The following is a 57,671-nucleotide window of genomic DNA, read 5'->3' on the forward strand; positions in this document are numbered from 1 at the left end:
ATGATAATATAATAAAAACCCGGTAGCTCATACTACCGGGAATTTTTTACTTATTTAAAGGGCGTATTTCTTTAAATACTTCGCCGTCTTCTTTTATTTTTTCATTGTTTCCTATTGTTGCAGTATAGTCTTCTTTCATTGCTCTTTCAATAAGGTCTGCAACTTTTTCAAAGTCTTCCATTTTTGTTTCAAGGGCTTCTTTAAGATTTCTGTTAAGGTCTTCAGTTGTCTTTCCTGAAAGGTACATCGTAAGTGCAACTTGTCCCTTTTGCATATTTGTAAGTGGAGGATTGAATTTGTTTAAGGATCCAATTATAAAGCTTGAAAGCTCTTCCTTTGAAAGCTTTAAGTTTCTCAAGTAGTCTGCTACTGAGTTGTAAACATCAACGGTATTTTTTACGTTTGGATCTCTAAATGAGTACATGTGTACTGTTCCTGATTCGCTAATTCCCATTCCACAGCCATAGGCTCCACCTTGGGCTCTAATTGAGTTATAGATATAGGTTAGGCTTAGCATTGATGAAATTACAAACATTGATCCGTTAAACTCAAACTCGTCAGGGTCAAAGGTAAATGACTTTGCAACGTAGTTTACGTTTGATGAAGAAGTTATACCTTCGTTTTTCTTTTCTAAGTCAAATACAAGGTTTACACTTGGAAGTTCTTTATTTGAAAGATTCTTTATAAATTCCTCTCCTTCTTTTTCAACTCTTTCAAACTCCTCACGGTCTGTTGTAACATTTAAAATAAGTTTATTTTGGTTAAAGGTCTTTTCTTGAACTTCCACAAGTTTTTTCTTAAGTTCTTCAAATTTGTCGTCAAAGTTTTTATTTAAATCCCTTACGAAGTCATAGTAGGAAACTCCACCAATCATGTCGTTAAACATTCCAACTTGACTTTGGTATGATTGTGTTCGAAGGATTGCAATTGAATGTCCGTGTGATAGGATTTGATTTTCCAAGTTTATTAATATTTGGGAGATTAACTCTTTCATTCTCGCTCTGTCGTCAAACTTACTTCCCAGTAGTACATCTTCTATAAGTTCAAACATATCCTTTGATTTTTCTCCGATTGCCTTTGAAGAAACTCTAAACTTCTTATAGTATTTCTTAGGATCTTTATAGTCTACGATTGTGCTTAAACTTGTATCAATACCACCGGTCTTTAGGAAAAGTTCTGTTTCCATATCCTTGTAGGAGTGGTTTTTAGTTGAAACCTTTGTAAGCATATCGGAAAGTAGTGCAATGTACTGTATGTCTTCTTTATCTGCCCAGTCCAGGTCAAAGGCAAGGGTAATATAGTTTATCTTACCTGTGAAAAGGTCGTGATAAAGCACAACGTGGTTATCCTTCTTCAACTCTTCTGTAGGAATTTCTAAAACTTTTCTTTCAATGTCCTCAAGTTTAAGTTTTGGAATAGTATTTTTTTCTTCTTCGCTGTCTTCAGAGTTTTGGAATTTTTCAAGAACTCTATTTTGTTCTAAAAGTTCTTCCAATTCTTTTTCGCTTAGGCTTTCCTTGTACTCTTGAAGTTTTTTATCAACTTCTTTGTCCTTTTCCATATTCATTCCAGGAGTGGCTTCAAGAGAAATAATAACCTTATTTGGATTGTTTAAAATCTTTTCTTCAATATACTTTTCAAAGTAATCGGTGCCAATTTTTTCTCTAATCTTTGAAAGTACATCTTCAAACTTAAAGCTAAGGGTAGGGTCCTTGTCATATAGCCAAGTGTCAAGGCAGTTTATAAAGTAGATTATACCTTTTGTAGCAAAGTTTTCGGCTTCCCTTATGTTGTACTCCATCTTGTTAATGGCAGCTTCAATTTTCTTTGAGTCTATTCCACCTTTAACAATTTTTTTAAGTTCATCTTCAATTATATTTTTAAACTCATCCTTCTTGTCCTTTGTAGTGTTAATAGCCACAAGACCAAGGCCCATTTCCATTCCATCGGTGTAAAGGCCGTCAATGTCTTCGCCAATTCCACTTTCAAGTAGGGCAAGTTTTAGTGGGGAACCGTCGTTTTCAAATAGAGTGTCCCTAATAATGGAGTTGGTCAATGCATCCACTGGGTCATATTTAAATCCAGATCTAACACCGTAGATAAGCATGTCCTTATTCTTAGGATCTTCATCGGAAGAGATTGAGTATGAAACATTATAGTCTCTCTCCTTATCAAAATCCTTTTGGATTTCAATCTTTGAATCGATTTCGTCCTCTTCAAAATGTGATAGATACTCTTCATCAATAAACTTTAATTGTTCATCGGTGTTCATGTCGCCATAAATAAATATAAATGAATTTGATGGATGGTACAATTTGTCGTAGAAGCCAACAAACTCTTCATATGAAAGGCTCGGAATATCATATGGATAGCCACCAGACTCGTTGCCGTAGATTGAGTCAGGGAAAAGTCCCTTTGCAAACTCTTGGTACATTATTGTGTCCTTAGAGGAGTATGCACCCTTCATTTCGTTATACACAACGCCCTTGTAACTTAACTTGTCATCTTTGTCCTTTAATTCATAATGCCATCCCTCTTGTAAAAAGATTTCCTTTTTAGTTCTTACAGCAGGGAAGAACACGGCGTCAAGATATACATCCATAAGGTTGTGGAAGTCCTTGTCATTTCTGCTTGCAATAGGGTAGATGGTCTTGTCGGAAAATGTCATGGCATTTAAAAAAGTTTGTAGGGATGTCTTTAACATATCCATAAAAGGCTCTCTCGTCTTGAACTTTCTTGAACCATTTAACACACAGTGTTCAAGGATGTGGGCAACTCCTGTAGAGTTATGAGGTGGAGTTCTAAATCCAATACCAAACACCTTGTTGTCATCGTCATTTTCAACGGCCATTAGCCTTGCCTTTGTCTTCTCATGTTCAAAAATTTTAACATTTGAAGAAATATCATCTATAAATTCTTCAGAAATTAATTTAAATCCGTTTGTAGTCATAAATACCTCTCTTTCTATAAGTTATTATAACATTTGAAAAAGAATTTTACGACTTTAACATGGTTGGACTGTTTTTAAGTTTAAATATATAATAGAGTAGCAATGGATATAATAACGATAGGATAAAATAAAATTGAAATACGGAGGAAAAATGAAATTAATATCATGGAATGTTAACGGACTTAGGGCTTGTATGAAAAAAGGATTTATGGACTTCTACAACGAAGTGGACCCAGATGTTATTGGGCTACAGGAAATAAAGATGCAAGAGCATCAATGGGAGTTTGAAATTCCTGGAAAATTTGTATATATAAATGGAGCGGAAAGACCAGGGTACTCAGGCACAGCAGTAATAAGTAAAATAGAACCACTTAGTGTGAGCTACGGCATTGGAATACCTGAACACGACGACGAAGGTAGAGTAATAACCTGTGAGTTTGAAAACTTCTTCTTTGTAACATGCTACACGCCAAACTCAAAGAGAGGTCTTGAAAGACTTGAATATAGAACCACCGTGTGGGAAAAACTATTTAGAGAATATTTAAAAACTCTTGAAGAGTCAAAGCCAGTAGTACTATGTGGAGACTTAAACGTGGCACATAAGGAGATTGACCTTAAAAACCCAGACACCAATAGAAGAAACGCAGGCTTTACCGACGAAGAGAGAACTGAAATGACAAAGCTTTTGGAATCAGGATTTGTAGACACATTTAGATACTTCTATCCAGATGCAACGGACAGATACAGCTGGTGGTCATACTTTGCAAAGTCCAGAGATAGAAACATAGGCTGGAGGATTGACTACTTTTTAGTATCAGAAGCTTTAAAAGATAATTTAGTTTCTGCAGACATATTGGACCAAGTTATGGGATCAGATCACTGCCCTGTGGAATTAAATATAAAATTTTAGGAGGTAAAAAATGAAACTATCAGCAAGAAACCAATTGAAGGGAAAAATAATAGACATTCAAGAAGGCGCAGTAAATGGCATTGTAAAGATTGATATTGGAGGAGGAAATATAATCTCATCCACAATCTCAATGAATGCCATTAAAGAACTTAACTTAGAAGTGGGAAAAGAAGCCTACGCAGTTATAAAAGCCACATCAGTAATGGTGGGCATAGACGAATAGAATTAAACCTTGGAGAAATCCGAGGTTTTTTATTTTAATTAAAACAAACATAATGTTAACTAACGAGATTAAATTTGTGTTGTAGAAACATTTGAGTTAAGGTAGATGATAATATTCAACTTTGTAAGTTACATTTATTAAAAATAATGTATTTAGATTTGACATTATTATATAATGGGGAGTATAATTAAATAAAGAAAACGTTTGGAAAAATGTGTTATCTCACAGAAGAAGAAAGAAATAAGGGGGAAAGAAAAAGAAAGGATACAAATATGAAAAAAACAAAAAACTTTATATTGTTAGGGTTTAATATACTGCTGTTAGCGACAATTGCCATAGGCACAATATCAGTAGCTAACAATCATGCTGATACAGAATTTTGGCATGAATTTAAAGTTTATGAAAGTAAATTTACTGTAAATTTTGGCGAACATAGAAGAGTTGAAAAAGCAGATAATTCATCATCATATGTAAAATGTACTTTAAATAGATTTTATGTTGAATCAATTAGGTTACAAGACTATGGTAAAGGCATAAAGAAAAGTAGCTTTCCAAAAATGCATTTAAGTACTGGACAAGAAATGGTAGGGTCAAGTACTGTAAGAGTAGGGCAAAGAGCTGTGCCAAGAATTGAAAAAGGTGCAAGTTTATCTACTCCGTATGTAAAGGGATTATTTAGTCCAGATAATTATCAAGGTTATACAGATACCAGAAGATTAAATTAATAATTGAATAAAGTTTTTATTAATATTTAAAACAAAAACTGTCCCCCTTATTTTAAATATTTTAAATTGGTGGTTATATGAAAAGAAAAAATTTAAAATGGATAGTGCTGGCATTAATAGCAGTACCAGTAATCTATAAATTTATCACAATTGGCATAGGAGAAATTAATAAAAGTAATCTAAAAGATGAAGACAAAACTATCTATAAAGTAGGTGAAACAATAAAAAATGATGTTTTCCAATTGACTTTAGACAAGATAGTGGTTAGTAAAACACCAGAAGATATAGCGGGACTAAAAGAATATTTTGAAGATAATGAAAAGTATATAAATTTTAATAAACAAGCTGGCAAAGATATTCCTATTGAAATTTCTGATGATGGTGTTTTAGAAAATGATGTATCTTATTTAAAGGTATATTCTACAGGAGAGAATATATCAGATGAACCAGAAGTAGTTGTATCTTTGGGGAATTCTTTGATAGGTGGTGGAAAGCCTATAACGGCAACGGTTCTTTTTTCTGATAAGATAAGTGGAAAAGATATGGTTTTCAATGGGCATGGATTTAAAAAGGGAGAAAAGAAAAATGTAGTAATTTCATTTGTTGTTTGGGACAAAGATTTAGATCAATTCAAGGATTCGTTATATTGGAGTATAGATTTTCCAAGAGGTAAGGCTGAAAAAGAGCCATTAGCAAGAGCTGTAAAAATAGATTTAGAATAGGTGAATATAATGATAAATAGCTTTATGAAATTTGTCAAAAGGCAAAGAATTGTAATATTTTCTATGGTTATCTGCATCATTTTATTTCAAATTTATCATTATGGATATTTAGAAAACATGGATCCTATTGTAAAAAGATCTCTTTCTTTTTGGGATGAGCTATGGCTTTTTTTTAGCGGAGCAAAATATTTTGAAATTGGTGATACATACTTTGTTAAAGAATTGCCCTATATATGGATAGTTTTTCATAGTTTGTGGTTCTATATGATTTATAAAGAATTTAATTTAGATGAGTATGGAACTTCTATACAGATTTTAATACGTGAAAAAAGTAGGCAAAAATGGTGGAAGAAAAAGTGGAGAGAAGTTCAAATAAATAATATTATACTATTTTTTGTTTTCATAGTTATATTAAAATGTAGTAATTTTTATAATTTTAAAAATGAAAGAGAGTTACTTTTTAATGAATTGTATTTAAACTCACATCTTATAACAATACCTGAAAATTTAAATTTTAAAATATTATTTTTACGACTTATTCTGTTGCCTTTATTATGTATTATCACTATGACATCGATCCTTTCTACTGTTGAACTTGTAATTAATAAAAATATGACATCTTATATATCTTCTTTTATTATTATGTTTGCGTCACTTTTTTTTGATATACCAATTTTATTTATGAATTATTCGATGAGCATTAGAAACATGAATTATTCAAAGTTTTTGGTTAATGATGCATTAGGTATAGTGGTTTTGATAGTACTAAATATAACTATGTATATTTTTGGAATCGTATATGTTAGAAAGTTAGATGTATTATAAATGGAGGAAAAATGAAAATTAACATAGATAATATTTCTAAATCATTTGATAAAGGTTTAGTTCTTAATAACATAAATTTATATTTTGAAAGTGGAAAGGTATATGGATTAAAAGGGAGAAATGGAAGTGGCAAGACTATGCTCCTAAGGGCTATATCTGGACTCATTTTACCGGACAAAGGAACTATAAAAATAGATGATAAAATTTTGGGTGATGATTTGTCATTTCCACCAAGCGTTGGAGTATTGATTGAGAATCCAGGATATATACCAGAGCTTTCAGGTAAAGAAAATTTAAAAAACATAGCAGACATAAAAAGTGTTGTCTCAGATAAAGAAATAAACGAAATAATGAAGTATTTTGATTTAGAACCAGAAAGTAAAAAGCCAGTAAAAAAATATTCCCTTGGAATGAAACAAAAGCTTGGACTTTGTATGGCTTTTATGGAAGATCCTGAACTTATTTTATTGGATGAGCCTATGAATGCTTTAGATGAAAAAGCAGTTAATGACTTAAAAGATTTAATTTTAAAAAAAGAAAAAGAGGGAAAATTAATTATAATAGCCTCTCATGATTTGGAAGACTTAGAAGAGTTAACGGATGAAATCATAGAAATGCAAAATGGGGAGGTTGTAAATAAAAATTGAAAAGTAATTTAAAATTAAAAAGACGAATTTTTTTAAGTATTATAATTTTAGGATTTATTGGCTTAGCTTTTGGGATAGCAAAAAGACAATTAGAGTACCCTGCCCCATCAACTAAAATATATAAAAAAGGTGATGTAGTTAAAATATATGGGACGAAAAATTGCTATATAAAAGTTAAGGATAGCAAAATAGTTTCAAAAGAGGATTACTTAGAATTAAGTGGGGACGAAGATTATTTTCCAGAATATAATCAAAAGGCAGTAATCATTCACTCTGTATTTATGAATCAAGGTGATATTAAAGAAAGTGTAGAATACAATCTTTTCCCAATAAGTTATCTTGCAACAAAGAATATGGTTTCACCTATGAATATGTACAAAACTATAAATTATAACAAAGAAACAAATAAGTGGGAATCCGAAAGGATAAAAGGATTTGATATTTTGCCTGGTGAAGAAAATGAAGTTTATATGGTAGTAACGTTTTTAGACATTAATGATCCTAAAGAAGTATGGGAAAATTTTGAAAAAAATGACATATTTTTGACTGTTTCATATTATCCAGTTCATCAAAAAATAAAAGTAAACTAAAGGTGATGGCATGAAAGAATTTAAATCTGAATTTAAAAGGAGTGTAATGGGAAACTCCTTTAAAATTACAATAATTATTGGTATTACAATCGCAATCATTCAGTTTATAGTTAAAGGATTATTAACTGGAGAATATTTAGAGTTTTTGAAAGAAAACAATGTGACTACTGTTGGTGCTGGAATAAATAACATTCATAATAGATGGCTTGGGGGAGAGTTAAACAGCTTCTATAGTTCTATTTTTTGGGAGATTTTTCCTTTTCTGGCAGCAATTCCATTTGCAAGTTCCTACTATATTGACAGGAAATTTGGGAGAATAAAAAATGTGCTAACAAGGACAAATCCGAAAAAATATTACATAAGTATTTGGTGTGCTAATTTTCTTGTAAGTGGAATATCATGTATAATCCCTCTAATATTTAGCTTACTATTGCATTTAACAACATCCACATGGATGAAACCATTTATTGAAACCTCTACTTTTGAAGTTGGATATCAAAGTAGCAAGTTGATATTCTACTTGTTTTATAATAAACCGAGCATTTATTTGCTAATATACTTAGTGAATATTTTTGTTTTTGCAGGTTTGATTTCAAACGTTGGATTGGCATCGGTAATATTAGAGGACAAGTTCTATACTCCGTTGTTTGTTCCGTTTATAATATGGATTTTCACGGATCTTATGTCGCTATTATACCCAAAGATTTTTATAAGTTTTAAAGGATATCTAAATCCAGTGGGAGGAAATATAACTTTAACAAAATCTTTAATTTTAATTATTGTTTTATTTTTGTTATCTGCTGTTCCGCTATGGTATCAATATAATTACAAAAAGGACTTTTAATATGTACAGAAAATCTAAATTTTATATAGTCACGATTTTATTAACCATTGCTTCAATCAAAGGAGTTGTCATTTCAATAGAAAACTTTGAAAAAGAAATAGGATATTATTGTTTAGCAGACTTATTTACACAATATTGTAGTCCATTGCTTATAGGTTTTTTTATTTTACCTGTAATGATGTTATTTATATCGTCATTAAATAAGCGATATGAAAATCCATGTGCAATTTTATCTTTTGGAAGCAGGGAAAATATATATAAAAGTAGAATAAAAAATAGTGTAATTGTGATTTTTAAATTCATAACAGTTTTAACATTGACATTGTTTATTTATTGCAAGTTAAGATTTCCAGAATTACCATTAATTAACTGGAACAGTACTGAATCTTTTTTCTGTGATATAACAAATGGGACCATAGATATAGGATTTCAATGGATACTATTTTTATTTATAAGTGGATTATTTTTTAGTTCATTAGTTATTAGTTTCCTTATGTTAATAATAACTGAATTAACAAATTCAAAAGCTTATGCTTGGGTAGTTTTTTTGATACTTATGGTTAATGAGTTATTTTTTCCAAAATTTGCAATTTTAGTTGGACACTGCTTACTGAAATATGATTTTATGATTAATCAAATGTTGATAATTAAATATATTTTGATAGCAAGCTTAGAAATTTCGATTTTTAATTTCTTAGGCAAAAGTGCATTTTCAAAGAAAGACTTTTTATAAAAATTAAACCACTATAAAGCACTTTGCTTGGCAGTGGTTTTAAATTGAGAAAGTGTAAAATTTAATTATTAAAATAAAAAATAATAAAAAAGAATGAAAACGTTTGAAATATTCAGGGGGGTATGATATAGTTATATTAACTTAAAGCATAAGTTAAAAATATGCCAAGGAGGTTATTATGAAAAAGACAAATAAAATTTTTATTGCTATGTTATGTCTTGTTGCAATATTTTTAGTTTCATGTGGAAGCAAGGGAAGCTACAAGAAAAATTTTGCAAACAAAGACTACCTACATCTTTTTACAGCAGAGGAAGATGAGTACTATAGTGGATCTAAGGGAAATGTAATCATGTTTAAAGATGACAAGGTAATAATAAGCGAGATGGTAGAATCTGAAATGTATAAAACAAAGAAGAGCAAATTGGAGTCGGGACCAAAGTACTACTTAGATGAAAGAGAATACCAAAATCCAATCTATGACAAAGAAAATAATGAAATAAAAGCTGACGGATTAGAAGAAACCATTAAAGTTAAAGAAGATGGTGATATTGAATTTAATGGAAAGGTATATACCAGCAATACTGATAAAGTAAATTTAAATAACCAAGAAGGAGAGGGGACAGGAAATTAATATTAATAATATTAAGTTTCATTAAATGTACAAATTAATAGGGAGTGAAAAATTGCATGGAGGATATTATGAAAAAATTTTTAAAAAGAATCGTACCACTAATTTTATCATTTATTTTTATAATAGGTATTAATTCTACTAATGCATTTGCAGCTGAAGAAGCTTTAAGAATGGGACCGACTATATATAAAAAGAATGTTAGAACAACTAGTGAATGGGGTTCATTTAAAAGAGTTGGAAACAATATGACAGTTAGAAAAGGTGAAAATCATACATTTACGGTTACTCAAAAAGTAACATTTGGCACAAGTGTAACAGGGACAATTGATGGGCTGGGAATTAGTACTAGTAGCTCTGTTAGTAGTGAAATAGGATATAATTTATCTACTAGCAACCCTGGAACATGGTATCTAGCTTTTAGACCAAAATATAACGTGGAAAAAGGAACAAGAGTATATGTAAGTGGAGTTGATTCTACTAAAGTCATAGAAAACTCATATACTGTAAAAAAACCTATATATGGAGAGTATAAATTAATAAAAGTGAGATAAATGAACTTTTATAAGAACAGTATAAACCTATAATAACTAATTAATAAAAGCTCCCTATTAATTAACTATAGAGCAGGAGGTCACTATGAAAAAATCAAAAATCTTTTTCCATCTAATAGCAATACTTTTAGCTATGTTATTGTTATTCAATTACTACAAAGTATTAAACAAGGTGATGCCAGTGCGTAGTGAAATGCAAGAAATAGTAATAGTATTATTAGCTATGTATTCTATGGAAAAAATCTTGAATTTCATTAAATGCATAATAGAAATGAAAGAAGAAAAAGTAGAAAAATTTATAGATTCTTTAAAAGCAGAAGATGTAAAATAGAAAGAAATTAATTCCATTAACAAATAGTTTAATGAATGGTAAATATAATTTTTGTAAAAATTGTCGATAAATTTTATTTAGGAACTACAATGTGATATAGGATAAAAAGTAAAATTTTCTAAATTTGGAATTTTTGAAATTATCTACAAAGTAAATTTTATACTGAGTTTAAACCAAGCTATGCTAATATGAAAGTTGGATGTCCTACAGAGTTATACATTAAAAAAAGAATAAAAGTTATTGAAAGTTAAAAAAAGTTTATTAGAGACCGACACTTATAATAGGTGTCGGTTTTGTTATATAATCATATTAGAGGTGCATAATGAAAAGACAGGACTATGACATGGCTTTTATGTTGCGTTATGAAAACGTGGCGTGGTATGAAGATGAGCGTGTTCGCATTTTGGACAGAAGAGTGTATCCGACAGAAGTTTCTTTTGTGTATTGTAATACCTACACGGAAGTTGCAAAGGCCATTAAGGACATGGTGACACAATCTGCAGGGCCATACACAGCATGTGGTATGGGAATGGCACTTGCCGCCTATGAATGTAGAAATAAAAGTGAAGAAAAACAACTTGAATTTATGAAAGAGGCTGCCCATGCATTAACCTACGCAAGGCCTACAACTTCAAATAGAATGGGGAAGGTCTGTAGAAACTCATTAAAGGTTTTTGAAAAGGCACTAACTGAAGGGAGAGACGCGGACAAAGCTATTTTTGATTTGACAATCGAGTCTTTAAACAGGCGTTACTCTACTATGACCACTGTTGGGAAAAATTTAGTCAGTTTAATGGAAGATAATTACAATGTTATGACCCAATGTTTTGGAGAAACCATTGTAGGTACAATGCTTCGTGAGGCAAGGGAGAAGGGACTTAATCTACGTCTATGGGTTCCAGAGACAAGACCCTACTTCCAAGGTTCCAGATTAACTGCATCGGTGTGTTACGACATGGGCTTTGATACAACTGTAATTACGGACAATATGGTAAGCCAGGTGCTTAAGGAAAAAGATATTAACATTTTCACATCTGCCGCCGACTCCATAACCATGGACGGCTATGTAGTAAATAAAATTGGTACTTATCAAATTGCAATTTCTTCAAAGTATCATCATGTGCCATATTTTGTAACGGGGATTCCAGATATTGATAAAAAGAGTATAGATGAAGTTAAGATAGAATATAGGGACGAGAGGGAAGTCCTTGAAGCAAAAGGAGTTAGAAATGCCATGGATGGTGTGAGGGGATATTACCCATCCTTTGACATAACACCACCACATCTTGTTTCAGGAGTGGTTACAGACAAGGGCATCTACACCCCATATAATTTAAAGGAATATTGCAAAAGTGAGATAAAGGAGTTTTATTAATGAGATTTATAGAACGAAGACAGGAACTTGTTGATGGAGGTAATGCCCTTTTAAATCTTGGGCTAACCAAGGGAACTGGAGGAAACCTTTCAATATTTATTAGGGAAGAAAAGTTAATGCTAATAACTCCATCGGGAATTGAGTATCCGAAGTTGAAAATAGAGGACATGGTGTTAATGGATTTAAATGGCAATGTGATTGAAGGGGATTTAAAACCATCATCAGAACATAGAATGCACTCCATCATTTATGAAAACAGAGATGACATTGACGCTGTGGTTCACTCCCACACAACCTACTGCGGAGCTATCTCATGTTTAAGACAGAGCCTTCCAGCAGTTCACTACATGATTGCCGTGGCCGGGGGAAAGGACGTTCCATGTGCAGAGTATGCAACCTTTGGCACGGAAGAATTGGCTCAAAATGCAATAAAGGCAATGGGGGACAGACGTGCTGTTCTTCTTGCAAACCATGGACTACTGGCAGGGGCAAAGGACATAAAAAATGCAATTAATATTACTGACGAACTGGAATTTGTTTCAAAGTTATACTTTTTAACTAAGTCCGTTGGAAATCCCGTTATCCTTCCAGATGATGAGATGGAACTAATGCTTGAAAAGTTTAAGACCTATGGAAATATAAAGGAAAAGTAATGGATTATAAATTGCTTGACCAAGAAAGTGCAATTGAATACGCCAAAAGTAAAAAGTTATTTCAAAGTGATGAAAAAGTAACTTGTCAAGAGATTGGCGACGGAAATATAAATTATGTGTTTAGGCTTAAAGGGGAGAATAAGTCCTATATATTTAAACAGGCGGATGAACTACTTCGTTCATCACAGAGACCACTAAGCCAAAATCGTATGGATATTGAAGCCTTTATGCTTAACTACTACAACAAGTCCACGGCGAAGTTTGCGCCAAAATTATATTTCTATGACAGGGACTTGAAGTTAATCGCCATGGAAGATCTATTTGATTATAAAAATCTTCGACATGAGTATATGAATGGTAATTTTTATCAAGGTACAACAAAGAAACTTGGAGAATTTTGTGTAAAGAGCCTTCTTCCCACAACGATTTTTTACATGGATTTAAACAAGAGAAGAAAATTACAGTCTATGATATGTAATGAAGACATGTGTAATATTACAGAGGACTTGGTTTTAACGGAACCATTTATAGATTATAAAAATAGAAATGTTATTACTGATGGCCTGGATGACTATGTCGAAGGAAATATTTATAATGATAGAAATTTAAAGCTTAGGGCAGTGGTGCTAAAGGAAAAGTTTGTAAATGATAAACAGGCCCTCATCCACGGGGACTTACACACTGGATCCATATTTGTAAAAGAGGGCAGTGTAAAGATAATTGACCCAGAGTTTGCCGCCTTTGCTCCAGTAGGCTACGACCTTGGAAATGTGCTTGCAAATCTATTTTTTGCCCTTATATATAATGAATTGGTTTTGAAGAGTGTTGAGGGGGTAAATGAAATAAAAAAACAGATTGAAATTTTTATCAAGTCACTACAATACAATTTTTTTGACTACTTTAAAAAGAGGAAAGTTTTAGAACCGAGTTTTAAAAACCAAGACTTCATAAAAAAAACTATTCAAAGTTATATGACCGACATGTATTCATATTGTGGGACGGAGATTTTGAGAAGAACTATTGGCGACTCTAAAGTCTTGGAACTAACTACAATAGAAGATTTAAATAAAAGACAGATAGTGGATAAAATACTGATTAATTTTTCTAAGAATTTAATTAATAGTCCAGAAAGTTTTATGTCTACAAATGTTATAAAAGCTTATGAGGGTTGGCATAAAGCCATTAATCTAATATAATGATACTTATGTTTAAAGGATTAGAAAGAAAAGGGAATATACATGAGACAAGATGAATTAAATAATAGGATTGAAGAACACTTAGAAAGATATAAGAATGAAGTTTTAAAGATTGATGGAGAGGGGACTTTAGTAGAGTTAAAGGATAACTTTATTAATGACAGTTTCAATATTTTGGAAAAGTATTATCATGGGGATGAAATAAAAAGATATGGCAACGACTTAAAGTCTTCAAAGGTGATGGGAATGAATTTATTTCTTCCGATTTTAGAAAACAAGGCCCTTGCTAAAGATTTTATTTCCCATGTTTTAGGAAAAGAAGATATTGGAGAAGTTGTAGAGGTTCAGTTTGACAAGGTTGTAAATAACGACATTAACAACAGTATGGATTTGTATTTAGAACTATCTTCTGGAGAGAGAATCTATTTTGAGTTTACCTATTGGGAGGACCACTTCGGTTCCTTTACTGGAGAGAACAACCAAGCCATGTGGGATAATGAACTTTCAAAACAGGTTGAGAAATCTTTTAATCTAGAGGGCATAACGAGAGAAGATTTTTGTAAAAATTTCAGAATAAATAGAAATGTATCTCTTCTTGAAAACAAAAATGATTATACTGTGTTCATATATCCTTTTGAAAACGACCCACTTAATGAGAGAATGGAAGAGTTTGACTACGAAAATTTAATTGAAATTGACTTACATGAAATACTTTACTTCATTTTGAAGAGAGATTTAACGGAAGAAGAGGAAGAATACTTTAGAGAGTTTTCGAGAAAATATTTGATTTACTAATTGGGCTGCTACTTAGCGGCTCTTTTTTTGCCCTGTTTTGTTATTTTTACAGTAGGGTATAAAAAACATAGTGTAAATAAAGGAAAGGAAAGGAAGTAAACATATGAAAATTGGTTTAATAATAAATCCAGTTGCAGGTATTGGTGGCTCTGTAGGGCTAAAGGGAAGCGATGGAGAAGAGACTCAAAAGCTTGCCCTTGAAAAGGGCGGAAAGTTTTTGTCAAATGAAAAGGCAAAGACAGCTTTAAAAGAGGTTTTAGATTTAAAAGATAAAATAGAATTTTTCACCGGTGCAGGCAAGATGGGAGAAGAAGTTTTAAAGGAACTTGGCTTTAACTATAGGGTTATTGGAGAAAAGAAAGAACATACCACAGCCCAAGACACAGAGTTTATCGCCGGAGAACTAAAAAAAGAAAATGTGGATTTAATTCTATTTGCTGGTGGAGATGGAACAGCAAGAAATATATTTAATGCAATAGAAGTTTCCATTCCATGTATTGGAATCCCTGCAGGAGTTAAGATTCACTCTGCAGTTTATGCAAATAATCCAAAGGACGCAGGTCTTGTAATAAGAAAATATGTTGAAGACAAAGCTTCCATAGTTACAGCCCATGCTGAAGTTATGGACATTGACGAAGAGAAGTTTAGACAAAATGTCCTTCAAGCAAAATTATATGGATACTTAAATGTACCTAAGGTTGAAAGTCTAATGCAATCATCAAAGTCCAGTTCATCAACTTCTGTGGAAGAGATTGAAGGTATTGCAGAAGAATTGGAAGCTATAATGAACAAAAACCCAGATGACATGGTCTATGTTGTAGGCACTGGTGGAACTGTAAACTCCGTTATGAAAGACATCGGCTATGATGTTTCTCTTCTTGGAGTTGACATAATCTATAAAGGCGAAATCGTATTAAAAGAGGCCACAGAAAACGAAATCTACGACTTTATAAAGGATAAAAAAGCCACACTTATAGTTACTGTAATAGGTGGTCAAGGCCATGTGTTTGGTAGAGGTAACCAACAACTTAGTCCAAGGATAATTAGACATATCGGCAAAGACAATATAATTATCATTGCAACCCATGCAAAGCTATATTCAATCAAGGATGGAGTTATTAAAGCGGACACTTCAGACCCTGAACTTGACGAAGAGTTAAAGGGATATTGGAAGATATTGATTAATTACAACCACACAATAGTATTTAAATTAGATTAAAAGACGAGGAGATTTTTATGTTAGAAAGATTTTTAAAATATATTAGCATGGACACTCAAAGTGACGACAAAAATCCAAACTGTCCATCCTCAGAGGGACAACTTGAACTTGGTAAGCTACTTGTAAAAGAACTTAGGGAAATGGGAATAGATAACGCAGAGCTTGACGAGCATGGATACATCTATGCATCAATTGAGGGAACTGTGAAAGACGCTCCAAAGATTGGACTAATCGCCCATATGGACACTGCCCTTGAAATGCCGGGAAAATGTGAAAACCCACAAATCGTGGAAGAGTACAAAGGTGGCGACATTGTCCTTAATGAAAAGTACAAGCTAACTGAAGAGGAATTCCCATTTTTAAAAGACCTTGTTGGTCACAAAATCGTTACAACAGATGGAACCACATTACTTGGCGCAGATGACAAGGCGGGAGTTTCCATAGTTATGGAAGCGGCGAAGTTTTTTATGAACAATAGAGATTTAAAATTTGGCGACATTAAAATCGGTTTTACTCCTGATGAAGAAATCGGTAGGGGAGCAGATTTATTTAATGTGGAAAAATTTGGAGCAGACTTTGCATACACAATTGACGGTGGTCCTGTGGGAGAGCTTGAGTACGAAAACTTCAACGCTGCAACTGCCACATTGGAAATTGAAGGAAAGGCAGTTCATCCAGGTTCTGCAAAGAATGTTTTAATAAATGCGCTTTTACTTGCACAGGAGTTCAATCAAATGCTTCCTGCAAATGAAAGGCCAGAACACTCTGAAAAGTACGAAGGATTTTATATGCTTCACGAAATTAAAGGGACTTCAGCACAAGCAGAAATTGTTTACATCATCAGGGATTTCTTTAAAGATAGCTTCCAAGAAAAGAAGGATTTGATGCAAAATGCCGTGGACTTTTTAAATAAAAAATATGGGGAATGTATAAAGCTAAATATAGAAGACTCCTACTACAATATGAGAGAAAAGGTGGAACCACATATTGAAATAGTTGATCTTGCAAAAAATGCAATTTCACAAGCAGGACTAACTCCAATTATAAAGCCAATTAGAGGTGGCACCGACGGAGCGAGACTGTCTTTTATGGGCCTACCAACACCAAATCTCTTCACCGGTGGATACAATTACCATGGAAGATACGAAATAGTTTCTGTGGACCTTATGGAAAAATCTTTTGAAGTGATTAAAAATATTATTTTAAACAACGCAGAAGGTAACTAAATGGAAAATTTAGAAAATTTAAAACCACAGAGGGTCTTCTACTATTTTAAAAAGCTAATGGATATACCAAGGCCAAGTGGACATGAAAAAGAAGTTTCAGATTATCTTGTTGAAACTGGTAAAAAACTTGGCTTTGAAACCTATCAAGATGAATATTTAAATGTAATTTTAAAGAAAACTTCTTCAAAGGGCTATGAAGATGCGCCTAAGGTGGTACTACAAGGTCATATGGACATGGTTGGTTCAAAACTTTCAGACTCAAACCACGACTTTACAAAAGATCCTATCATTCCAGTGGTGGGAAATGGATTTTTAATGACAAAGGACACAACCCTTGGTGCAGACAATGGAATCGCCGTTGCCATGGCACTTGCCATAATGGAAGACGAAAACTACATTGGACCACAAATAGAACTTCTTGTTACAACGGAAGAAGAAACCAGCATGAATGGTGCATTAAAACTTTCTGACAAAGTTTTAGAAGGAGACTACCTTATAAACATTGATTCTGAAGAAGAGGGCATCCTTACGGTTGGATCAGCAGGAGGTCTTACGGTTTTCATTGAAGAAGACATTGAAAATGACGGCGATAAAGAGGGCTTTGAAATAAAAGTTCATGGCCTTAAAGGTGGCCACTCTGGAATGCAAATTCATGAAGACAGGGGTAATGCGGTAAAAATTTTGGGAAGCTTCTTAGCAGAACTAAAAGATATTTCCATTGGAGAATTTAACTGTGGCACTTTAGACAATGTTATTCCTTCAGAGGGAAGGGTAAAAGTTTATGGAAGTAATATAGAAGAACTTGAAAAAGCAAAGGAAAAGACAATTTCAAAATATTCTAAACTTCTTGGAGAACTTCAAATAAAGATAGTTGAAACCACAGGGCAAAGTTATTCAAAGGAGCAATCACAAAGGCTTATTAAAGCTATAAATGAACTTCCAGCGGGAGTTAACTCCTTTATGAATGACGAGCATACTGTAGAATCTTCAAATAACCTTGCCTTTATAAAGGAAGAAGATGGAAAGATAAAAATTGAAATCTCCCTACGTTCATCGGAAAATCATGTGTTAGAAGAACTAACAGAAAAAATCACAAAAGTTTTAGAGGAAAATAACTTTAATTATGAAATAGGAGCAAGATATCCAAGTTGGGAGTATAAAGAGGACTCAAAACTTCGTGTGCTTGCCCAAGAGCTTTATAGGAACATGGAAGGAAGAGATTTTGAAACAATTGTAATTCATGCAGGCCTTGAGTGTGGAGCAATTTATGAAAAATATCCAAACATGGATATAATTTCAATCGGACCAAACATAAGGGGAGCCCACTCGGTAAAGGAAAAACTTGAAATAAAATCGGTGGAGAGAGTTTATAATTATTTGGTGGAACTATTAAAGGAAATAAAATAATAGAGCATGGTGAAAGCCATGCTTTTTTATATGAAAATTTACGAAAAATACTTTTAAAATTATCATCTTTAATATAAACTTAAATCAGATAGGAGATAAAATGAAACTTATAGAAACAAAAGAAAAGCACATTATAAAAGTTTTAAGCATATATGAAGATGGAAGACGAAGCCTTAAGAAAAGAGGCGTAAACCAGTGGCAAGATGAAGGGCCAGGTCTTGAGACTTTACTAAGTGACATGGAAAATAATTTTTCATATGTACTTCAAGAAAAAGACGAAGTAGTTGGAACAACTGCAGTTATAGGTGGAATCGACAAAACCTATTTAGAAATTGATGGAGCTTGGCTAAATGGGGAAGACTATATAACGGTACATAGATTTGCTATATCACAAAAACAACGAGGCAAAGGCTATGGAAAGAAAATGTTTCAAGAAATTGAAGAACTTGCAATTGCAAGGGGAATAAAAAACATCAGAGTGGACACACATAAGGACAATGAAAATATGAATGGACTTTTAAAGAGTTTAGGTTATATTTACTGTGGAATAATTCGCTTAGAAAACGGCGATTTAAGAAATGCATATCAAAAGGAGTTGAGGTAATGAAATACGAAATAGTTGGAGATAACCTTCCTGTACTTAAAGTGAAACTTGCAAACGGTGAGAGCATCATAACAGAAGGTGGAGGCATGAGCTGGATGACACCAAACCTAAAGATGGAAACCACATCAAGAGGTGGAGTTGGAAAGGCTTTAGGAAGATTTTTTAGTGGTGAAAAAATGTTTCAAAACAGATATACCTGCGTTGATGGAGTAGAAGGAGAGATAGCAATTGCATCCTCATTTCCTGGAAGCATCTTAGCCTTTGACATAGAAGATGGAGATATCATTGCACAAAAGTCAGCTTTTTTAGCCTGTGAAGAAGGAGTTGACCTCTCAGTTCAATTCCAAAAGAAACTAAGTACAGGCTTCTTCGGTGGAGAAGGATTTATAATGCAAAGACTGTCAGGACATGGCAAGGCATTTATTGAAATAGATGGCCACTGCGAAATAATAAACCTAAACCCTGGAGAAAAAATAGTTATAAGCACTGGAAACTTAGCTGCAATGGACGGAACATGTGACATGGAAATAAAATCAGTTGAAGGCTTTAAGAATATGTTTTTAGGCGGCGAAGGTGTGTTCAACACAGTTGTTACAGGTCCTGGAAAAGTCTATCTACAAGGAATGCCAATATCTGGAATAGCAGATGTAATAATGGCAAATACAACAATAAAAAATGATTAATATTATTTTGTTAAAAGAGGGAAGCCCCTCTTTTTTATTTGAAATAAAAGTCAGTATCTTAGCGTAATTATCTAAAATACTGACTTTATTTTTTAGAATAGTATGTGCATAAAGATTGAACCTATTATGATTGCAAGTATTGTTCTTTCAATGAACACAACTACAAGCTCCCATAACTTTATAGGCAATTTCGCAGACATCATTACAACTATTGTTTCAGCAAAGAAAATTATTTGTGAAATTGAAACTGAAACAACTAAGAATCTTGCTTGTGGATGTAGCATTGGCACTTTTTCTGCTATTAAAAGTACAGGCAAGAACATCTCTGCAATTCCAACAGGGAAACTTGCAGCAATGTCTGCGGCGTTAGGAACTCTTAATAAAGTGAGAAGTGGCACAAAAAGTTTTCCTAAGAATGTAAATATAGGTGTGTTTTCTGCAAGTATCAAAGCTCCTGTACCTATGGCAGCAAGTGATGTAACAACTTTTGGAATAACTTCCACGCTGTCCTTAAGACTGGATTTAATTTCCCCTGATAGTGGAGGTGCTAAAAAAGCTTTTTTTACTGCTCTTTTTCCACCTGTTGCAAAGACGCTGTTAGATGAAGATTTTGTGTTATCAATGTCTTCTTTAGTTTGAACCTTACCATTTGGATAGACATCTCTCTTTTTACTAAAAGGAGGGATTCTTCCTACTATACCTGAAACTATAAGAGTCATTAATGCAGACACAAGGTAAACAAGTGCAAAGTGATCTTGAAGTCCTGCAGTTTTAATTACCATGTAGGCGAAACCTACAGATACTGCGGAGAAACCCGTTGCAACTAATACTGCTTCTTTTTCTGTGTAAACTCCTCTACGATATAGTTTATTTGTAATAAGTACACCAACTGAACTACTGGAAAGGAAAGAAACAAGTGCGTTTATTGCAGCCCTTCCAGGTAGTTTAAAAACTGGTCTCATAAGTGGCTCCATCAAAGTTCCTATTAAATCTATAAAGCCATAGTTTATTAAAAATGGCATACAGAAGGATGAAACCAATATTATCCAGAATACTGCAACGGCTATTGATGGAATTACTGTTCCTCCAGTTGACGAACCTACAACAATTTCTGGTCCATTGAAAGAAGTTGTTGCATCAAGGGTGTATAGTAAGGCAAAAGCTGCACCAATGGAATAGATTAGTGGATGAATTATAGAGTCGCCGTGATAATAGTTGTAGATTTTTCCACTCTTTGCAAAGTACTTGCCATATATACTAAGTAAAGCTGTCGCTATGGTTATTAACGTTACAAACCACAGACCATAATTTCCTGTTATGTTCATTAGTCCATTATAGATTATTCCGAAAGTTATATCAGTTTTGCCATTAATCGTAATTGGAATGAAAAAGATAAAGATTGCTATGACTGTAAAAATTAAACTCTTAGCAATCCCTTTTTTATTATCATTTGGTTTTAAGTCAAAAGAGTCTAACTGATGTAAGTCTTCGAGATCTAAATTTAGATCTCGAATTTCTGACTTACTAAGAGCTCCCCTGAAATTAGTTTGCTCTTTCATTATTTTTGTTTCTCTTTCTTATTTAAAGCAAGGATTGATAAAAATTCAAAGATTAAGTTAGCTGCAAGTAGAGCAGTTATTTCTGCATGGTCATATGGAGGTGCAACTTCAACTACGTCCATTCCAACAAAATTTAATCCTTGAAGTCTTCTGATAATATCTACACCTTCAAGTGAAGTGTAACCACCAACTTCAGGAGTTCCTGTACCAGGTGCATAAGCAGGATCTATAAAGTCGATATCAAAAGTTAAGAATACTTTGTTATCTCCGATGATTTCTTTTGCCTTTTTAATTGTTTCAGGAATTCCCATTTCACGAACTTTGTGAGTTGGAATAAGAGTTAAACCCAAGTCCTTAGCTAATTTAAATTCGCCAGCGTCATATAGAGAACCTCTCATACCAATTTGAACAGATTTATGTGGGTCGATTAGTCCTTCTTCAATTGCTCTTCTAAATGGAGTTCCATGATTATATTTTTCTCCAAATACAGTGTCGTTAATGTCAGCGTGAGAGTCAAAGTGAAGTAATGACACAGGACCATGTTCCTTAGCAACTGCTCTAAGTTCTCCAAGAGTAATTGAGTGGTCGCCACCAAGAGCTATAGGAATGGCGCCTGCTTTTAATATTTCCCCTGCAAACTTTTCAATTGCATCATATGTTGGATGTATGTATCCAGGAACAACGTTAACATCTCCAAGGTCTCCACCCTTTAGGTAGTCAAGAATATTAACTTCATGTACAGGATTATTAGTCTTCATCATTACAGAGATATTTCTTATGGATTGAGGACCAAATCTTGCCCCAACTCTGTATGAACAAGCTGTGTCAAAAGGAATTCCGTAAATTGCAAAGTCAAGTCCTTCTGCATTGTCGAATCTTTGCATACGCATAAAGTTTCCTGTGTTAACAAATCTTGGTGAAGCGAAAGCTGTTGCCGGTTGTTTAATATTTTTTTCTGTCATTTTTATTTCCCCTTTTAAATAAATTTAAAAATTGTTTTCCTTGCAAGAAATTATTTACAAACAAAGTATATGGGGTAAGGGTTATAAATGCAAGTTTTTGAAGACAAAACAGGTTGTAAAAACATAGGAAAACATTACCTCGGGGAGAGTAAGAATTGGAAAAAATTCCAAAATGAATAAATTGTTCTAAAGAATGGGAAATAGGAGTAAAAAAATTTTCGGAAAAATTTCCGAACGTTTGGAAAAATTTCCGAAAAGAAATGTTACTAAAATGTAATATTTAAATTATATCTCTCAATTTTCTTTCGAAGAGTTGATTCATTTATTCCTGCCAGGATTGAAAGTTCCTTAATTGAAGAAACCTGCTTGCTATATTCAAGAATAAGTTTCTTCTCATAGCTTTCAACCTTTTCTTTAAAAGTTTTGCCTTCGTCTATCTTGGTGTAGAAATTATTTATAAATTCTTCAACGTGTTTTACATCTATAACATCGTCATCACTTGTTACAACAAGTCGTTCAATTATATTTTCTAATTCACGTACATTTCCAGGCCAACTGTAATTGATTAAAAACTTTTTGCAATTTGGTGAGATAACTTTTTCTTCGTTATAAAATTCATTGTACTTGTTTAAAAATAGATTGATTAGTGGGATAACATCTTCGTCTCTCTCCCTAAGTGGGGGAATTTTAATTGGAATGATGTTAAGTAGATAATACAAATCCATTCTAAACTTTCCGTCGGAAATATTTTTGCTGATGTTTTCATTTGAAGCCGCAATTATTCTTATACTTGGACTATTTGATGTAGATGCCATTGACTCTTTGATTCTGTTCAATTCATAGACAAGGCGCTGTTGACAAGGCAGTGGCATATCGGCGATTTCATCGATGAACAAAGTTCCATTAGTTGCCTGTTTTAATAGTGAGCCATTGTAACTATCATCATCGAAGAGTTCGGATTCAATTATTGACTTTGGAATTCCAGAACAGTCCACCTTTATAAAGGGCTTGTCACTTCTAAGGGAGTTGTCATGAATATATTTTGCAAACATGGTCTTACCACAGCCTGGCTCGCCAAGTAAAAATATTGGTGTCTCTAACTTTGAAACTCTGTTTGCAACTTTCATTATCCTCTGCATGGCCTTAGAGTTTGAAATGATAATTCCCTCTTTTAGATATTTTGAATTATATTTTGAAAGATTTTCTGCCATTGAGTTATTTTCAATAAGCAAATTTTGAAGTTGAAGAGTCATGTCTCGAAGAACTTTGGAATCTTTTACGAATACAACCACAGCTTCCAAGTCCTTACCCTTCATAATAGGCACTCCAGTTGCAATAACAACTCTATCATTAATGTGTTGAACTACATCTTTTTGTTCAAAAGAATCTATTACATCAAGGGCAACGGATCTTGAAAAAAGTCCAGTCTTCACTAAGTCCTTCATGTTTTTTCCCAAAATATCTTCCTTTGAAATGCCGTCAATCTCTTCAGCTACCTTATTATAATAAAGAGTTGTCCCAGTAGGGTCGACAATATGTATACCTTGATTGGATTTGTCCAGAACTTTAGTTAAAAAATTCTTATTTATTATATTTTTAGTCACAATCATTCACCTCTACAAATATCATTATGTACTTTATCTGCAATGTTTATAAGTTTTTGTCTTTCATTAATTTTAGGCTCTCCAATAACCTGTTTCAATAGATACTGTAAAACTTTTTTTATAAATTCGCCCTTATAACCAATTTCAATCATGTCGCTGCCATTTACAGCAAGGTCAGAAAGTTTTGTTGGTCCTTCATAAACTTTTCTATAGGCTACCTTTACATTTTCTAAATTTTCCAAACGGTCAATATAGTAGGGGTTTTGTGAGGAAATGTCAGCTTTTTCCATTTCAAGTAAATCTAAAAAGTCGTCATAGGTAAAGCCTCTGTCAACTACAAATTTCATAATTGACTTGAGTTTGGTATTTAGCACAGTGTCATGAAATTTTATTATCTTAAGAATATGATTTTTATCTTCATTTGAAAACTTTAGACGATTTAATACATCGCGGGCAAGTTCAACGGAGCAATTGCTGTGAAAATAGAAATGATCCGTTCCATCTTCTCCCGTTGTCTTTGCAGGAACCTTACCAAGGTCGTGAAGAAGTGCCACGTATTTTAGCCGTACATCTTTTTTAATCTTCGTCACCGCCATCAAGCTATGGTCCCCTACATTATAAACATGAAAGCTGTTGTTTTGAGTTGTCTTAAACATTTCATCAATTTCTGGAAATAACACCTTAAACACACCACAGTTATACAACATACGAAGATTTTCAAAGTTTGATTCAAGAAGAATCTTGTTAAGTTCCTCTCTAATACGTTCCATGGCAATCTCTTTTAAAAGATGAACGCTTTTGCAAAGACTTGAAAGTGTTTTTTCTTCAATTACATAATTAAATCGACCAGCAAATCTAAAGGCTCGCATAATTCTTAGAGCGTCTTCTTCAAATCTCTTTGAAGGATTTCCAACTGCTCTAATGACACCTTTCTCAAGGTCAAGTCTTCCATTAAAAGGGTCAATGACTTCATCATTAAAAAAGTCATAGGCCATGGCGTTAATTGTAAAATCTCGTCTTTTCAAGTCCTCAAAAAGATTTTTTGTAAAACTTACAGAAGATGGATGCCTACTATCAACATAATCATGATCATACCTCATAGTTGTAATCTCATATATATTTTCATTTAAAAGAACGCCTATGGTACCAAACTTTTCACCAAGGCGAATGGTTTTTTGCTCCTTAAAAACCTCCAAAGTTTCATTTGGAGTTGCATCGGTGGTAATATCAAAATCTCCTGGAGTTTTTCCAAGGAGACTGTCCCTAACACAGCCTCCAACAGGATAGGAAGAAAAACCAAACTCTTTAAATCTCTTTAAAATATAAACTACCTCTTTAGGTAAAATCATAAGACACATCCTATTTAAAAATATCGTAATCTAACTCATCGTAGTTTTTTATAAATTGATTTGTCAAAGACTTTATAACCTCTTCATCGTGGGAAGAAGTTTCGTCAGCGATGCCAATGATATTTCCCTCTAAACCATGTACAGTTTTTATACAATAGAGAGCATCTTCAAAAACCACAGTGCTGGAAATATCTCCATCAAGTCTTAAAGCTGCCTTTTTCCAAAATAACGGTTCAGATTTAAGATGACCGATGTTGTCGCAAGTTTGAACAAATTCAAAATATTTAATTAAATTCTTAGATCTTAGAGCTTCCATGGCAATGTGTTCCGGAGTTGCAGTAGCAACAGCCATTTTGATGCCGTTTGCCCTTAGTTTTTCCAAACAGTCAATCACACCAGGTTTTAAATCAAAATCATTTAAATAACCTTCAAGCATCATTCCCAAAATATTATTGTAGGAATTTTTAGGATTTTCTTTAAGACCGAAGTCATGGTTAACATTATTTATTATATCGTCCATTGATAGGCCAATTAATTTTCTTTTGTAATCTTCATCAAAAAAAATACCCAAGCTTTTGAAATAGTCTTCCAAGACCGTATTCCACCTTGGCATTGAGTCGATGATGGTGCCATCCATGTCGAAAATTGCGTTTTTTTTCATTAACTACCTCCTAAGGTAAGTATAACATGAAGGATAGAGATTTAAAAAGAACAGATAGAGTGGGTGAAAATTTAAAAAAACTTCTTCAGTTAAGTTGAGATAAATTTGAAAATACATATTTTTTTGCGATTTAAGAAATTCTAATAAAATTATTAAAACTACTATAATAATTCAGAATTTTATGATAGTATCTAAATCAAGAAGCCTTTTATTTAATCTTTTTATAAAGAGAGGCTAAAAATACAAGGAGGATTTTATGTGTAAAATTAAAAAGTACTTAATTGTTTTCTTAGCTTTTGCTTTGATAGTTTTTTCACCAACAAGAGACTATGCAAAAGAAATTACAAGAACGGCAGGTTCAGACAGATATGAAACTGCATTAAAAATTAGCAGAAAATATGTAGATAGTGCAGATAAAGTTATTATACTTTCGGGAGAAAACTATCCAGATGCCATATCCGCGTCAGCGCTTTCTGCAGAAAATGAGTATCCTATTCTTTTAGCTAAAAAAGATAGTGTATCTAAAGAAGTAATTGAAGAAATTAAAAGAGTTAAAGCAAAGGAAATTCTTTTAATCGGAGGGGAAAGTACAATTTCAAAAAATGTGGAAAAAGAACTTTCAAAGGTAACTGTTATAAAGAGGATTGCAGGTTCAAATAGATATTTTACATCGGTAAGGGTGTATGAATATAAAAAACAATTGAATCCACAGTCTACACAAGTAGTATTTGCAAGTGGTAAAAACTTTGCAGACGCATTAATTGCGGCACCTTATATCTCAGATAAAGGCTCAATAATATTGTATGATCCTGGATGTGGAATAGATATAAATAAATACAGTCCAAAACTTATATTTGGAGGTAAGAGCAGTCTTCCTGGATTTGACAATGTAGAGAGAATTTCAGGTCGTGACAGATATCAAACTTCACTTGAACTTGCTAAGAAATTCAATTCTAAAAATATTGTAATTGCAAGTGGAGAAGATTATCCAGATGCATTAGCAGGTGCTCTCGTTGCAAAGAAGAAAAATGCACCTTTAATCCTTGTAAGAAAAAATGAAATAACAGATTCAGCACTACAATATTTTAAGGATAACAATATAGAATCAATTGAAATATTGGGTGGTAACACAACTATATCAGAAAAAGTTGAAAAAAATATTTTAAAGACTTTGAGAAATGACAGGGAAGAAGACAATAAAAAGGAAACTGAAAATATTAAACCAACTGAAAACACTAATCCAACTGAAAGACCTCAAAAGCCTGAATTGAAAAAAGAGGGATTAGAAAAAGAATTAGATAAAGCTAAAGATGTTTTAAACTCAGAGATTACAGAGGAATCAAAAAAAGATTTACAAAAAGCGGTTGATGAAGCAAAAATCATTTTAGATAATGCTAAAACTCAAGAAGAGATAGATAAGGCTGTAGAAAAATTAAAAGAAGCGATAAATATAGCTGAAAATTCAGTGCCTAAAAAATTTAAACTTACAGTTATTGGTGACAATGTTACTTCTAATCAAGACTCAGATATGGTTTATAGTGGAGAAGAAGTTGTACTTACTTTTTCCCCTGAAGAAAAGCACTTTGTAACAAAATTGTTGGTCAATGGAGTCGACGAAGTTTCAAAAGTAAAAGATAATAAGTATAGCTTTATTATGGAAAAAGATACTACTATTGAAGTTGTTATTGAAAGAAGATGCGAACTTAAACTTATTGGTGAAGATATTACATCAAGTGTAGAGCCAAGTAACCAAATCATTCCTGGAACATATATAACGATAACAGTAAATCCAGGAGAAGATAAGACTGTAAGTGAATTTCTTGTAAATGGCGAAGATTTAATTGGACAATTGAAAAATAACAAATACAGTTTCTATTTAGATAAGTGTACGACCATTGAAGTAAAGTACATTCAAAAGCCAACTGATCCAAATCCAGAAAGTGATTTTGTTTTTGATGTAAATACAGGAACAATTACAGATTATAGCTATAGTGGAAGAAAAGACGTTATAATACCTCGTACAATAAAAGGGGTGGAAGTAAAAGCTATAGGAGAGTATGCTTTCTATTATAAAGGTCTTAACAGCGTTAAAATTCCTGATACAGTTACAGAGATAGGAGATTTAGCATTTAACTCAAATAATCTTGGAGTTGTAACCATTCCTAATTCTGTTGTAAAAATTGGAGATGGAGCATTTAAAGAAGCAGGCCTTACAAAGGTAGTCCTTCCTAAAGATATTAAAGATATAGGCAAAGGAGCTTTTAAAAATAATTCACTAACTGAATTTAGCATACCTAAAAACATGGAAGTTATACCAGAATCACTTTTAGAAAATAACGAATTGGAAAAAATTGTAATTCCAGATGGAGTTAAAGAAGTAGGTAAAAAAGCATTTTATAATAACAATCTAACAGAAGCAGAGTTTGCTGACTCTGTTAAAAAGATAGACTCAATGGCATTTGTTAATAACAAGCTTGAAAGTGTAGAACTTCCAAATGACTGTGATGTGCATATACTTGCATTCGATGAAAATGTAAAAACAAATATACCTAAAAAACCAGAAAAAGAAGTATCTGATGAAAAAGATTTTGCATTTGACAAAGAAACTGGAACTATCACAGAATATTTATCAGATGACCCTATAGTTAAGATTCCGAGCACAATAGATGGAGTTGCTGTAAAGAGAATAGGAAATTTCGAAGACTATATAGGCATAAAAAAATTCAAAGTTGGAGCTTTTGAAGGAAAAGAAATATTACAACTTACAATTCCAGAAGGAGTTGAAGAAATATTAGAAGGAGCCTTTAAGAATAACTCCCTAAAAACTTTAAATCTTCCACAATCTTTAAAAGTTTTAGAAAAAGATGCTTTCTCAGATAATAAAATAAAATCTGTGAATATTCCAAAGGAAATCAAGGAAATTTCTGAAGGTGTTTTTAGAAACAACGAACTTGAAGAAGTTACTATGGCAAAAGATGTAAAAAGAATTGGTGCAGAAGCCTTTATGAATAATAATCTAAAAGCCATAGATATACCAGATGGTTTAACGACTATTGAAGCTAATAGTTTTGCTTCTAATAATTTAACGGAAGTTCTATTACCGGAAAGTGTAACATCAATAGAAATAGGTGCATTTATAGGAAATCCAATTGAAAAAATAAATTTACCAGAAAACCTTGAAAAAATTGGAGATGGAGCTTTTAAATATACAAGACTTACAGAACTTACAGTGCCAGAAAAGGTAAAAGAAATCGGAAAAGAAGCATTTTCTTACAGCCCAATTAAAAATGCAAGCTTTTTAGGAGGGACTGAAATAGGAGAAAGAGCATTTTACTCTTGTGGATTAGAAGAATTAAACTTTTCAGATGATACTGTAATTGGAGTTCAGTCTTTCCAAAATAATAACTTAAAGAAAGTTACTATCCCTAAAAATACAGAAAGACTTGCTGACTATGCCTTTGCTCAAAACTTTTTAACAGAAGTAAATTTACCAGAAGGTTTAAAAGTTATAGGATCAGGAAGTTTATATGTAAATCATCTTGAAAATATTAATCTTCCATCAACAGTTGAAACAATTGAAACAGCAGCCTTTTTCAACAACAGACTTGAAAACATAGAAATAGGGCCAAATGTTAAAAAGATTGATGACGGAGCTTTTAAAACAAACAAATTAACAGAAGTTAAAATTCCTAAGGAAATAGTTTTAGGAAAAGATGTTTTTGATGAAACTGTAAATATTGTAAAGTACTAAGAGATATGACAATATAATAATTAAAGATAAAATCCTCCCTAAATTTGTGGGAGGATTTTTAATACTGAAAGTTTTTCTAAATATTATTTTATCATAGGGTTCTATTTTGGCATTTAAAAGAATTAAAAAAGATTTAAATCTAAGGTGTTAAAACTTATTTTAATTTTTGTTCCAACATTTTCTTTACTGACAATATCAAATGTAAATGAATTTGGGAACATCAATTTAAATCTGGAGTATACATTAAAAATCCCAACATTTTCATTAAAAACTTTGTCATTTAGTAAAATTTTATTTATATCATCAAGCTTTTCGGACTCAATTCCTATTCCATTATCAATTATTTCTAAGAAGCAAACATCTCCTAATTTTTGTAATATTATTTTTAGTCGACCCATTTCTTCAGTGTGTTTAAAACCATGTTTAAATACATTTTCTACTAAGGGCTGTAGTGAAAAATATGGTATTATCACATCTAATGCAGAATCGTCAACTTCCAAGCTATAATCAAATTTTTTGCTAAATCTAATCTGTTGAATGTTTAGATAGTCTTGTATGCACCTGAGTTCTTTTCTGATGGTTGTTGAATTGTCGGTGTAGGAGAATACATATCTAAGCATATTGCTGAAACTAAAAATCATGTCACTTGCTTCAGAACTTCTGTCCAAGGAAATTAATCGAGATATGCTGTTTAACACATTGAAAATAAAATGTGGCATTATCTGTTTTTGTAGTGTAGAATATTTAATCTTAGAAAGTTCTGACTCTAAGATTAAATTTTGTTTTTCTACTTCAAATAGTATTTCCTTTTGTTTACTAAGTTCTTCGGAATAAATTCTATTTGCATTTAATTGAATTATATAGTCGGTAATATTGCTTAAAGCAATGACGGTAGATTCTATTTCTTCATCAGACATTTCCGGAATTTCATTAAAGTAATCATCTAAAAGTTTGCTATCCAAGTCATCTGGCCAGTTTTTTTTAAGCTCTTTATAAAATTTTGATTCCTTTGTACATCTTACTTGACCTGCTGTTAAAGCTCCTAACAAAATACCATTTAAGTATAGGGGAATGGCTATGTTTACAAGGCCTGCATGACAGAGGTAGATGCTTGGTTTATTGGTGAGTTTTGATTTTTTAATAGCAGCTTTGTTACATTCTTTACATTTAAGTGAACCAGTTTTAGAAGAATTAATTAAAGTGCAAAAATTGCAGAAGTTACCACCTTTTCCTATGTGGCTTCCCTCTTCATCTACAAAGACCACTCCAAAACCTGTAGCATGGCCGAAGGAGTTTTCAAGCTCCTTTTGTTTGTTCCTGGGTATTAGTTTACTTATTGAATTTGTCATTATTTTCCCTTCTCTCCATTGGTGTCATTTTAAATTTTGAATTAAAGGATCTATAAAATTGTTGTTTATTTTTAAAACCTGCAATACTCCATATATCAGAAATTTTAAGTTCAGTAGAATCAATTAACTCCAAAGCTCTACTAAGTCTTAAATTTTCGATATAGCTGTCAACGGTTATATTTTCTTCTTGCTTAAAAACTCTACTCAAATAGGTTTTATTTACGAAGAAGATATTGCTAATTTCATTTAGTCCTATTTCAGGATTAGAAAAATTGTTTTCTATAAAATTTTTTACAATTGTTATTGAGAAAGTCTCTTCAGATCTTATATTAAATGATTCTATACAAATTTTTTTTAGAGAATCACTTATGTTTGAATAGGTTAGGTCATCTTCTAAAAAGGATGACAAGTGGCCAAATATATTATATTTTGTGTTCTTTATATTTCTCAATGTAGTTTCAATTGTCAATAGAAAATGATTGATGTAAGTCATCTTAGCTATGTAATTTATCTGGTTTGCAACTAATAGAGAAAGTGATTCAACTGTTGATAATCCACCAGACAAATTGTTATTTATAAGATGTTCTTTGAAAAGGTCAATTGTTTCAACTAACCTAAATCGGTCTTCTGTTGAATTACTAAGGATGAATGTGCTATCATCATTAGCTTGAAATAGATTTTCTATTGTGTTTATTATCTTTGATTCGTCTGTTGGCTTTAATAGATAATCGTTAAAGCCATATTTTATCGCCTGTTTCGCATATTGAAATTCGGAATAAGCAGAATTGAGAATTATTTTAATATCCGGGTTATATCTTTTAATTGACTTACCTGCCTCAATACCATTTTTAAGAGGCATCGATATGTCCATAATAACAAGATCGGGATTAAATTGTTTAGTCAATTTAACTGCGTCAAGTCCGTTGTTACAAGTTCCTACAACTTCCATATTATTATGTTTGTTTATTATATGTGACAAGTATTCAAGTTCTAAAGATTCATCTTCTACTATCAATATTTTTATCACTTAGCTTCACCTCGGTAAATAAATGATACCAAATAAGTTAAAAAATGCAACTGCTATTTGCGAACGTTTCCACTATAATTATATTAACATCAATAAGTGAGATGGTAAAACATAGGAGGTAGATTATGAGAGTAAATGAAAGACATTGTTCTTTTTATTATGAAAAAGAACAGATTAATGGAAAGTTGGAGTTTAACCTTGAAACAACGACGTTGTTAATAGTAGATTTACAAAATTATTTTGTAAACAGACCAGACTATAACTTAAATAATCCGTCAGAAAAAGATGAAGCAGAAAGATGGAAATACTTTTATGACAGGATTGATAACGTTATTCTTCCCAATAATAAAAAGCTTCTTTCTGAAGCGAGAGAAAGAAAATTGTTAGTATCATATGCAACTATTGTTACTCAACTTTCAAATGGAAGAGATAGATCTTTGTCGCAAAAAGAAAGTGGATTTAACAATCTTATGATTCCAAAGGGAAGTGAAGAAGCAAAAGTTCACAAATCTATAAAACCGATAGAAGATGAATTGGTTATTGAAAAAACTACGGATTCTGCATTAACAGGATCAAATTTAAGATTATTATATAGAAATTGTGGAATAACAGATGTAATAGTTACAGGTGTCTTTACAGATCAATGTGTATCAGGGACAGTTAGAAGCTTGGCGGATGAGAGCTTTAAGGTTTGGTTGGTTGAAGATGCTTGTGCTGCAGCAACTGAAGAAATACAAAATCATGAGTTAAAAGTATTAAATAATATTTATTGTAATGTTGTAAACACAGAAGAAGTTCTCAACTTTGTAAGGAGTAAATAATGAAAGATAATAAATTAAAGAAAAATCTGTCTATATTTAACATGATAGCACTCTCCTCTGGAGCTGTTATTGGAGGATGGTTAGCGGAAGCTCCATATTGGTTTCAAACGACAGGAGCAGGGGCTGCATTCATATTTCCGATATTGGCAATATTATTAATTCCAGTTGGTTTGGCATTTGGAGAACTTACTGCAATGCTACCATTTGCATCGGGAGTAGATATTTGGACAACAAATGCATTTGATCACAGAATGGGCTTTGGGGTTCAGTGGATGATGTTTTTGGTACAGGTTGTTGAGCCACCTCTAATGGCTTTTATATTCGGTACAGTAATAAATCATTTTGTTCCATTAAGTCAAATGCAAATTTTAATAATAGCTTTGATAATTGTTACTATATGGTTTATTGCATCTAATTATGATATAAAACTTGCTGGGACTTTATCAACAATATTTTTTGTAGTAATGATTGCTGCAAGTTTATGTGTATCATTTTCATTCTTTTTCAGTGGAAAGTGGTCAATAGAAAACATAAACACCAATGGTGGATTTTTCCCAATGGGAGGCAAGGGAATATTCATAGCAATGGCAGTGTTCTCATTAAAATATATAGGCTTTGAAATGGCACCAACGCTTATTGAAGAGACAAATTTCCCTGCTAAAGATATCTGGAAGGTTATTGCATCGGCACTTCTTATTCCAGCTGTCCTATATTTTATTGTAGTAATGGCTATTGGAGGAATGGCTCCATGGCAAGAAATTAGTGAAATGACAATGCCAGAACCACAGCTTGTTGCTTTACATGGACTGCCTAAAATAATAGGAACAGTTGCAATTATTTCTGGACTTCTACATGCATTCACAACACTAATGGGTTTTTGGACATCTTCAACAAGAGTTCTGTATGGAGCTGCAGAAATTAATCAACTACCAAAAGCTTTTAGTAAGATAAACAAACATGGACAACCTTATATTTCAAATCTTGTAGTATATATATTCACAATTTTATTCTGCCTATTTAGTGGAAGTAATTGGGTTCAATATATCTATGCTATTTCAAGTATAGCAGCAGGTGTTGTATACTTTGTATCATGTGTTAATGTAATTGTGTTAAGAAAGAAACATCCTGAATGGGAAAGACCATTCAAGGCACCTGGTGGGGTGCCAATGATGATTGCTGGTATGATAATATCAGTTTGGCTTATGATAGGTGCAGGTATGGAATTGGATAAGGGAGGATATGTTTCACTATTAGCCTTTGTAATTGTAGGATTTATTGTATACTTCATTAATAAATCCTTTAGAAAATCAAACCCTGATAAACAACCAATAGTGTTAACTCCTGAAGACATAGACAAATACCAATAGATTATGTAAATAAAAAATCTACTCCAGCCCTTACAGGTAGGAGTAGATTTTTTTACTTAAGCACTGAAAAATCTCTTAATGTATTTGAACTTTCCAAAAATGTTATACGTCCCTTATTTTCAAGTCTTGTGCTTGAAACTGCGTTTATAAATGGAGAAACTCTTTTGCCATTTACATAGTGGTATCCATAGGAGTGAACCATCATTGGGATGCCCTGTTCGTTTTTACCAAGGTACATTACAGTGTGTCCTGGCATATAAAGTGCACTTCCTGGATTTTGTTGTAACAATAATTTTTCCTTTGCACTATTTCCACCGGATATTTTAAAGTTTACTTTTTTACCAACAACGTCAGCTTCTTGTGCTGATGCATTTCTTGCCATCTTTATTCCAAATGACCTATACACATCTCTAATGAAGCCGGAGCAATCTCTCGTGTTATTTGAATGGCCCCATCCATATTTTTCGCCTTGAAACTTCAGTGATTGTGATATTACATTTGCTTGTGTAAAAGGAAGATATCTTTTAACTGCGTCAGTATTTTTTATTGCAACTTCTGTTGTATTAAAATTATTTCCTGCAACTGGCATTAATACTTTAAATGAGCTACCTTCTTCACTTACAAGGGGAAGATAGGTTCCCATATCAAGGAAGCGTCCGTCAGGTAATTTAATCTGTCTACTTGTGATGGTGATAAAATCTTTTGATTTGATATTTTTAATATTTTCCTTTGAAACAATCATTATATCTTTTTTTGGAATCCAACCTTCATAGTCGGCGCAAACTACATTTGCCCAACTACCATCGTTGCTATATCCTTTAATTGCAACTTCGTCCCATGGGAACAGTCCTGTTTCTGCGTTGTAGTCGTCAAATGTGGCAGGGTCTCTAAATGATTTGCCAAGAGGTTTTTTCTTTAATATTGTTCTCTTTGCCACATAACCATACTCTTTTGCGCTTATTTCGAATGGCTCATAAATATATGGAGATAGAGAAATATTCTTTTTATTTATTGCGTTTATTTCTTCTTCTGTATAAATAACGTCCCTTGAGTAGTTGTTGTAGTAATCAAAGTATTCAAAGGAAGTTTTATTTTTAGGAACTTCTCGATTAGCAGTAGGATTTACAACGCTATCATCTACTGAAGATTTTCCACCAACAACATAGATTGAATTACTATTATTCAAAAATTCTCTACTATTTGAATCTAAATTTTTTCCGTCTGTCAAAATAATTGCCGCCTCCTTTTTAAAGCTTAAAGTGCCTGCAGCAAGACCATCAATAAAGCTATAGCCATTTACAAGAGCGGTATTTTTGTAACCTGAGGCCTTTGAGATATTAAGAGAGGTTTCAAAACGGTTCTTACCAGAAATCCTCTTTGCTGCACCAATATATTTGTAAGTGCTTTCTGAAATTGAAGAATTACCACCAAGAACTGTTTTTGGAGCTTCCTTTTCCTTCAGATAATTAGATGGATTGTTATTATTTACAAGGATAAGTGGTTTATCTCCCTTGGCAAGGGAAGATGATGCAACTGCATCTGCAACTTCAGAAGCTACAAGATATCCACTTACATCAGAGTTTTTAGAAATTTCTTCGCTGATTAATTCTGATGTTTCGTATCTGTTTTTTCCACCAAGCCTAATAACAGTATCTGAATATTGTTGAAGATTTTTTTCAACGCCACTTGATATTGATGAACTTCCTCCTAAAATGTAGATAACATTTGGTTTGACTCTATTTATCTCATTTATTGTTTCTGTTGGAATAGCATTTGTATTTGTCAAAAGTAAAGTTCCAGAGGTTGAGTTTGCTAAAACTCCTCCTGGAAGAGCGTCTATAAAAGAATATCCATTCGCTAAAACAACGGTTCTGTTTTCGTTTTTAAGTTCATTTTCGTCTAAAACTCTCTTTGAAATTTCAACAGCAGTTTGAAATCTATTTGAGCCGCTTATTCGAGTAAACTGTCTATCTTTTGCAAAGCCAGTTGATGCTAAAGCAATTGTTAGACCAAGAGCTAAAACAATATTTTTCTTTTTCATAATTCACCATCCACTTCTATTTTTATTAAGCATACCACAATCTAAAAGCTATGTGAACTAAAAAACCTTGGGTTTCCCCAAGGTTAAAACTAAAATGCCCAGTTACCATCTTTAAAGATATATTCAATTTCTCCATTTGGAAGTTCGCCAGTTATTTCAAGGTCCTTTGATCCAACCATAAAGTCTTCGTGAATTAGTGAGTCATTCACACCAGCTTCAAGTAATTCTTCGTCAGATAGGTCAACGCCACCCTTTATACAAGTTGGATATGCCTTACCAAATGCAAAGTGACATGAAGCATTTTCGTCGAACAATGTGTTGTAGAAAAGAAGTCCTGAGTTTGAAATTGGACTGTCATATGGAACAAGTGCAATTTCACCAAGGTATCTTGCGTTTTCGTCTACGTCAAAAAGGTCGGTTAGATGTTGCTTTCCTACCTTTGCGTCATAGTCAACAACTTTTCCATTTTCAAATGTAAATACCATTTCATCTACAAGATTGCCAGACATATTAAGTGGCTTTGTAGAATAAAGTTTTCCATTAACTCCAGTTCTCTTAGGAAGTGTAAAAACTTCTTCTGTAGGCATGTTTGCAATAAACACATCCCCCTTTGCATTTTCAGATCCACCTGAAATCCAAATATGATTTTCAGGAAGTTCTACTTCTAAATCAGTTCCAAGGGAGTTTTTATAATGAACTTTTTTGTATTGCTTTTCATTTAAAACAGCTGCGTGTTTGTCCATTACATCAATATGTTTATCCCATGCCTTTATAGGGTCATCTTGGTCCGTTCTTGTTGTGTAGAAAATTGCGTCCCAAAGTTTTTCCATTGCTTCTTCTTCAGAAACATCTGGGAAGACTCTCTTTGCCCATCCCACTGTAGGAACTGATACAACGCACCATGAATTTAAATCGTTCATTGTATACTTCATGTTTTCCTTGTTGGCAGCAGAGAAGGCCTTGCTCCATGCTGCTGTTTTTTTAGGATCAACATCTTTTAAAAGTTCAGGGTCTGTTGCTGCAACTGAGATTACACATGCACCCTTTTCCATGTAGTACTTTGTTCTTTGAACCATCCAGTCTGGAACTTCTTCAAAGTGTTCCACCGGTGCGTTTTCAAATTTCATAAGTGTAAGAGGGTCATCGGACCATTGCATCACAACTTCAACGGCACCTCTTTCGTATGCCTTCTTTGCAACAAGTCTTGCAAAGTCCGCTCTCTCAACAGGACAACGTAGTAGTACTGGTTGTCCCTTTTGAACATTAACACCTTTTTTAACTACTAAGTCCGCTAATTTTTCCATATTTTTTTCAATATTTGTCATTTAATCACCTCATATCATTATTGCCTTACTTAATTGTATACCCAAAAGATGAGAAGAATAATATAATTATAGATGAAAATGTTTTAAAATGTTTACATGGGATATATAGAAAATAGTGAAATAAAAGAGGAGGAAGAGATGGATATACTTAAAATGGTTGATAGAAAAGATGTTGACGAGAGATACACTTGGAATTTAAGTCACATCTTCAAAAATAAAGAAGAAATGTTAAAACAGGTTGATGAAGTAAAGAATTTAACAGAAAAGTTTATAAAAAAATTTGACTGTGTCTATGAAGATAAGAAAACAGTTAAAGATGCACTTGAACTATATTCTGAAATTTTAGAAAAGGCCTTTCTTTCATTGGACTATGTGTCACTTAATGTTGAAACGGATTACAATAATGGAGAAAACTATAAATTATTAGCTGAAGTGGACAATGTTTTGAGCGACCAAATGGCGAAGATTTCTTTCTTTAAGATTAGACTTTTAAACACCGACGAAAAAGTTTTAAAGGAATTAAAAGAAGATGAAAAATATGGTTCATTTATAGAAAGAGCATTAGAAGATAAGCCATATGTATTATCGGAAGAAACTGAAAAGGCAATTGCAAAGATGACTCCACTTAATTCATTTTATTCAATTTACAATGCAATTAAGTTACAGGACATGGTATTTCCAGACTTCGAAGCAAATGGAGAAAAGAAATCTCTTTCATACAACCTTTACGAAGGAACCTACGAAGGCTCAAATGACACAGAAATAAGAAGGAATTCATATAAAGAATTTTATAAAGTCTTAGAAGCTCATAAAAATTCAACAGCTGCTGCATACTTAGGAGAGTGTCAAAAGATGAAGGTACTTTCTGAACTAAGGGGCTACGACAGCGTGTTTGACTTTTTATTACATGACCAAAGGGTTGATAGAGAGCTTTACAATAGACAACTTGATGTTATTATGGAAGAACTTTCTCCAATTATGAGAGAGTATGCAAAGATTTTAAAAAGAAATCACAACTTAGATAAGATTACCTACATGGACTTAAAGGTTGATCCAATAACAGGTTTTGAACGAGAAATAACTGTTGAAGAGTCAAAGGATTTAATTAAAGAAGGTCTTGAAGTCCTTGGAGAAGAGTATGGAGAAATGTTGGAAGAGGCATTTAATGATAGATGGATTGACTTTGTAAACAACCACGGCAAGTCAACAGGAGCCTTTTGTGCATCACCATATGGAACAAATTCCTTTGTGCTTATTAACTGGACCGGTACAATGACAGAAGCAATGACCCTTGCTCACGAACTTGGACATGCAGGACAGGGCAAGTACACAAATGAAAACTGTAACATCTTAGACACCGACCTTTCACTATACTTGGTGGAAGCTCCTTCAACAGCAAATGAACTTATTATGGGAAGGGAGCTTTTGAAAAAGGCAAAGAGCGAAGATGAAAAAAAGTATTTAAAGGGACAAATCATAGCAAGAACCTACTACCACAACTTTGTAACCCACTTTATAGAAGGATATTACCAAAGGGAAGTTCTAAAACTAATTGACGAAGGAAAGTCTTTTACTGCAGACGACCTTTCAGAAATATTCCTTGACACATTAAAGAAGTTCTGGGGAGATGATGTTGAACTAACAAAGGGTGCTGAACTAACATGGATGAGACAGCCACATTACTACATGGGACTTTATCCATACACCTACTCAGCGGGATTAACCATAGGAACACAAGTTGCAAAGCTAATTGAAAAAGACCCAGCAAATGCAAAGAACTGGATTGAAGTTTTAAAGACCGGTGGAAAACTAAAACCACTTGACTATGCAAAGGCAGCTGGAGTTGACATTTCAACTGACGAGCCACTTAGAGACACAATAAAATATATCGGTTCATTGGTAGAGGCCTTAGAATAATGTATAGCCTTGGATTTATCGGATTTGGCAACATGGGCAAGGCGATGGCCCTTGGTGCGGTAAAGAACGGTTATAATAAAGAAGAGATTGTGTTTTCAAAAGTGTCGGACATAAAAGCTGTGGAAGAAGAGACGGGCATAAAGGGATTTGAAGAAAACACCGATGTTGCAAAAAATTCTAAAATAATTATCCTTGCCATAAAGCCCTATCAATATGAAAAGGTGATTAGTGAAATAAAAGATTATGTGGATGTAAATAGCATAGTGGTTCCCATAACACCAAGCTTTACAATGGAAGAGATAAAAAAACTTTTTAAAAGAGATGTGAAAGTTGCACGCATTATGCCAAACACCCCTGCCATGGTAAATAATGGAATAACGGGAGTTTGCTTTACAGATAATATGACGGATATTGAAAGGGAAACAGTATTAAAATTTTTAAAATCCTTTGGAGAAGTCATAGAAGTGGAGGAACATTTAATTGCCGCTGTTTCTGCAGTGAGTGGATCAGGACCTGCATATATCTACATGCTCATTGAAGCAATGGCAGACATGGCAGTGTCAGCGGGAATAAAGAGAAAAGACGCCTACAAACTTTCCGCAAAGACAGTTGAAGGTGCGGCGAAGATGGTTCTTGAAACTAAAAAACATCCAGGAGAACTTAAAGACGACGTGTGCTCTCCGCTGGGAAGTACGATACAAGGTGTAATGGAACTTGAAGAAAATGGATTTAGAGGAAGTATAATAAAGGGACTTAAAAAGACGCTATATAGATTTAACGAGATGAACGAAGATAAGTAGGGAGGGGAGACCCTCCTTTTATCAAAGGAGGAAGATATGAAGGACTTATTAATAATTGTAGATATGCAAAATGATTTTGTTTCAGGAAGCCTTGGAACAGAAGAGGCGAAAAAAATAGTTTCAAATGTGGTGGACTTGGCAAAAAACTTTGATGGAGATATTTATTTTACAAGGGACACCCACGAAGAAGACTACCTTGAAACACAAGAGGGAAAAAATCTTCCAGTTAAACACTGCATTAAAAGCACTGAAGGCTGGCAAATAATCGACGAACTAAAGGGATTTGTAAAGGACAATGTAATAGACAAGGTGACCTTTGGATCAAAGGAGCTTGTTGAAAAGCTGGAAAAAATTAACCAAAACGAAGGAATAAAATCAGTTACATTAGTTGGCCTTTGCACCGACATCTGTGTTATATCAAACGCTCTTATGCTAAAGGGTTTTATGCCAGAAGTTCCAATTAAAGTTATAGCAGATGCATGCGCCGGAGTAACACCAGAAAGCCACGAAAGGGCATTAGAGTCAATGAAGACATGCCAAGTTAGCGTGGAGTAGAGGATAAATTGTTTGAAGTATTAAAATGAAATTAGAAATTAAAGAAGTAATAGATGAGAATTCTAAAATAGAGATAAGTGAAAAAATTTTATATAATTTACCAAAATGGTTTGGAAGAGAGGACAGTATAAGAGAGTATGTTAAAGAGTCAACTAAGTTACCTTTTATTGCTTGCTTCTGTGAAAATGAACCAGTTGGATTTATTGTTTTAAAGGAGACAGGAAAGGACACTTGTGAAATTTTTGTGATGGGAGTACTTGAAGAACATCACAGAAAGGGCATTGGAAGTATTTTGAGCAATGCATATGAGGAACTTGCAAAGAAAAAAGGTTACTCCTATTCGCAAGTAAAGACAGTGAAAAAAGGTAAATATCATGAGTATGATATAACGAATAGTTTTTACAAAGCCATGGGTTATTCAGAATTTGAATGCTTAAAAACACTCTGGGATAAAGATAATCCATGCCAGATATATGTCAAATATCTTAACAAATAAAGGAACAAAAGAAACTGTTGGGGATGAATAAACATGCCAACCCCAACAGTTTTTTGTTGCATAAGAAAAGGCAGGAAACCCTGCCTTTAGTTTAGATAAAACCTTTATTCTTTAAGATTTCTGTTGCTTTATCATGGTTTGCATCGGTAATCATTACGATTGGTCCTGTACATCCCATTCCACTTTCAGCGTAGATTCCTTCTTTCCAAAGAGCTTGTACAGCGTCTTCTAAGTCAAGAATTTCTATTCCTGAAATAGATGCAGTTACAACTTCTTTTGGAGGAGCTTCTACAGTTTCAGTTTCTTCAGCAGCTTCTTTCTTAGGTTGTAATGTTTCTATTACTTTATCATAAGATGCTTTTTCAACAGCTTTATATTCGTCAGCTTTAACTTTCATAAAGTTACCCATTACAAGGTCAGCAGCGTATTTAATTGCGTGAGCAACTACTGGAGCTCCTGATGCTCTTGAAACTATACAGATATTTCTATTAAAGTCTTTGCCAACTCCTGGACCATATCCAAATCCAGTTGCTTCGTAGCTTCCGCCTGTTGAGAAAGCTGAGAATACTTTCATTAGGATATTACCTGTTAATGAGTCAGTAACACAAACATCTGGAACGCCTCTTAAGATATCATTACCTCTTAGTACAGCACCGCCATCAGCTCTTACTGATTCAGCTAATTCTAAGTCATATCCATTTTCGATTAATGTTTCTAATGCTCTTTCAACTTGCTTTGCACCGTCAACGTTTAAAACACCAACAGTTGGTTTTTCAATTCCTAAGCTCTTAGCAACTGAAATACCTGCAATTGCATTTCTAAGCATTCCTTCAACTCTATTTAAAGATGAAGTACCTGTTGTTGTAGCAATAAGCATTTCTCTTCCTGTGCTTGGAGCAACAACTCTACCGATTGTAGATACTCCAATAGGGAAAGTATAGTGTAATGTTACACAACCATCTATAACTTTTTTATCAAGTAGCTCTTCCATTTTCTTATGAGCTTCTTCTTCTGAAGAAACTTCATGAGTTTCTAAATCACAGTTTTCTTGTTTTGGTCCAATTAGGACAATGTCATAAGCAGGAGACTTTGCAAGTCTTACAGCTTCTAACATGTTTTCAACGCCATGTTCACTTCCTAATATAGTAAGACCTATTTTAGGTTTTTTAGCAAATGAACCGCTTTCAATACCATCAGCGATTTCTAAAAGAGCCTCTGCAATAATATTCTTAGGCATATAACCACTCCTATTCTGCAAGCATATTAGATGCTAATTCTCTTAAGGATTCTCCGATTATTTTCTTGATTTCGTCTCTTGATACTCCTGATCCTTCAGCTTCAGCTTCTTCTCCAGGGTTTCTTTCAGCAATGAATGAAACACCGTCAAATAGGTTTGTAAGTCTTCCTAAGAATAGGGATCCTTTACCTATGAACATTACTCTGTTCTTGTCTCCTGTAGTAAGATCATCTATACAGAATCCTACATAAGGTGCTCCTGAAGGAATGTGTCCTTGAGTTGGAGCCCATCCAGGTAGTCCATAATTTTTAGCGAATGAAGGGATATCAGTTCTTTCTAATGCGCCGCTCTTAACTCCAAGTGCAGCAATCATCTTGAAGTTTGCTTCTGGTACATTACCTGCTCCTGCAGGAACTGTAATATCAGGATTTTGCATTTCTACTGAGAATGTATCTACATCTGTTATCTTTAGGTCAGCTTTATCTAAAGCGTTAGTAACTAATGAAGTCATAACAGCTTGAGGTGATGAACCTGTACCTACAGTATGCTTTCCTGTAATATGAGTTCTAATGATAGGAGATACACCATCATTTTTTGAGATGACAATTGCGAAAGTACCTACAACGTCTTCAAGAACAGGATAATTCTTCTTAACATGATCTTTTGCGTTCATACCAAGTTTTGCAGTAGAACCACCTGCAACAACTAATACATTGTCATATACTCCAGCTTCAACTAATGCTGCAGCTTGGATAAATGAGTGGATAGGTGCAGCACAGAAACCTCTTGTATCGGAACCTGATGCATTGTTTAATCCAACTTTTTCAGCGATAGCTTTTGCGAAGTTACCACCACCTCTTTGGTTAACGTCTCCGCAGGCTTCTTCTGAACATTCTATAACATAATCTATCTCATCTTTAGTAATATCATCATGTGATTGGAATAAATAATCAGCACATAGTATAGCTGAAGTCTTAGAAACAAGGTTTTCAAACATTGTATGTGCACTTAAGTTAACGTCAACATCATGAGCTTGTTTAACAAGTCCAACAAGTTTTCCGTCCATGTAAAGTCCTTCTGCCTTATGTTCTTCTATAAGGTGTTTATCATTTTCGATGTTAGAAGCTTTCACTTTTGCGAAAGACTCAGCTAAATGAGGATAGTTTTCTTCAAATTTAGGTTTTACAGATTCGATAAACTCTTCTGATAGTTCAACTAATTCGAAGCAGTCACAAACCTTTATTGCGGCGATAAATTCGTCTTGAGGAACGATTTCACCAAACTTACCTTTTCTTTCACCTTTGCATTCTTTATCGAACCAAGGTAATTCGTAGTTGTTTAATTCTTCTGGTCTCATATTACCAATATAAACTTGATTTGGTAAATAATTTACAACTTCTTCATAACTTCTAATGTGATCTCCAACAACCTTCAAGAATTCTGAATCAGGGTTAGTAACTCTTTCAGTTGAAGTAGTAGAACCGTTTTGTATAATCATATCTGGTGTATGAATTAGTACATATCCGGCACTCTTAAAAACAGGTAGTGTCATAAAAAAACCTCCATTGTAATTATAGCTTCTGCCCCTTACGGAGCAGAAGCATTTTTATTTGTTATTTAAAAGACTAAAAATTAATCTTCAAAAACTGTTTGACTATCCACTGGAGTTGTTAAAGCCTTAAGAGCTTTTTCAACTAAGTGTTTTCTTAATCCCTTTTCTTCCTTAGGATCCAATGATGGGTTTCCTAATGGGTGAGGGATAGCTATTGTTGGTACTATTCTGTTAGCTCCTACTGTTAATGAGATAGGAACTACTGTACACATGTGTACTACAGGAATACCTGTAGCTTCGATACCTTTAACCATTGTTGCACCGCAACGTGTACAAGTACCTCATGTAGATGTTAAGATAACTGCATCTACGCCATCAGCTTTTAATTTTGCACCGATTTCTTCTGAGAATTTCTTTGCAGAAGCTACGGCTGTACCATTTCCTACTGTAGCATAGTAATAGTCATATATCTTTCCAATTTTACCTTCTTTTTCCATTTCTCTAAGAACGTCAACTGGAAGAACTCTATCAGCATCTTCATTTGCATATGTTGGGTCATAACCACCGTGAGCTGTTTCATAAGTTGATTCATCAAGGTCGTCAACTCCAGCTATTGAGTATTCACCATACTTAGAAGCAGATGAAGATTCGATTCTGTCAGGGTTTCCCTTTGGAACAATACCACCAGAAGTTACTAAAGCGATAGTAGCTTTTGATAGGTCTTTTATTGCTTCACCAGGTTCAACTCTGTCGAAAGATGGCATTGGATATTCTGTAACGAATTCTTCGCCATTAATCTTCTTAACAAGCATATCAACTGCTCTTTCAGAACCTCTTTTTTCAGCAAAGTAGTTAACTCTGACTCCTCTTTCGATATAACCTTCTTCTTCAGGTCCAAGAATTTCTTCGCCTTTAGCAAGCTTTTGAGCAAGTTTTGCTATAGCTGGAAGAGCCTTTCTCATACCTGCAGCTGAGTTAGCTGTTGAGATTATATATACTTCCTTCTTGAACATGTCTGCACCTGGGTTTTCAGGATACATACCTGTAATTGAAGGGATGTTTAATTCATCTTTAACCATTTTAGTTACAGTTCCTGCTGCAACTCCGTAACGTCCGGCGTTGAAAGCTGGTCCTGCGATAAATAAATCAGGTTCAAAAGATTTTATCATATCTAAAACCTCTTTACTTGCTGATTCCATGTTTTCTCCGAAGTAACTGTCACCACAAACAACAGCACCAACTACTTCGAATCCTTCTCCGAGTTTTGCACTTAATTGTTTACTAACTGGAGGTAACTCTTCAGCAATGAAAGGCGCAATGTCGGCCTTTTCTTCGCCACCAATACCAGCAAAGAATTGGTTTATATAATGCACGACTTTAATGTTCGCCATTGATACATCCTCCTTTATATAAGAATTTTATAAATATTATCCTCTGATATCTTCCATTTCAGAAGCAATTTCGTCAACGTCAAGTACCATTTCCATCATACCGATTTGTTCGTCATAAACATCTGGATCGAATTCAGCTTTCATAGCTTCTTCGATTACATGGTAACATGCTAAGTTAAGTTCTACACCAGCTAGTGGACCAGCAAATGTAGGGTCTCCAGTTGTAACAGTTTCAGCTGCTAAACCTGCAGCTCCTGCCTCACCAGCACCTAGAATAACAACAAGATTTTCAGGACCATACTCTTCAGCTGCTTCCTTAATTCTCTTTTGGTTTTCTAAGTCCATGGCTCCGGCACTAGTTCAGACAAAGCACTCAGTAGATGCGAATATTACTTCTGTATTTGCAACAGTGTTTACACACTCTTCAATAGCAGGAGCAGGGATTCCATCACGGTCGCCAACGATTATAATTTTTTTGTTCTCTAATATACTCATGACATCCTCCTGTTTAATTTATTTGTTTTAGTTTAGTTGTTTAGTTTAGTTGTTTAGTTTTTTTAAGTTGTACAGTTAGAATTAATAACCTTTAGCAGTTAAATAATTAAAACCTGTTTCGTTAGTTGCTCCAGTTATAGCTTGAATTTCTACTAATATAGTTCCATCTTCTCTTAGGGCACCCTTAGCACCACCAGCTATAATGTCAACATATTCTATATGACCGATAATCTTGTCTAACTTAGGAAGTATAACCACTTGGTTAGCATTTCCACCAGTAACTACTGCGTTTGCTCTTTCGTCAGCGTCAGCTAATGATTGAGAAGCTCCGTCTCTACCAGCATATTCGTCAGTTACGATTACAGTCTTAACATTCTTCATTTCGATCTTCTTGCAGTTCATGATTAAGTCTGTATCTGGGTTACCGAAACCTTCTTGAGATACGATAACTGCGTCTACTCCAAGGTATTCACATAATTTTGCAGTCCAGTTAGAAGATCTTTCCTTATCCATTAGATATACGTTCTCGTTAGTGATTATTACACCAAGGAAGTTGTAGTCTTTACCATGTCTTGCATAAAGGTCTTCTATAACTCCGTTGTTTAAGTGAACGTATGTTGGGTTCTTATCGCATGCGGATACACAGTTACCACTTACGATTGCTCCATCCATAACTTCTGTAGGGTATAGGATTGTAGGTACTATTTGTTTAGCATCTACACCGTAAACATATGTGTCATGTAGCAAACCTTGTGTTTGTAGCATGTATACATAAGCTACCTTTGGAAGATCAGGATATTCGTTAATTTGCTCTAATAATGGTTTAGTTTCATAAGTTACTACTTCATCTGGAGTAAGATCTTTTGCAAGTCTTCCGATGTAATCAGCAGCTTTAAGACCAATCATTCTTATAGCATTTTCGTGCACATGTTGCTTAATACCGTCAATAGGTTCAGCTATAACAACTAAGTTTATAGTCTTTGAGAAAGGAGTATATTTTGCACCTTCTCCAACCATATCGATGATACCTTCTTGGAAACCAACTATCTTACCAGTAGTAACAACAGCCATTCCCTTAAGAGCATGTGTTCTTCCTTGACCAACGGTATCAACTTTATTAAGGATTCCAGGGAAAACTTCTCCAGGTCCTTCAACCTTTACTCTTGGTTCAAGAACGTCCTTAACAGGTGTTATTCTTACACTTTCGCCGGGTTTAGCAATGTCAAAGTCGATTGACTTAACGTGCTCATCTCCGCCTACTGCTTCTAATAACTCATCCTTATTTACGTAAAGGATACCGTCTTCGATTTTTGATGAATCAGAAAATTGGACATCTTTTATAAAGATTTTACCTAATTCTAATTTCATACCACACCTCCGACTAAAAATTTTTTTATATAAAACACCACAATTGGTGATTTATGCGATTAAAAGTTTTCGGATATATATTTTTCTGCACTGATTGAAGCAATTGCTCCATCGGATGCAGATGTTACGATTTGTCTTACAGGGGTAACTCTAACATCACCTGCTGCAAAGACTCCAGGGATACTTGTTCTCATTTCCCCGTCAGTAACTATATACCCTTTTTCAAGTTTTGTAAACTGACTTATTAGCTTTGAATTCGGTGTAGCACCGATAAAAACGAACACTCCCATGGTTGGGTCGTCTTCTTTTTTGGAAAGCTCTGTAATTTCTCCTGTGGAAGAATTTTTAAAGACTAGGGACTCAACAAAGTTATTTCCTTTAATTTCTTGAATCTCTTCTTCTGGGAGAAAATGAATTTTTTCGTTTTTCCTTGCCCTCTCTAAGATAACTGGTGTTACCTTGGAAAGATTTTTTCTATGAGCAAGGTATACTTTCCTGCCGAACTTAGTAAGTTCTATCGCTTCTTCAAAAGCGGAATTTCCACTTCCAATTACTACAATATCCAAGTCTTTAAAGAAAGCGCCGTCACAGGTTGCACAATAAGAAACTCCTTTTCCAGAAAATTCTTTTTCACCAGGAATATTAAGCTTTCTTGGCTTAGCACCTGTAGCAATTACAATTGTCTTTGTTTTGTATGTTGACTTTTCACATTCAACAGATTTTATTTTATCATCGATGTCGATTTTAACAACTGTATCGCTAATGAATTCGGATCCAAAATTTTCAGCTTGTTCCTTGAATCTATTTGTAAGTGAAAGTCCAGTAGTATTTTCTGATGAGCCTGGATAATTTTCTATACTACCAGTTGAAAACATCTGTCCACCGAAACTTTCCTTTTCGATAACAAGAGTTTTTAGATTTGCTCTGGAAGAGTATAATGCACAGCTTAGCCCTGCAGGCCCCCCTCCGATAATAATAATATCATAAATATTATCCATTTTGCCTCCGATTACCTAATTCTTGCTAATGCGTTGTCGATTAAATCTTTGTCAATAACTTGAAAGTCATCTAAGATATCAGCAGTCCATTTCCAATCTTTATTTGTCTTGTAAAATTTCTCGGCTGTCACTATAGCATCTTCTACAAGTCTTAAAGAGTCATATTTGAGTTCGTCACCTTCTTTTAATACTATGGTTCTATAAACCGTTTCGTATGGTTTAACTGAACCATATAGGGGGTGAGTCAAAACTTCATAACCTTGGTGAACAAGGTCTCTGACTTTTCTCAACACTGATAAATAATCTTCTTCCAAGTATCTCACTACATAACCGTCTTTTTCGAAACCTAAAAATTTAGGATTATTTGTAACTATTAGCATAGACACTCCTTATAAGATTCTTTGATTATAATTGTTAAGGAAAATCTTTATAAAAAAACGACAAATGATAATGCCTTATCCTCTGTCGCGTACTTCAGAACTCGGTCCCATCACAGTCCTTTTACCTGAGAATTTCAAAAACTTTTGGCTAAAGTTTTCTTGTCCCTTCGGTGCCGAAGTCTCTCCTGTAATGATCATACCAATAATATTTAGTTATTTCCTTAACTTGCATTATAATAATAACACCCAGATATCAATAAGTCAATCAAATCGCATAAAATACCTCAATATTTATTAAAAATATTACAAAAAAGTCAAAATTAAGCTGAATAATTAATAAATGTCGTTAGACCTTTTATGTTTTGCTGATTTACATTACACTTAATACATATAATAGTTAAAATTATTTTATAGACAGGAGAGAAAAATGCAAAAAAAAGATTTGTTCAAAATGATACCTCAAGTTGAAGAAATATTAAAATACTCTTCAATAGAAGAACTTGATTACTCAAGATCTTTGAAGACTGAAGCAATAAGAGATGTGTTAGATGAGATAAGGGGTAAGATAATAAAATCAAATGATGATGAAATTCGAAAGTTAGAGTCACAAATTAAATTTGATAATATTATTGTGATGGTAGAAGAAAGACTTTACAGTGAATTTTCTCCTTCCTTATTAAAAGTGATAAATGGAACGGGAACTATTCTTCATACAAATTTAGGAAGATCATTACTTGATGACTCTATTAAGGAAGAAATTTGGAATATAATTTCGAGCTATTCTAATTTGGAATATGATATAGCTGAAGGGAAAAGAGGCTCAAGGTATTCCCATGTAACTAAGATGATTAAATTATTATTTGGAGTTGAAGATGCTCTTATAGTAAACAATAATGCAGCGGCAGTGTTCTTAGTTTTAAATACTTTTGCAAAGGACAAAGAGGCGATTGTATCAAGGGGAGAACTTGTTGAAGTTGGAGGGGCTTTTAGAATACCTTCTGTAATGGCGATGAGCGGGGCAAATCTTATAGAAGTTGGAGCTACAAACAAAACCAGAATTTCTGACTATGAAGATGCGATAACTGAAGAAACTGCAGTTTTGATGAAGGTTCATACATCGAATTACAAGATGATAGGATTTACAGATTCGGTTTCAAATAGAGAGTTGAAGGAACTTGGAAATAAATATGATATCCCTGTAATGGAAGATTTAGGTAGTGGTGTCTACTATAATATGGAAGAGTATGGACTTCCTCATGAACCTACTATATCGGAATCAATTAAATCTGGAATAGATTTAATAACCTTTAGTGGAGATAAACTTCTTGGAGGACCACAAGCTGGAATTATAGTTGGAAAGAAAGAACATATTGACAAGATGAAAAAAAATCAAATTCTTAGGGCATTAAGAGTAGATAAGTTTACACTTGCAGCACTTGAGTGCACTATTAGAATGTATTTCGATGAGGAAAAGGCAAAGAAAAATATTCCTACTCTAAGAATGATAACATCTACGCCAGAAGAGCTATTTGAAAAAGCAAAGATTCTTAAAGACAAAATAGATGAAAGAAACACAGTTATTAATGTATATATAGAAGATGGAAAATCTACAGTAGGTGGAGGATCAATGCCAGGGGAGGAATTTGATTCCAAAGTTGTTGTGCTTAATGGAGAAAGTTTAACTGCCGATAGAATTGAAGAGGGTTTAAGACTTTCAAAAGCTCACATTATTGGTAGAATAAAAGACGATAAATATATGCTTGATCTAAGAACTTTAAATGAAAAAGATTTTGATACAATAGCCGATGCAATAGAGAACTGTTTTCCAAGGAGATAGTGATGAAGAATATTATAATTGGTACAGCTGGTCATATTGACCATGGTAAGACGACTTTAGTAAAAGCCCTTACAGGTAGAGAAACAGATACTTTAAAGGAAGAGAAGAAGAGAGGTATATCCATCAATCTTGGATTCACCTTCCTTGACTTGCCTAATGGAAACAGGGTAGGGATAGTTGATGTTCCTGGGCATGAGAAGTTTATAAAGAACATGATGGCAGGAGCAACTGGAATAGATTTGGTACTATTCATAATTGCAGCAGATGAAGGTGTTATGCCTCAAAGCCGGGAACACTTAGACATTCTTTCCTATATGAATGTGCATAGGGGAATTATTGTAGTGACAAAATGCGACATGGTTGAAGATGAATATCTTGATCTTATTGAAGAAGAACTAAAGGAATTTTCAAAAGATACATTTTTACAAGATGCACCTATTATAAAAGTTGATTCCATTTCAGGTAGGGGAATAGACGAACTTAGAGATGTTATAGCTAAAGAGAGCGAGAAAGTTGAAGAAAAGAAGACAGACACCCCTTTTAGAATGAATATTGACAGGGCTTTTCCAGTAAAGGGAATAGGAATTGTCGTTACAGGAACATTGATGGAAGGTAAGATTTCAAAAGGTGAAGATTTAGTAATATACCCTGGAGAAAGAACCTGTAAGGTAAGGTCTATTCAAGTTCATGGAGAAGACGAAGAAACTGCATATGCAGGACAGAGAACAGCCATAAACCTTTCAGGAATAAAATCTGGAGACGTCGAAAGAGGAGATGTTATAGCAAAGGAAGGTTCAATGATAACTACAAATATCATTGACTGTAAGGTTATAGTTTCAAAGACTGCTGATTTTGCAATCCATCACTGGATGAGACTTAGACTTGGCATAGGCACAAGAGAAATATTTTGTAGGGCAGTTCCCCTTGATAGCGAAGAGATATCGCAGGGGGAAGAGGGCTTTGTACAACTTCGACTTGAAGAACCACTTGTTTGTAGAAACAGAGATAGATTTGTACTTCGTTCCTATTCACCTGTTGAGACAATTGGTGGAGGGGTTATTATTGAACCACTTGCAAAAAAACACAATACCGATGAAGAATTGGTTAAACAACTTCAAATAAAAGAGCAGGGAGAACTTAAGGATATAATTGTTCAATTTGCAAACTCTGAAGACGAACTGTTATCTCTAAAGGAAATTGTATCCTATACTGGAGAGAACAAGGAAATTGTTCTGGAAGAAGTTAATAAACTTATAGAAGATAATAAAGTGAAGAAGATTGTAGACCGATATGTAAGTGAAGAAGTTCTTTTGAACATTATTGGAAATATTAAAGATATTCTTGAAAAGTTCCATGAAAAAAATCCTCTTTCACTTGGGATGACAAAAAATGAGTTACTAACCCAAAGTATGTATAAGCTTAATCTTAGAGAACTCGAATATATACTAAAAGTTATGAAAGATAGAAATGTTATTACAGAGTCAGGGGACTACTTTGCACTTGAGAGTCACAAGATAGTATTGAATCCAAAGCAAGAAAAAATAAAACAAGAACTAATAAATGAAATTAGATCAAATGGACTTGAGAAGATAGAAAATATAAAATCTTTATCACGTAACAACAAAGACAGAAGACATGTTTTAGATTTTATGATAGGTGAAGAGATTTTAGTCTTTGGATCAGAGAACAATGTCTTATTAAAAGAGGATTTTGAAAAGGCTAAAGAGGGAATTATAAATCATTTAAAAGAAAATGAGAGGATAACAGTTTCCGAAGCGAGAGATATATTAAAGTCAAGTAGAAAAAATGTGCTTTTAATACTTGAGTATTTCGACAGTATTAAATTAACAAAGAGAGTAGAAGACTATAGAATATTGTTATAAAAGACAAACGATATTAATATAAAAATTATATTTTCTTTTATTCTAAAAGTGTGGTAAAATAATTATAACATGGGAGTGAATGAGTGCTGGTGTGCTCTCTGGTCTTCAAAACCAGTATGAGGGGTTAGGAGCTTCTTGGGTGGGTTCGATTCCCACGCATTCCCGCCACGCTACATATTAAAAAAAATAGCGTGGAAATGGAAGGGGAAGAAGGGTGTGAGTGCCCCTTTATGGTACTCACACCAGGAAAACGTTTAAGCAAAAAAAGGAGGATAGTATGAACGTTTTATTATTTGCTGCGGCTGTAGATACAGCGACCAAAATAGTTAATGCGGGAAATAGCATTGTTTGGAATAAGGTACTTATATTCTTATTACCAGTTGTTGGATTGTTTTTTACAATTTATTTAGGATTCCCTCAATTCAGAAGATTTGGAGCTGCATTTAAACAAACTTTTGGTGGTCTTTTCGATAAAGAAGAGAACGCAAGAAGAAAAGCGGCTGGAGAAATTTCATCATTCCAAGCATTAGCAGTAGCTATTGCAGCTCAAATTGGTACAGGTAACGTAGCAGGGGTTGCTACAGCGATATTGTCAGGTGGTCCAGGAGCTATATTCTGGATGTGGGTAGCCGCATTATTCGGAATGTCTACAATATTTGCGGAAGCAGTACTTGCTCAAAAGTACAGAACACTTGATGAAAATGGTGATACAGTAGGTGGACCTGCTTACTATATCAGCGAAGGCTTAAAGAACAAAGCATTAGGAAAAGGACTTGCAGGATTTTTCTCAGTTGCCATTATATTAGCATTAGGATTTATCGGTAATATGGTTCAATCAAACTCAATGGCATCTGCAATACATGAAGCATTTGGAGTTAGCACATTAGCTATAGGTATTGTAATAGCAGCAGTTGCTGCACTTGTATTTATTGGTGGTATTAAGAGAATTGCAAACTTTGCAGAAATGGTAGTTCCTGTAATGGCGTTAGTATATGTAGTTCTTGCAATAGTAGTATTAGTTAAATTTAGAGCTAATATAGGACATGCTTTTGGACTTATATTTAAGGGCGCTTTCGATCCACAAGCGGTACTTGGTGCAGGAGTAGGTATTACAGTTAAACTTGCAGTAAGATTTGGGGTAGCAAGAGGATTGTTCTCTAATGAAGCTGGTATGGGTTCTACACCTCATGCTCACGCTACAGCAAAAGTAAATCACCCAGTTGAACAAGGTTTAACAGCTATGCTTGGTGTATTTATAGACACAGGTGTCGTATGTACAGCAACAGCACTTGTAATTATATTAACAGGAGCTTTTGAATCAGGACTTGCTGGTCCACTTATGACACAAGAAGCATTCCATATAGCATTTGGTAAATTTGGTAAAGCTGTACTTGCAATATGCTTGACAGCATTTGCGTTTACTACAGTTATTGGATGGTATTACTTCGGTGAAACTAATATAAAATATCTATTTGGTAAAAAGGGACTTATGCCATACAGAATTATAGTTATAATATGTATAGTTTTAGGTTCAATGTTTGAAATTGAATTTGTATGGTTACTATCTGACTTCTTCAACGGTCTAATGGTATTCCCTAACTTAGTAGGCTTATTATTCCTTCATAAACATGTAAAAGAACTTGAAAATGATTATGACAGGTTAAAACAACTTGGAAAAATCTCATATGTTTATGAATGGGAAAAGAAATAACTATAATCTCCTTTCATAAAAAATAGTGAGGGTTCGCCCTCGCTATTTTTTTGCTTTAAACATTAAATAAAAAATAAGTTTAGAACTCAATACAGAACTATTATAATATGGTATTATATCAATGTAGATAGGAGGTAAGGATGAGTAATATTGATCCAAAATGGATTATCGGTCTTGGCTTATTTATTCCTGGAATTATGACAGGACTTGGAGCTATACCGATATTTTTCACAAAGGAAATAAAAAGATCTGCACTTGATGTGCTTCTTGGATTTGCAGCGGGAGTCATGCTTGCGGCAAGTTGTTTTTCACTTATTATTCCAAGTATTGAATACGGTGGTGGTGGAGTAAAAGCAGTACTTGTGACAAGCTTAGGTATCTTTGCAGGAGCGGTAATGCTTGATTTAATAGATAAATATGCTCCACATGAACATCTGCTTGATAAGAGAAAAGAAGGCAATTCTTCAGATAGTTTAAAAAAGATATGGCTCTTTATAATTGCTATAACAATTCACAATTTTCCAGAAGGTCTTGCTACTGGAGTTGGTTTTGGGACTAATGATATAACAAATGGTATAACAATAGCTCTTGGAATTGGACTTCAAAATATGCCTGAAGGTCTTGCAGTAGCACTATCGCTTTTAAGGGAAAACTACAGTACCAAAAATGCATTTTTAATTGCGTTGTTGACAGGAATGGTAGAACCGATAGGAGCTTTGATGGGATATGGATTGGTGCATGTATTTTCACAAGTGCTTCCATTTATTTTAGCACTTGCAGGTGGAGCCATGTTATTTGTTATAAGTGATGAAATTATTCCAGAAACCCATAGTGGTGGTTATGAGAGACAGGCAACCTATGGAATAATAATTGGATTTATTGTGATGATGATAATGGATGTTCTACTTGGATAAAAAAATAAGCCATGAGATAAACTCGCGGCTTATTTTTTATTTTAAACCATTTCTTCTGGTTTCATATACTTATCAAACTCTTCTTCAGTAAGAATTTTCAGTTCAAGAGCAGCTTCCTTTAAAGAAATATTATTTTTATGGGCGTGTTTTGCAATCTTCGCCCCATTTTCATATCCAATATATGGATTTAATGCAGTTACAAGCATTAGTGAATTATCTAAATATTCTTTTATCTTTTTTTCGTTTGGTTTAATTCCCTTTAAACAATTATTTGTAAATGATTTAAGTCCATCGGTTAAGAGTCTTACGGATTGTAGGAAATTATAAATAATTACTGGCATATACACATTTAGTTGGAAATTTCCTTGGGATCCAGCAAATGAAACTGTTGTGTTATTACCCATAACTTGAGCCACGACCATGGTAATTGCCTCCGCTTGTGTTGGATTTACTTTACCAGGCATTATTGAAGATCCAGGTTCGTTAGCAGGTATTAGTAACTCTCCTATTCCACACCTTGGTCCAGATGCTAAAAATCTTACATCATTTGCAATTTTTAAAAGATTTGTTGCAAGAGTGTTAAGGGATGCATGGCAGTTCACTATTTCATCTTTAGAGGAAAGAGAGTGAAATTTATTTTCAGCAGGTTTAAACTCAAAACCTGTGAAAGAACTTATCTCTTTACATACCTTTTCGTCATAACCTTCCGGGGCGTTAAGTCCAGTTCCAACTGCTGTCCCACCGATTGCAAGGCTTAAAAGATGTTTTGAAGACTCTTCTATATAACTGTAATTTTTTTCAAGCATATTTGACCATGCAGATATCTCTTGACCAAGTGAAAGGGGAGTTGCATCTTGAAGATGTGTTCTTCCAACCTTTATTATATTTGCATAGTCTATGGAAAGACCATAGAGTACATCGAGAGTTTCTTTAATCTGTGGTAAAAGTTTTGTATGAACCTCTCTATAAGCTGCGATATGCATTGCTGTAGGGAAAGTGTCGTTTGAAGACTGAGACTTGTTTACGTCGTCATTTGGATGAAGTATATCATTTCCATTAATTTCATTTCCACGATGTGCAATTACTTCGTTCACATTCATATTACTCTGAGTACCACTTCCAGTTTGCCATAGTGCCAGTGGAAACTCTTCTTTAAGACCGCTTTCAAGTATTTCGTCACAGACCTTTACGATTAAATCTCTCTTTTTTTCAGATAGTATCCCAAGTTCACAATTTACCTTTGCACAGGAACGTTTTATAATTGCGAGAGACTTTATAATCTCTTGGGGCATTTTTTCTGTTCCTATCTTAAAATTTTGAAAAGATCTTTGTGTTTGTGCTCCCCAGTAGTGTTCTACTGGAACTTCCAATTCGCCAATGCTGTCATGTTCAATTCTTGTTTTCAATTTAATCTCCTTTTAAAATGGTAAAAGCATCATAGCTATCTTTAAGTATACGAGAATCGCAAGTGCGTCAACTATAGTTGTTATTAGTGGACTTGCCATTACGGCAGGGTCAGCGCCAAGGCTTTCGGCAATAACTGGCAAGATAGACCCAGTGACTTTGGCTAATAAAACTGTTACTGTAACAGTAAGGGAAACTACAAGTGACACTTGAAATCCGACCTTATCAAAGTACATAAGTTTTAAAAAGTTGAAAAATGCCAGTGTAAGCCCTGCAAGTACAGCAACTCTTGCCTCTTTCCAAACTACATAGAGCAAATCTTTTAGATCAATTTCTTTTAGTGAAAGAGAACGTATTATAGTTGAAGCAGACTGACTTCCTGCGTTACCTCCAGTGTCTGTAATCATAGGTAAAAATGCGGCAAGTACAACATATCTCTCCAAAGTGTTTTCGTAATTCATAAGGATTAAGGAAGTGAAAGTTGAAGAGATAAGAAGAATAAGTAGCCATGGGATTCTATTTTTCCAAATTTCGATAACAGAAAGTTGTTTATATGGTTTAACGGTTGGAGTTATCGCAGACATGATGTCCATATCTTCTGTCATTTCTTCTTCAATAATATCCAAAACGTCGTCAACAGTTATGATACCCACAAGTCTGTTTTCGTTGTCAACAACGGGCATGTTGGTAAAGTCGTACTTTGTAAATAGCCTTGCAACATCTTCTCTGTCTTCAATGGTGTTAACAGAAATAACATCATGGTTCATCACTGAAGAAATGGGTGAGTTTGAATCGGAAAGGACCAAGTCTGCAAGGGATACTTCACCAATTAGATGTCTTGTGTCATCGATGATGTAAATTATATCTATAGTTTCCTTGTTGGCTCCATTCTTTTTTAACAATTCAATAACTTCTGATACAGTATGACCAGCCTTTGTAGCCGCATATTCTATTGTCATAATTGACCCTGCGGAATCCTTAGGGTAATTAAGCATCGTGTTAATTATTTTTCTGTGGTCAGGACTTGTAAACTTCAATACTTTTTTTACAAGGTTCGAAGGTAGTTCCTCAATAATA

General features: G+C 33.8%; 51 protein-coding genes, 1 tRNA gene and 1 riboswitch (1 of these 53 cut by a window edge). Of the genes, 33 read left to right on the plus strand and 19 right to left on the minus strand.

Translation table 11 applies throughout. From position 1 onward, the window contains the following. Positions 1-46: 46 nt before the first annotated feature. Positions 47-2,950, minus strand: coding sequence for an insulinase family protein (locus BN2746_RS00815; RefSeq protein ID WP_055077971.1), 2,904 nt, complete (start codon positions 2,948-2,950; stop codon positions 47-49). 151 nt (positions 2,951-3,101) lie between these two features. Here BN2746_RS00815 and BN2746_RS00820 point away from each other — a divergent pair, with 151 nt between their 5' ends. From BN2746_RS00820 to BN2746_RS00920, 21 genes are all read left to right on the plus strand, one after another. Next, complete coding sequence (locus BN2746_RS00820; RefSeq protein ID WP_055077972.1) at positions 3,102-3,860, plus strand: exodeoxyribonuclease III; 759 nt, start codon at positions 3,102-3,104, stop codon at positions 3,858-3,860. Between the two features lie 10 nt (positions 3,861-3,870). Beyond that, the gene (locus BN2746_RS00825; RefSeq protein WP_055077973.1) at positions 3,871-4,083 is read left to right on the plus strand and encodes a TOBE domain-containing protein; all 213 of its coding nucleotides are present in this window, start codon (positions 3,871-3,873) and stop codon (positions 4,081-4,083) included. 272 nt (positions 4,084-4,355) lie between these two features. Then, a complete protein-coding gene (locus BN2746_RS00830) occupies positions 4,356-4,808 on the plus strand; it encodes a hypothetical protein (RefSeq protein ID WP_148445309.1) in 453 nt (150 codons plus the stop codon). Between the two features lie 77 nt (positions 4,809-4,885). Then, on the plus strand, positions 4,886-5,530 hold the full coding sequence (locus BN2746_RS00835; RefSeq protein ID WP_055077975.1) for a hypothetical protein: 645 nt from the start codon (positions 4,886-4,888) through the stop codon (positions 5,528-5,530). 9 nt (positions 5,531-5,539) lie between these two features. Next, a complete protein-coding gene (locus BN2746_RS00840; protein WP_055077976.1) occupies positions 5,540-6,355 on the plus strand; it encodes a hypothetical protein in 816 nt (271 codons plus the stop codon). An 11-nt stretch (positions 6,356-6,366) separates the two neighbouring features. After that, positions 6,367-7,002 carry an ABC transporter ATP-binding protein gene (locus tag BN2746_RS00845; protein WP_055077977.1) on the plus strand — a complete coding sequence of 212 codons (636 nt, stop codon included), beginning with the start codon at positions 6,367-6,369 and terminating at the stop codon, positions 7,000-7,002. After that, entirely contained in the window at positions 6,999-7,592 is a 594-nt protein-coding gene (locus BN2746_RS00850; RefSeq protein WP_055077978.1) for a hypothetical protein, read from the plus strand. The genes BN2746_RS00845 and BN2746_RS00850 overlap by 4 nt, the downstream gene beginning before the upstream one ends. A 10-nt stretch (positions 7,593-7,602) precedes the next feature. Then, the gene (locus tag BN2746_RS00855; protein WP_055077979.1) at positions 7,603-8,436 is read left to right on the plus strand and encodes a hypothetical protein; all 834 of its coding nucleotides are present in this window, start codon (positions 7,603-7,605) and stop codon (positions 8,434-8,436) included. A gap of 1 nt (position 8,437) precedes the next feature. After that, the gene (locus BN2746_RS00860) at positions 8,438-9,169 is read left to right on the plus strand and encodes a hypothetical protein (RefSeq protein WP_055077980.1); all 732 of its coding nucleotides are present in this window, start codon (positions 8,438-8,440) and stop codon (positions 9,167-9,169) included. Positions 9,170-9,347: 178 nt separating this feature from the next. Beyond that, positions 9,348-9,800 carry a hypothetical protein gene (locus BN2746_RS00865; protein WP_055077981.1) on the plus strand — a complete coding sequence of 151 codons (453 nt, stop codon included), beginning with the start codon at positions 9,348-9,350 and terminating at the stop codon, positions 9,798-9,800. A 68-nt stretch (positions 9,801-9,868) separates the two neighbouring features. Then, on the plus strand, positions 9,869-10,351 hold the full coding sequence (locus tag BN2746_RS00870) for a hypothetical protein (protein WP_055077982.1): 483 nt from the start codon (positions 9,869-9,871) through the stop codon (positions 10,349-10,351). Positions 10,352-10,436: 85 nt separating this feature from the next. Next, entirely contained in the window at positions 10,437-10,682 is a 246-nt protein-coding gene (locus BN2746_RS00875) for a hypothetical protein (RefSeq protein WP_055077983.1), read from the plus strand. 322 nt (positions 10,683-11,004) lie between these two features. After that, on the plus strand, positions 11,005-12,057 hold the full coding sequence (locus tag BN2746_RS00880) for an S-methyl-5-thioribose-1-phosphate isomerase (protein WP_055077984.1): 1,053 nt from the start codon (positions 11,005-11,007) through the stop codon (positions 12,055-12,057). Continuing rightward, a complete protein-coding gene (locus BN2746_RS00885) occupies positions 12,057-12,710 on the plus strand; it encodes an L-fuculose-phosphate aldolase (protein WP_055077985.1) in 654 nt (217 codons plus the stop codon). Before BN2746_RS00880 ends, BN2746_RS00885 begins: the two co-directional genes overlap by 1 nt. After that, positions 12,710-13,906 (plus strand): S-methyl-5-thioribose kinase, encoded by a 1,197-nt coding sequence (mtnK, locus tag BN2746_RS00890; protein ID WP_055077986.1) that lies wholly within the window; start codon positions 12,710-12,712, stop codon positions 13,904-13,906. Before BN2746_RS00885 ends, mtnK begins: the two co-directional genes overlap by 1 nt. A 42-nt stretch (positions 13,907-13,948) precedes the next feature. Beyond that, positions 13,949-14,701 (plus strand): PGN_0703 family putative restriction endonuclease, encoded by a 753-nt coding sequence (locus BN2746_RS00895; RefSeq protein ID WP_055077987.1) that lies wholly within the window; start codon positions 13,949-13,951, stop codon positions 14,699-14,701. Between the two features lie 103 nt (positions 14,702-14,804). Then, positions 14,805-15,920, plus strand: coding sequence for an ATP-NAD kinase family protein (locus tag BN2746_RS00900; RefSeq protein WP_055077988.1), 1,116 nt, complete (start codon positions 14,805-14,807; stop codon positions 15,918-15,920). 17 nt (positions 15,921-15,937) lie between these two features. Then, on the plus strand, positions 15,938-17,146 hold the full coding sequence (gene pepT, locus BN2746_RS00905) for a peptidase T (RefSeq protein ID WP_055077989.1): 1,209 nt from the start codon (positions 15,938-15,940) through the stop codon (positions 17,144-17,146). After that, positions 17,147-18,553, plus strand: coding sequence for a beta-Ala-His dipeptidase (pepD, locus tag BN2746_RS00910; RefSeq protein ID WP_055077990.1), 1,407 nt, complete (start codon positions 17,147-17,149; stop codon positions 18,551-18,553). It abuts the gene before it with no gap. Between the two features lie 100 nt (positions 18,554-18,653). Continuing rightward, positions 18,654-19,157: a GNAT family N-acetyltransferase gene (locus tag BN2746_RS00915; RefSeq protein ID WP_055077991.1), complete on the plus strand. Its 504-nt coding sequence runs from the start codon at positions 18,654-18,656 to the stop codon at positions 19,155-19,157. Beyond that, positions 19,157-19,840 (plus strand): TIGR00266 family protein, encoded by a 684-nt coding sequence (locus tag BN2746_RS00920; protein ID WP_055077992.1) that lies wholly within the window; start codon positions 19,157-19,159, stop codon positions 19,838-19,840. The genes BN2746_RS00915 and BN2746_RS00920 overlap by 1 nt, the downstream gene beginning before the upstream one ends. 92 nt (positions 19,841-19,932) lie before the next feature. On the opposite strand, the gene BN2746_RS00925 is transcribed toward BN2746_RS00920, so the two are convergent. From BN2746_RS00925 to BN2746_RS00945, 5 genes are all read right to left on the minus strand, one after another. Then, positions 19,933-21,399, minus strand: coding sequence for a YjiH family protein (locus BN2746_RS00925; RefSeq protein ID WP_055077993.1), 1,467 nt, complete (start codon positions 21,397-21,399; stop codon positions 19,933-19,935). Further along, positions 21,399-22,361, minus strand: a complete 963-nt coding sequence (gene speB / locus BN2746_RS00930; protein ID WP_055077994.1) for an agmatinase — start codon at positions 22,359-22,361, stop codon at positions 21,399-21,401. Before speB ends, BN2746_RS00925 begins: the two co-directional genes overlap by 1 nt. Positions 22,362-22,627: 266 nt before the next feature. After that, a complete protein-coding gene (locus BN2746_RS00935; protein ID WP_231718299.1) occupies positions 22,628-23,971 on the minus strand; it encodes a sigma-54 interaction domain-containing protein in 1,344 nt (447 codons plus the stop codon). Next, positions 23,968-25,314, minus strand: a complete 1,347-nt coding sequence (locus BN2746_RS00940; RefSeq protein ID WP_055077995.1) for a CCA tRNA nucleotidyltransferase — start codon at positions 25,312-25,314, stop codon at positions 23,968-23,970. Before BN2746_RS00940 ends, BN2746_RS00935 begins: the two co-directional genes overlap by 4 nt. A gap of 10 nt (positions 25,315-25,324) precedes the next feature. Beyond that, entirely contained in the window at positions 25,325-25,975 is a 651-nt protein-coding gene (locus BN2746_RS00945; protein ID WP_055077996.1) for an HAD family hydrolase, read from the minus strand. Between the two features lie 256 nt (positions 25,976-26,231). Here BN2746_RS00945 and BN2746_RS00950 point away from each other — a divergent pair, with 256 nt between their 5' ends. Next, positions 26,232-29,726: a leucine-rich repeat protein gene (locus tag BN2746_RS00950; protein ID WP_055077997.1), complete on the plus strand. Its 3,495-nt coding sequence runs from the start codon at positions 26,232-26,234 to the stop codon at positions 29,724-29,726. Positions 29,727-29,848: 122 nt separating this feature from the next. Here the strand turns inward: BN2746_RS00950 and BN2746_RS00955 are convergent, their stop codons facing one another. Next, the gene (locus BN2746_RS00955) at positions 29,849-31,075 is read right to left on the minus strand and encodes a sensor histidine kinase (protein WP_055077998.1); all 1,227 of its coding nucleotides are present in this window, start codon (positions 31,073-31,075) and stop codon (positions 29,849-29,851) included. Further along, positions 31,056-32,102, minus strand: coding sequence for a response regulator transcription factor (locus BN2746_RS00960; RefSeq protein ID WP_055077999.1), 1,047 nt, complete (start codon positions 32,100-32,102; stop codon positions 31,056-31,058). The genes BN2746_RS00955 and BN2746_RS00960 overlap by 20 nt, the downstream gene beginning before the upstream one ends. A gap of 125 nt (positions 32,103-32,227) precedes the next feature. On the opposite strand from BN2746_RS00960, the gene BN2746_RS00965 reads away from it, so the two are divergent. Together BN2746_RS00965 and BN2746_RS00970 are read left to right on the plus strand one after the other, a co-directional pair. Beyond that, positions 32,228-32,923, plus strand: a complete 696-nt coding sequence (locus BN2746_RS00965) for a cysteine hydrolase family protein (RefSeq protein WP_055078000.1) — start codon at positions 32,228-32,230, stop codon at positions 32,921-32,923. Then, positions 32,923-34,290, plus strand: a complete 1,368-nt coding sequence (locus tag BN2746_RS00970) for an APC family permease (protein ID WP_055078001.1) — start codon at positions 32,923-32,925, stop codon at positions 34,288-34,290. The genes BN2746_RS00965 and BN2746_RS00970 overlap by 1 nt, the downstream gene beginning before the upstream one ends. A gap of 52 nt (positions 34,291-34,342) precedes the next feature. Here BN2746_RS00970 and BN2746_RS00975 read toward each other — a convergent pair whose 3' ends face one another. Further along, positions 34,343-36,331, minus strand: coding sequence for a cell wall-binding repeat-containing protein (locus tag BN2746_RS00975; protein WP_055078002.1), 1,989 nt, complete (start codon positions 36,329-36,331; stop codon positions 34,343-34,345). An 89-nt stretch (positions 36,332-36,420) separates the two neighbouring features. Next, positions 36,421-37,656, minus strand: coding sequence for an aminopeptidase (locus tag BN2746_RS00980; protein WP_055078003.1), 1,236 nt, complete (start codon positions 37,654-37,656; stop codon positions 36,421-36,423). Positions 37,657-37,794: 138 nt separating this feature from the next. Between BN2746_RS00980 and pepF the strand changes: the two genes are divergently transcribed. The 4 genes from pepF to BN2746_RS01000 are packed head-to-tail and all read left to right on the plus strand — an operon-like array spanning position 37,795 to position 41,424. Beyond that, on the plus strand, positions 37,795-39,573 hold the full coding sequence (gene pepF / locus BN2746_RS00985; RefSeq protein ID WP_055078004.1) for an oligoendopeptidase F: 1,779 nt from the start codon (positions 37,795-37,797) through the stop codon (positions 39,571-39,573). After that, a complete protein-coding gene (proC, locus tag BN2746_RS00990; protein WP_055078005.1) occupies positions 39,573-40,373 on the plus strand; it encodes a pyrroline-5-carboxylate reductase in 801 nt (266 codons plus the stop codon). Before pepF ends, proC begins: the two co-directional genes overlap by 1 nt. 36 nt (positions 40,374-40,409) lie before the next feature. Then, positions 40,410-40,928 (plus strand): cysteine hydrolase family protein, encoded by a 519-nt coding sequence (locus tag BN2746_RS00995; RefSeq protein WP_055078006.1) that lies wholly within the window; start codon positions 40,410-40,412, stop codon positions 40,926-40,928. A 25-nt stretch (positions 40,929-40,953) separates the two neighbouring features. After that, the gene (locus tag BN2746_RS01000) at positions 40,954-41,424 is read left to right on the plus strand and encodes a GNAT family N-acetyltransferase (RefSeq protein ID WP_055078007.1); all 471 of its coding nucleotides are present in this window, start codon (positions 40,954-40,956) and stop codon (positions 41,422-41,424) included. 91 nt (positions 41,425-41,515) lie between these two features. On the opposite strand, the gene grdD is transcribed toward BN2746_RS01000, so the two are convergent. From grdD to BN2746_RS01040, 7 genes are all read right to left on the minus strand, one after another. Further along, positions 41,516-42,661 carry a glycine/sarcosine/betaine reductase complex component C subunit alpha gene (gene grdD / locus BN2746_RS01005; RefSeq protein WP_055078008.1) on the minus strand — a complete coding sequence of 382 codons (1,146 nt, stop codon included), beginning with the start codon at positions 42,659-42,661 and terminating at the stop codon, positions 41,516-41,518. A 10-nt stretch (positions 42,662-42,671) separates the two neighbouring features. Continuing rightward, positions 42,672-44,213 (minus strand): glycine/sarcosine/betaine reductase complex component C subunit beta, encoded by a 1,542-nt coding sequence (gene grdC / locus BN2746_RS01010; RefSeq protein WP_055078009.1) that lies wholly within the window; start codon positions 44,211-44,213, stop codon positions 42,672-42,674. 80 nt (positions 44,214-44,293) lie between these two features. Continuing rightward, a complete protein-coding gene (gene grdB / locus BN2746_RS01020; protein WP_082420162.1) occupies positions 44,294-45,604 on the minus strand; it encodes a glycine reductase complex selenoprotein B in 1,311 nt (436 codons plus the stop codon). Between the two features lie 36 nt (positions 45,605-45,640). Beyond that, positions 45,641-46,099 carry a glycine/sarcosine/betaine reductase complex selenoprotein A gene (grdA, locus tag BN2746_RS01025; RefSeq protein WP_082420163.1) on the minus strand — a complete coding sequence of 153 codons (459 nt, stop codon included), beginning with the start codon at positions 46,097-46,099 and terminating at the stop codon, positions 45,641-45,643. 81 nt (positions 46,100-46,180) lie between these two features. Further along, entirely contained in the window at positions 46,181-47,467 is a 1,287-nt protein-coding gene (locus tag BN2746_RS01030) for a glycine/sarcosine/betaine reductase component B subunit (protein ID WP_055078013.1), read from the minus strand. A gap of 59 nt (positions 47,468-47,526) precedes the next feature. Beyond that, positions 47,527-48,465: a thioredoxin-disulfide reductase gene (gene trxB / locus BN2746_RS01035; RefSeq protein WP_055078014.1), complete on the minus strand. Its 939-nt coding sequence runs from the start codon at positions 48,463-48,465 to the stop codon at positions 47,527-47,529. Positions 48,466-48,476: 11 nt separating this feature from the next. Next, a complete protein-coding gene (locus BN2746_RS01040) occupies positions 48,477-48,845 on the minus strand; it encodes a GrdX family protein (protein WP_055078015.1) in 369 nt (122 codons plus the stop codon). Between the two features lie 103 nt (positions 48,846-48,948). Further along, positions 48,949-49,043: riboswitch (glycine riboswitch) on the minus strand. A gap of 229 nt (positions 49,044-49,272) precedes the next feature. Here BN2746_RS01040 and selA point away from each other — a divergent pair. The 5 genes from selA to BN2746_RS01065 all read left to right on the plus strand — a co-directional run bounded on the left by selA (position 49,273) and on the right by BN2746_RS01065 (position 55,190). Then, on the plus strand, positions 49,273-50,682 hold the full coding sequence (gene selA, locus BN2746_RS01045; RefSeq protein ID WP_055078016.1) for an L-seryl-tRNA(Sec) selenium transferase: 1,410 nt from the start codon (positions 49,273-49,275) through the stop codon (positions 50,680-50,682). 2 nt (positions 50,683-50,684) lie between these two features. After that, a complete protein-coding gene (gene selB, locus BN2746_RS01050; RefSeq protein ID WP_055078017.1) occupies positions 50,685-52,565 on the plus strand; it encodes a selenocysteine-specific translation elongation factor in 1,881 nt (626 codons plus the stop codon). A 71-nt stretch (positions 52,566-52,636) separates the two neighbouring features. Next, positions 52,637-52,733: transfer RNA gene (locus BN2746_RS01055), tRNA-Sec, on the plus strand. Between the two features lie 109 nt (positions 52,734-52,842). Further along, positions 52,843-54,276, plus strand: a complete 1,434-nt coding sequence (locus BN2746_RS01060; protein ID WP_055078018.1) for an alanine/glycine:cation symporter family protein — start codon at positions 52,843-52,845, stop codon at positions 54,274-54,276. A gap of 140 nt (positions 54,277-54,416) precedes the next feature. Beyond that, positions 54,417-55,190 carry a ZIP family metal transporter gene (locus tag BN2746_RS01065; RefSeq protein ID WP_055078019.1) on the plus strand — a complete coding sequence of 258 codons (774 nt, stop codon included), beginning with the start codon at positions 54,417-54,419 and terminating at the stop codon, positions 55,188-55,190. 41 nt (positions 55,191-55,231) lie between these two features. On the opposite strand, the gene fumC is transcribed toward BN2746_RS01065, so the two are convergent. Then, positions 55,232-56,596, minus strand: a complete 1,365-nt coding sequence (gene fumC, locus BN2746_RS01070; RefSeq protein ID WP_055078020.1) for a class II fumarate hydratase — start codon at positions 56,594-56,596, stop codon at positions 55,232-55,234. A gap of 12 nt (positions 56,597-56,608) precedes the next feature. Next, positions 56,609-57,671, minus strand: partial view of a magnesium transporter gene (gene mgtE, locus BN2746_RS01075; RefSeq protein ID WP_055078021.1) — the 3' portion only. It continues 293 nt past the right edge of the window; the window shows 1,063 of its 1,356 coding nt (coding positions 294-1,356); the start codon falls outside the window, past its right edge; its stop codon occupies positions 56,609-56,611.

This window comes from Lagierella massiliensis, from assembly GCF_001407835.1.
Taxonomy (GTDB): domain Bacteria; phylum Bacillota; class Clostridia; order Tissierellales; family Peptoniphilaceae; genus Mediannikoviicoccus; species Mediannikoviicoccus massiliensis.

What these genes read in the sequence shown, in the direction of transcription:
- BN2746_RS00815 (WP_055077971.1), bottom strand. Translation starts at nt 2,950, where the DNA reads ATGACTACAAACGGATTTAAATTAATTTCTGAAGAATTTATAGATGAT.
- BN2746_RS00820 (WP_055077972.1), top strand. Translation starts at nt 3,102, where the DNA reads ATGAAATTAATATCATGGAATGTTAACGGACTTAGGGCTTGTATGAAA.
- BN2746_RS00825 (WP_055077973.1), top strand. Translation starts at nt 3,871, where the DNA reads ATGAAACTATCAGCAAGAAACCAATTGAAGGGAAAAATAATAGACATT.
- BN2746_RS00830 (WP_148445309.1), top strand. Translation starts at nt 4,356, where the DNA reads ATGAAAAAAACAAAAAACTTTATATTGTTAGGGTTTAATATACTGCTG.
- BN2746_RS00835 (WP_055077975.1), top strand. Translation starts at nt 4,886, where the DNA reads ATGAAAAGAAAAAATTTAAAATGGATAGTGCTGGCATTAATAGCAGTA.
- BN2746_RS00840 (WP_055077976.1), top strand. Translation starts at nt 5,540, where the DNA reads ATGATAAATAGCTTTATGAAATTTGTCAAAAGGCAAAGAATTGTAATA.
- BN2746_RS00845 (WP_055077977.1), top strand. Translation starts at nt 6,367, where the DNA reads ATGAAAATTAACATAGATAATATTTCTAAATCATTTGATAAAGGTTTA.
- BN2746_RS00855 (WP_055077979.1), top strand. Translation starts at nt 7,603, where the DNA reads ATGAAAGAATTTAAATCTGAATTTAAAAGGAGTGTAATGGGAAACTCC.
- BN2746_RS00860 (WP_055077980.1), top strand. Translation starts at nt 8,438, where the DNA reads ATGTACAGAAAATCTAAATTTTATATAGTCACGATTTTATTAACCATT.
- BN2746_RS00865 (WP_055077981.1), top strand. Translation starts at nt 9,348, where the DNA reads ATGAAAAAGACAAATAAAATTTTTATTGCTATGTTATGTCTTGTTGCA.
- BN2746_RS00870 (WP_055077982.1), top strand. Translation starts at nt 9,869, where the DNA reads ATGAAAAAATTTTTAAAAAGAATCGTACCACTAATTTTATCATTTATT.
- BN2746_RS00875 (WP_055077983.1), top strand. Translation starts at nt 10,437, where the DNA reads ATGAAAAAATCAAAAATCTTTTTCCATCTAATAGCAATACTTTTAGCT.
- BN2746_RS00880 (WP_055077984.1), top strand. Translation starts at nt 11,005, where the DNA reads ATGAAAAGACAGGACTATGACATGGCTTTTATGTTGCGTTATGAAAAC.
- BN2746_RS00885 (WP_055077985.1), top strand. Translation starts at nt 12,057, where the DNA reads ATGAGATTTATAGAACGAAGACAGGAACTTGTTGATGGAGGTAATGCC.
- mtnK (WP_055077986.1), top strand. Translation starts at nt 12,710, where the DNA reads ATGGATTATAAATTGCTTGACCAAGAAAGTGCAATTGAATACGCCAAA.
- BN2746_RS00895 (WP_055077987.1), top strand. Translation starts at nt 13,949, where the DNA reads ATGAGACAAGATGAATTAAATAATAGGATTGAAGAACACTTAGAAAGA.
- BN2746_RS00900 (WP_055077988.1), top strand. Translation starts at nt 14,805, where the DNA reads ATGAAAATTGGTTTAATAATAAATCCAGTTGCAGGTATTGGTGGCTCT.
- pepT (WP_055077989.1), top strand. Translation starts at nt 15,938, where the DNA reads ATGTTAGAAAGATTTTTAAAATATATTAGCATGGACACTCAAAGTGAC.
- pepD (WP_055077990.1), top strand. Translation starts at nt 17,147, where the DNA reads ATGGAAAATTTAGAAAATTTAAAACCACAGAGGGTCTTCTACTATTTT.
- BN2746_RS00915 (WP_055077991.1), top strand. Translation starts at nt 18,654, where the DNA reads ATGAAACTTATAGAAACAAAAGAAAAGCACATTATAAAAGTTTTAAGC.
- BN2746_RS00920 (WP_055077992.1), top strand. Translation starts at nt 19,157, where the DNA reads ATGAAATACGAAATAGTTGGAGATAACCTTCCTGTACTTAAAGTGAAA.
- BN2746_RS00925 (WP_055077993.1), bottom strand. Translation starts at nt 21,399, where the DNA reads ATGAAAGAGCAAACTAATTTCAGGGGAGCTCTTAGTAAGTCAGAAATT.
- speB (WP_055077994.1), bottom strand. Translation starts at nt 22,361, where the DNA reads ATGACAGAAAAAAATATTAAACAACCGGCAACAGCTTTCGCTTCACCA.
- BN2746_RS00935 (WP_231718299.1), bottom strand. Translation starts at nt 23,971, where the DNA reads ATGATTGTGACTAAAAATATAATAAATAAGAATTTTTTAACTAAAGTT.
- BN2746_RS00940 (WP_055077995.1), bottom strand. Translation starts at nt 25,314, where the DNA reads ATGATTTTACCTAAAGAGGTAGTTTATATTTTAAAGAGATTTAAAGAG.
- BN2746_RS00945 (WP_055077996.1), bottom strand. Translation starts at nt 25,975, where the DNA reads ATGAAAAAAAACGCAATTTTCGACATGGATGGCACCATCATCGACTCA.
- BN2746_RS00950 (WP_055077997.1), top strand. Translation starts at nt 26,232, where the DNA reads ATGTGTAAAATTAAAAAGTACTTAATTGTTTTCTTAGCTTTTGCTTTG.
- BN2746_RS00955 (WP_055077998.1), bottom strand. Translation starts at nt 31,075, where the DNA reads ATGACAAATTCAATAAGTAAACTAATACCCAGGAACAAACAAAAGGAG.
- BN2746_RS00965 (WP_055078000.1), top strand. Translation starts at nt 32,228, where the DNA reads ATGAGAGTAAATGAAAGACATTGTTCTTTTTATTATGAAAAAGAACAG.
- BN2746_RS00970 (WP_055078001.1), top strand. Translation starts at nt 32,923, where the DNA reads ATGAAAGATAATAAATTAAAGAAAAATCTGTCTATATTTAACATGATA.
- BN2746_RS00975 (WP_055078002.1), bottom strand. Translation starts at nt 36,331, where the DNA reads ATGAAAAAGAAAAATATTGTTTTAGCTCTTGGTCTAACAATTGCTTTA.
- BN2746_RS00980 (WP_055078003.1), bottom strand. Translation starts at nt 37,656, where the DNA reads ATGACAAATATTGAAAAAAATATGGAAAAATTAGCGGACTTAGTAGTT.
- pepF (WP_055078004.1), top strand. Translation starts at nt 37,795, where the DNA reads ATGGATATACTTAAAATGGTTGATAGAAAAGATGTTGACGAGAGATAC.
- proC (WP_055078005.1), top strand. Translation starts at nt 39,573, where the DNA reads ATGTATAGCCTTGGATTTATCGGATTTGGCAACATGGGCAAGGCGATG.
- BN2746_RS00995 (WP_055078006.1), top strand. Translation starts at nt 40,410, where the DNA reads ATGAAGGACTTATTAATAATTGTAGATATGCAAAATGATTTTGTTTCA.
- BN2746_RS01000 (WP_055078007.1), top strand. Translation starts at nt 40,954, where the DNA reads ATGAAATTAGAAATTAAAGAAGTAATAGATGAGAATTCTAAAATAGAG.
- grdD (WP_055078008.1), bottom strand. Translation starts at nt 42,661, where the DNA reads ATGCCTAAGAATATTATTGCAGAGGCTCTTTTAGAAATCGCTGATGGT.
- grdC (WP_055078009.1), bottom strand. Translation starts at nt 44,213, where the DNA reads ATGACACTACCTGTTTTTAAGAGTGCCGGATATGTACTAATTCATACA.
- BN2746_RS01030 (WP_055078013.1), bottom strand. Translation starts at nt 47,467, where the DNA reads ATGAAATTAGAATTAGGTAAAATCTTTATAAAAGATGTCCAATTTTCT.
- trxB (WP_055078014.1), bottom strand. Translation starts at nt 48,465, where the DNA reads ATGGATAATATTTATGATATTATTATTATCGGAGGGGGGCCTGCAGGG.
- BN2746_RS01040 (WP_055078015.1), bottom strand. Translation starts at nt 48,845, where the DNA reads ATGCTAATAGTTACAAATAATCCTAAATTTTTAGGTTTCGAAAAAGAC.
- selA (WP_055078016.1), top strand. Translation starts at nt 49,273, where the DNA reads ATGCAAAAAAAAGATTTGTTCAAAATGATACCTCAAGTTGAAGAAATA.
- selB (WP_055078017.1), top strand. Translation starts at nt 50,685, where the DNA reads ATGAAGAATATTATAATTGGTACAGCTGGTCATATTGACCATGGTAAG.
- BN2746_RS01060 (WP_055078018.1), top strand. Translation starts at nt 52,843, where the DNA reads ATGAACGTTTTATTATTTGCTGCGGCTGTAGATACAGCGACCAAAATA.
- BN2746_RS01065 (WP_055078019.1), top strand. Translation starts at nt 54,417, where the DNA reads ATGAGTAATATTGATCCAAAATGGATTATCGGTCTTGGCTTATTTATT.